The organism is Stenotrophomonas sp. 1337, assembly GCF_031455455.1.
Classification (GTDB): Bacteria; Pseudomonadota; Gammaproteobacteria; order Xanthomonadales; family Xanthomonadaceae; genus Stenotrophomonas; species Stenotrophomonas indicatrix.
In genome coordinates this window covers 111138-168311 of sequence record NZ_JAVDSR010000010.1, presented here as the reverse complement: position 1 = coordinate 168311, position 57174 = coordinate 111138, and the positions used below count along the sequence as shown (strand labels likewise).

Here is a 57174-nt window from a genome sequence, read left to right as displayed (position 1 = left end):
ACGAGGCCGAGCGTTCGTCATGGAACGGGCAGCGCGCGGCGTACTCCTTGCCCTGGCGCTTCAACGGCACGCGGCTGCCCACCACCTCGACGATGTCGGAGCGGGCCAGCAGGTCGTCGATGAAAGCGTCGGGGATACGGGCCATGGGCAACGAGGCAGGGCGCGGCGGCAGCCACGCGGAAGGGGGGAAGTCAGTCCCCCTAGTTTACCCCTTGCCGGCCACGTTCCCGGGCGCGTTCGCCGCAGTGCCAGGGTCGATGCCGGCAGCGAGCAGATGATGGCGTGCGCGCAGGCGTTCATCGATCACCGCGGTCATCAGCGCGCCGACGAAGAAGACCACGGTGGCGTAGTAGATCCAGACCAGCGAGATCACCAGCGCACCCATCGAGCCGTAAGCGCTGCCCGGTGCGACGGTGGCGATGTACACGCCGATGCCATAGCGGCCGAGCGCGAACAGCGCCGAGGTGATGAGGCCGCCGATGAAGGCCTGGCGCCACGCCACGCGCCGGTCCGGCAGGTAGTGATACATGAAGGCGAAGCCGACCGCGTACAGCAGCAGGCTGGTCAGGTAGCCGATGGCCGGCAGGATCGAGGGCAGCTGCGCAAAGGCCACCTGCAGCACGGTGGTGGCGGTCATCGACAGGATCAGCAGGAAGCCCAGCGCCAGCACCACGCCGAAGGAGAACACGCGTTTGCGCAGCCACGCCTTGATGCCCTCCAGGCGTTCGCCGCTGGTGCGGAAGATCAGGTTCAGTGCGTTCTGCAACTGGGCAAACACCGCAGTGGCGCCAACGAACAGCAGCAGCGTGCTCCACAGCCCGGCCAGCGATCCGACGTCGGGCTGGTTGTCGGCATTCTTCAGCACGGTTTCGGCCACGGTCGCGGCACTGCTGCCGGCCACAGAGCTGATCTGGTCGACCAGGGCCTGCTGTGCCGGCGGATACAGCGAGGCGGTCAGCCACAGCAGCAGCACCAGCAGCGGCGCCATCGACAGCAGGGCATAGAAGGAAACCGAGGCGGCCTGGGTCAGCACGTCGATTTCGACGAAGCGCTTGACGACGGCCATCGGGAAACTGTCCTGCAGGCGCTTGATGTACTTGTGCAGGGACGCGGGGCCGCCGTGCGGCGCGCTGTCTTCGGGGGCGTGGGACGTTGGATCAACCATGCCGGAGTTGTAGCAGCACCACGTCGAAGACGCGGTGAAGCAGGTGCGCAGGAGCGCGTCCCGGAATCCCTTCGCAGTGCGGAAGGGACCCGGGTCTGCCGTTGCTTACGACAACGCCTGCTTGACCAGCTTGGACACCAGGCCCATGTCGGCCTGGCCGGCCAGCTTGGGCTTCAGCGCGCCCATCAGCTTGCCCATGTCGGCCGCGCTGCTGGCGCCGGTTTCGGCGATGGCCGCCTGGATGGCCGCGACAATCTCGGCTTCGCCCATCTTGGCCGGCAGGTAGGCTTCGATCACCACGATTTCGGCGCGCTCGATTGCCGCCAGGTCTTCGCGGTTGGCCGCTTCAAACTGGCTGACCGAGTCCTTGCGCTGCTTGACCATCTTGTCGAGCACCGCGATCACGGCGGTGTCGTCGAGCTCGATGCGCTCGTCGACTTCCTTCTGCTTGATGGCGGCGTTGATCAGGCGGATGACGCCCAGCTTGTGCTTCTCGCCGCCCTTCATGGCGGCCTTCATGTCTTCGGTGAGCTGCTGCTTCATGCTCATGACGAACCTCGTGGTGGTAGTGGGGCAGGGCGGATGCCCGGGCCCGGAAACGCAAAAAGCCGGCGACGCTCGCGCGTGCCGGCTTCGACTCCATCGCGGCAGGGAATGCCCACCGCAATGAAGATGCGTCCGATCAGTACAGGCGCTGACGCTTGGTAACGTCGCGCGACGAGCGGCGCAGCTGACGCTTCACAGCAGCGGCGGCCTTGCGCTTGCGCTCCTGGGTCGGCTTTTCGTAGAACTCGCGCTTGCGGGTTTCGGCCAGCACACCGGCCTTTTCGCAAGTGCGCTTGAAGCGGCGAAGAGCAAACTCAAAGGGTTCGTTCTCGCGGACTTTGACGCTGGGCATGGAATCTCCGGGACACAGTAGAACCGGGTCACGCCCGGCGAGCCGCACATTATAGTGGCGAATAAACAAACTGCAAGCCACAAATCCTGAATAGGGGCAAGTTGTTGGATTGCAGTGAGGCCTGCCAGTTCCCCGAGGGGTTGGCAGGGGCGTCATAATAGCAGGCATGCGAGTCCTTGGCATCGAATCTTCCTGTGACGAGACCGGCGTGGCGGTGTATGACACCGACCTGGCCGGCAGCGCTGCCCTGCGCGCCCATGCGGTTTACAGCCAGATCGCCCTGCACGCCGAGTACGGCGGTGTGGTGCCTGAACTGGCCAGCCGTGACCACGTGCGCAAGCTGCTGCCGTTGATCCGGCAGACGCTGGCCGAGGCCGGGCTTGGCGTGAACGACATCGACGGGGTGGCCTACACCGCCGGCCCCGGCCTGGTCGGGGCGCTGCTGGTGGGCGCCGGCGTGGCCCGGTCGCTGGCCTGGGCGCTGGAGGTCCCCGCCGTGGGCGTGCACCACATGGAAGGTCACCTGTTGGCGCCGCTGATGGAAGACGATCCGCCGCAGGCCCCGTTCGTGGCCCTGCTGGTGTCCGGTGGCCATTCCCAGCTGGTGGCCGTCGATGCCATCGGCCAGTACCGGCTGCTGGGCGAAACCTTGGACGACGCCGCAGGCGAAGCCTTCGACAAGACCGCCAAGATGATGGGCCTGCCGTACCCGGGCGGGCCGCAGCTGGCCGCGCTGGCCGAGCAGGGCACGCCGGGCGTCTACCGCTTCACGCGGCCGATGACCGACCGCCCCGGCCTGGATTTCAGCTTCTCCGGCCTGAAGACCCAGGTCCTGATGGCCTGGCGCGACAGCGACCAGAGCGAGCAGACCCGCGCCGACATCGCCCGTGGCTTTGAAGACGCCGTGGTCGAGACCCTGTGCATCAAGTGCGAACGCGCGCTGGAAGCGGCCGGCACCAATGTGATCGTGGTGGCCGGCGGCGTGGGTGCGAACAAGCGCCTGCGCGCCCGCCTGCAGCAGATGGCCGAGCGCCTCGGCGGCCGCGCCTGCTTCCCGCGGCCGGCGTTGTGCACCGACAACGGCGCGATGATCGCCTTCGCCGGCGCGCTGCGCCTGCTGGCGGGCCAGCACAGCCCGCCGAAGGTGGACGTCACCCCGCGTTGGGACATGGCGACGCTGCCGGCGGTGTGAAGCCCCGCAACCGGTAGCGCCGGGCCATGCCCGGCGGACGCATTATGGACGCCCTGCCAACGGCGACGCCGCCAATACCGTCGTCGCCCGTTCATGGCGCTGCAGCCATGCCAGCGTGTGTGGGCACCGGGCGTGGATCAGCCGCCCGATCGCGGCCAGGTCGGCGCCGATGTCGCGCTCAAGGATCGGTTCGTGGTGGGCGATGCGGTTGCGCAGGTGGCGGATGCGTCCGACATCTGCGTGGATGGCTTTCCTGGTGACACTGGGATGGGCCGAAGGCGCATGGCGTAGAACGCCGCTGAGCGCTGGTATCCACAGCGAAGCGTCGAAGCGGCAGGTGAAGAGCTGCTGCCAGAAAACCATCGGCAGGTTGGCGACGATCTCGGGTGTGTCGGTGGTACGGCCGGCGACCAGTTCCAGTGCGGTTCTCGCCGAAGCGGATGAAGATGCCGGCAACCTGCGTCGGAAGGCATCATTCCACGGCCATCGAGGCCCATGTTGCCGGGCCAGCGCCGATGCGGCTGCGTTGCGGATGACCACTTCGCACAGATGCACCGGCATCATCAGCGCACCGCACATCCGCATGTTCCACAGGTACAGGGATTCGGCGGTGACACCCGGGCTGCAGGCCGATGCAATTCTCTCGTAGGTCGACAGGCGCTCCGCTGACAGAGCGCGCCTCAATGCATCGTATGCAGCCATCGTGATGTGCGGTGGTGAAGGAAGGGTCGATGCTGGCCAGAGACGGCGGCGATCACCATCGGGGAACGCCGTTGCCTGCGTGACCGATTTCCTGTGTTTCGGCTCGGACGAATTCCGTGAGCTGCTTTGTCGCAATTGGCCTTGACCGGCGATTGGGACCTTGCCTAACCTCAGTGCCTGCGCCACCGGGACCCGCGGCTTGAGAAAGCTCCCCCCGGGGACAAAACGGTAGTACCAAAGGGCCCCGCTAGCAGGGCCCTTTGTCTTTTCCAGACCTTGCGAATGCCCGGCGACCCACCTCCGTTCCGGGCAGGCTCACTGCCGTCCCGTTACCATGGCCGCCTGTTTTCCGGCTGGTAACCGCAATGGACAAGGTTTTCATCGAAGGGCTGACGATCGACGCCCTGATCGGCATCTACGATTGGGAGCGGCGGATCCGCCAGGACCTGGTGTTCGATCTGGAGATGGGGTTCGACAACCGTCGCCCGGCCGCCAGCGATGACATTGCCCATACCCTGAACTACAAGGCAGTCAGCAAGCGCCTGGAGCAGTTCGTGCGCGAATCGGAGTTCGGCCTGGTGGAGACCCTGGCCGAGCGCTGCGCGCAGATCGTGCTGGACGAGTTCGACGTGAAGTGGCTGCGCCTGAAGCTGAGCAAGCCCGGGGCGGTGCGCGGTGCACGTGCGGTCGGCGTGATCATCGAACGCTCGCGGGACTGACACGCCGGTAGTGCCGGCCGTCGGCTGGCAACCCCAGGTAGTGCCGGCCGCTGGCCGGCAACCTCAACAGCAATGAAGAAGGAGACAACCGATGGTGGACGCAGTGGTGGCGGTACAGTGGCTGGAAAAGCTGCAGAACACACTGGAACCCTATCCTGGCGCCTACCTGGCGTTGATGATCTCGGCGCTGCTGGTTGCCGCCGGCCTGGCCAACTGGGTGACCAAGCGCATCCTGCTGCGCGGCCTGCGTCGCCTGCTCAACCGCCTGCCCGGCGCCGATACCGGCCGCGGCAGCCATCTGATGCGGGTCATTTCGCGGCTGTCCAACGTGGTGCCCAGCCAAGTGATCGCCTCGGGCATCCGTATCGTGCCGGACCTGCCGCCGGGCCTGGTCGGCTTCATCATCGGTGCCTGCCAGGCGTGGGCGATCCTGACCGTTGTGCTGGCGCTGTCGCATGCGCTGGATGCGGCCAACGACCTGTACGAACGTCGCCCCGAGGCGCGCAACAAGCCGATCAAGGGGTACCTGCAGGTCGCCAAGATCATCATCTTCGTGATCGCCGGGCTGTCGATCGTTGCCACCCTCGCCGGTGTCGACCTGCGCTACCTGGTCACCGGCCTGGGCGCGGCCACCGCAGTACTGATGCTGATCTTCCAGGACACCATCCTGTCGCTGGTGGCCAGCGTGCAGATCAGTGGTGATGGGCGTATCCGTATCGGCGACTGGATCGAGATGCCCAGCCAGAATGCCGACGGCGATGTCATCGATATCGCCCTGCATACGGTGACGGTGCAGAACTTCGACAAGACCATCACCACCATCCCGACCAAGAAGCTGGTGACCGAGTCGTTCAAGAACTGGCGCGGCATGCAGGAGGCCGGTGGCCGCCGGATCAAGCGCGCGCTGTTCCTGGACCAGCACAGCGTGCGTTTCATGGAGGAACAGGACCTGGCCTTCCTCGGCCAGTTCGCCCTGCTGGGCGACTACCTGCGCGGCAAGCAGCAGGAGCTGGGCCAGTGGAACGGGCGCCTGCGCGAGCAGGGCGTGGCCGAGGTCAACAGCCGCCGCGTGACCAACCTGGGCACCTTCCGCGCCTACGTGGAGCGTTATCTGGCCAGCCACCCGGGCATCCATACCGATATGACCCTGCTGGTGCGCCAGCTGCAGCCGACCACCGAAGGCCTGCCGCTGGAGCTGTACTGCTTCACCCGCAGTACCGCCTGGGGCGAATACGAGGCGGTGCAGTCGGACATCTTCGACCACCTGCTGGCGATCCTGCCGGCCTTTGGCCTGCGGGTGTTCCAGGCGTCCAGCGACGCGATGTTGATGGCCGGGCAGCGCCAGTTGGCCGGCTCGGAGTAAGCTGCGATGCCCCCGGCCAGACCGTACGGATCCGGCGGGTGGCTGAAACTGAATGACGAAACCTCTCGCCAAATCGTCCGGGATCGCTAGAATGCCGGGCTTGTAAACGTTTTCATCAAGGACTGCCGGTGGCCTCCGATCGCATCGAATCCCTCATTGCCCAGATGACCGTCGAGGAAAAAGTCGGCCAGCTGGGTGTCTTCGCGGACATGGTCCGCCCGTTCGCCCCGGACGTGAACCCGGAAGCCAACGTGCGCAATGCCGACCAGGTGCTGCAGCAGGTGCGCGAGGGCAAGGTCGGCTCGCTGTTCAACGGTGTCGGCGCCGAGCTCGGCCGCCGCATCCAGCAGGTCGCCACCGAGGAGAGCCGCCTGGGCATCCCGGTGATCCTGGCGGCCGACGTCATCCACGGCATGCGCACGGTGTTCCCGATTCCGCTGGGCGAGGCCGCCAGCTTCGAGCCGGACCTGGCCGAGCGCACCGCGCGCGCCACTGCGGTTGAAGCCACCGCTGCCGGCCTGCACTGGACCTACGCACCGGCAGTGGACATCGCCCGTGACCAGCGCTGGGGCCGCGGTGCCGAAGGTGCCGGTGAGGACGTGGTACTGGGCTGTGCCTTCGCCGCTGCCCGCGTGCGTGGCTTCCAGGGCAGCGACCTGCGGGCCGCCGACTCGCTGCTGGCCACGCCCAAGCACTTTGCCGCCTACGGCGCGGTGATGGCCGGCATGGAATACAACATGGTGGACATCTCGCCGCAGACCCTGCGCGATGTGCACCTGCCGCCGTTCAAGGCGGCCTTCGACGCTGGCGCGATCACCGTGATGTCCTCGTTCAACGACATCAACGGCGTGCCGGCCAGCGCCAACGCCGAGCTGCTGACCGACATCCTGCGCGGTGAATGGAAGTTCCCGGGCGTGGTGATCTCCGACTACACCGCCGACATGGAACTGGTCGCGCACGGTTATGCCGCCGACGACCGCGATGCCACCGCCAAGGCGTTCACCGCCGGCCTGGACCTGAGCATGCAGAGCGGCTTCTACGCCGAGCACCTGCCGGGCCTGGTGGAGAGCGGCGAGGTGCCGATGAGCGTGCTGGATGAAGGCGTGCGCCGCATCCTGTGGCTGAAGGAAGCCATCGGCCTGTTCGACGACCCGTACCGTTCGCTGGACCCGGCGCGCGAAGCCGATACCTCCCATATCGCCGCCCATGACGAACTGTCGCGCGATGCCGCGCGCCGTTCGATCGTGCTGCTGAACAACCGCGACAACGTGCTGCCGCTGCAGAAGAACGGGCAGAAGATCGCGCTGATCGGCCCGTTCGTGCAGGACCGCGACAACATCGAAGGCTGCTGGACGCTGTTCGGCGACAAGCAGCGCTACGTGGATCTGGAAACCGGCGTGCGCGCGGCCATCGGCGATGACGCGCTGCTGGAAGTGGTGCCGGGTTGCGAACTGGAAGCCGCCATTGCCGGTGGCACCGAGGCGGCCGTGGCCGCTGCGCTGCGCGCCGACGTGGTGGTGCTGGCGCTGGGCGAGCCGCAGCGTTACAGCGGCGAGGCGCAGTCGCGCGTGGAGATCACCCTGCCGCCGGCACAGCAGGCGCTGGCCGAAGCGGTGGCGATGACCGGCAAGCCGCTGGTGGTGCTGCTGCGCAATGGTCGCGCGCTGGCCCTGCAGGGCGCGGTGCGCAATGCGCATGCCGTTGCGATCACCTGGTACCTGGGCACGCAGACCGGCCATGCCGTGGCCGATGTGCTGTTCGGCGATTACAGCCCCTCCGGCCGCCTGCCGGTCAGCTTCCCGCAGGTGTCCGGCCAGCAGCCGTACTTCTACAACCACCCGCGCACCGGTCGCCCGGAACTGCCGACGATGTCGGAATTCAAGGCACGCTGGCGCGAGATTCCGAACGAGCCGTTGTACCCGTTCGGCCATGGCATCGGCTACACCACCTTCGCCTACGGCGTGCCGCAGCTGAGCAGTGCGCGCGTCGGCTGGGACGACACCCTGACCCTGACCACCATGCTGACCAACACCGGCAAGGTGGCTGGCGAGGAAGTGGTGCAGCTGTACATCCACGACCGCGTGGCCAGCCGCGTGCGGCCGGTGCGCGAGCTGAAGGACTTCCGCAAGGTGGCCCTGCAGCCGGGCGAGTCGGCAGAGGTGGTGTTCACCCTGACCCGTGAACAGCTGGCATTCACCGGCCGCGACGGCGTGCTGCGTGCCGAGCCGGGCCTGTTCGACGTGTGGGTGTGCGCCTCGTCGATGGCCGGTGACGCGGTGCAGTTCGAACTGCTGAAGGCCTGATCGGTAGAGCATCCACGCATGGCGTGGATCTACTGGCAATGAGGAGCGCCGGGCCATCCCCGGCGTCCTCACCCATGGCGAACACGCCGGGCACGGCCCGGCGCTACCATCGGAGCCTGATCCGATGGAGACCGCGCATGCGCACGATGGCCTACCTTGTTCCTGTCCTGTTGCTGGCAGCGTGCTCGCAGCCGGCACCACCGCCCGAACCTGCCGCCGATGCGCCTCCGCCGATGACGGGCGCGACGCCGGCCGAAGCGGCCGCCAGCACCACGCCCGATGCCGTCGCCGCGCCACAGGCTGCGGCGGAGCACGCCAAGGATGCGGCTGCGACGCCGGCCGATGCTGCCAACCCCGCAGCACCTGCGGCGGCAGACGACGCCCGCGCGCGCATCGAGACGCTGCTCGGCGATGCGGCGCAGTATGAAAAAGTATTCACTGCCTTCAAGACCGCAGTGGTCGGTGGCGATCGCGCGGCGGTGGTTGAAGAAGTGCGTTTCCCGCTGAACATCAGCGGTGGCAGGAAGATCACCGGGCCCGGTGAATTCCAGCGCAACTACGAAAAGATCATCACCCCGGCGGTGGTCAAGGCGGTGTCCGCGCAGGACTTCGGCACGGTGTTCGTCAACCAGCAGGGCGTGATGGTCGGCGATGGCCAGGTCTGGCTGACCAGCGAGTGCCTGGACAAGGCCTGCACGCGCACCGAGGTGAAGGTCGGCACCATCCAGTAACGAAAACGGCCCCGTATGCAGGGCCGTTCCAGATCGGTAGTGCCGGCCGCTGGCCGGCAACCAGGTCTCCTGCAGGTGCCGGCCAGCAGCCGGCACCACCCGGCCGTCAGGCCTTCGGCGTGAGCTTCAGCAGCCGTGCCTTGCTGCCGTCTTCCAGCAGCCACAGCGCGCCGTCCGGGCCCTGTTCCACTTCGCGGATGCGCTCGCCCATGTTGAAGCGTTCGGCCTCGCGCGCGCTGTCGCCGTCGAAGGCAACCCGCACCAGCGAGGTGGACGACAGCCCGCCGATGAAGGCGCTGCCCTTCCACTGCGGGAACAGGCTGCCGCTGTAGAACATCAGGCCGGCCGGGGAAATCACCGGGTTCCAGGTCACCTTCGGTGCGGCGAACTCCGGGCGGGTGTCATGGTCGGGAATCGGACGGCCGTCGTAGTGGTCGCCATTGGACACGATCGGGTAGCCGTAGTTGGCACCGCGCACGATCAGGTTCAGCTCATCGCCGCCGGCCGGGCCCATCTCCTGCGCCCACAGCTTGCCGTTGGCATCGAAGGCGATGCCCAGCACGTTGCGGTGGCCGAGCGACCACACCTGCGCGGCCACGCCGCCCTGCGAGGCGAACGGATTGTCGGCCGGCAGGCTGCCGTCGTCGTTGAGGCGGATGATCTTGCCCAGGTTGCCGCTCATGTCCTGCGCAGGATCGAACTTCTGCCGTTCGCTCGAACTGATCCACAGCTTGCCGTCCGGGCCGAAGGCCAGGCGGTGGCCGTAGTGGCCTTCGCCGCTGACCTTCGGCGTCTGCCGCCAGATCACCTTCAGGTCCTTCAGCTGGCCGCCACCGTTGGCATCGAGGGCGAGGGTGGCACGGGCCACGGCCGCGCCGCGCGTGTCCAGCGTGCCTTCCTCGGCGTAGCTGACGTACACCACATGGTTGCGGGCGAAATCCGGATGCAGGATGACGTCACCGAACCCACCCTGGCCGCCGTAGGCGACCTTCGGCACACCGGTGATCTCATGTTTCTGGCCGCTGGCCAGGTCCAAGTGCTGCAGCTTGCCGCGCTTTTCGGTGACCAGCAGGCTGCCATCGGGCAGGAAGGTCATCGCCCACGGCTGGTCGAACCGGCTGACCTCGGTGGCGGTGAAGGGGCGTTGGTCTGCGCTGGCCGCGGCGGTTGCCGGAGCCTTCTGCTCAGACGCATCAGGGCCGGCCGCGTTGCAGGCGGTGGTGGCGAGGATCGGCAGCAGGCCGAGGGCGAGCAGCAGGGGCGTGCGGGTCATGGGTATCTCCAGCGGAAGGGGATGCGGATGGCCAGGCTCTCCCTTGTATACCACCGGGGCGGTGACGGTCGTGGCCCGAAGGTCCTGCTCCCCCCTGTGCGGCATGGCGCGGATCGTCTAGGGTGTTGTCGCCCGGGCAAAGCATTGCCCGCCTGTCTGCCAAGGACCTGCAATGAACGCACCCCTCATCCATCGACCCTCGCCCGCCTTCATCGCCGCCTCGTGGGTGGCCCTGCTGCTGGGCGCGGTGGCCTACCTGGTCGGCCTGTTCAATGCCGAGATGCCGCTGAACGAGAAGGGCTATTACCTGACCCTGCTGCTGTTCGGCCTGTTTGCAGCGGTATCGCTGCAGAAGAGCGTGCGCGACCGCGTCGAGGCCATTCCGGTGAGCGGCCTGTACTACGCGCTGTGCTGGTTCGCACTGCTGTCGGCGCTGCTGCTGCTGCTGGTCGGCCTGTGGAACGCCACTCTGGTGCTGAGCGAAAAGGGCTTCTACGGCATGGCGTTCGCGCTGTCGCTGTTTGGCGCGGTGGCGGTGCAGAAGAACACCCGCGACCTGATTGCCGCCAACGCGGCCGAGCCCAAGCGCGCGTCGTCGATCCCGCCGCTGCCGGAACAGGAATGACCGGCTGAGGTAGCGCCAAGCGCCTGCCCAGGCCAGGCCTGCAACGCAGAAGGCGCCGAGCAGGGGCTCGGCGCTACTGGGGCTGCATCAGTCAACTGCTGGAGGGGTCAACCGTGGCGCGTCAGCCGCGGATCGGCCACATGGGCTTCATCCCAACCGCGGCGGACAGCGGCGCGGGCCTGATCCCATTCCAGGCGGCTCTTGCCGCGCTCCGTCGCCCAGCGGGACTGCAACTCCGCTTCGACCTGTTCGTAGGCGCGGATCACCTGATCGGCGCGGGTTTCGTTGAAGCGTGCTGCGTGGCCGATCTGATAGGCCGGCTCGTAGTCATCGAACAGCAGGCTGGCGTCGTAATACGGTTCGGCGCTGTAGCGGTCGCGCCAGTAGTCGGAAATGGCCTCGCGCGGGGTGCTGTCTTCCGGCACGCGACCGGGGATCTGGTAATCGGGGCTCATGGACAGAAGGCTCCGTAGTGGACGAAGCCTGATCGTGCCCATCGGCCGGTTAACGCGCCGGACCGGCAGCGTGATCGGCAGGTCAATCAGCAGCGGCATCCTTGCGCGGCAGCTTGTAGATCACCGCGCCAACGGCGAAGGCGACCAGCGCTGCGACGATGTTCTGCCAGCTGGCACTGGCAAACAGGGCCACGCACAGCAGCAGGGCCAGCACCGGAATCAACGGGCCGCCGGGCAGCTTCAGCGCGCCGGGACGGTCGGCATAGCGCTTGGCCAGTACCAGCACTGCGGCGGCCGTGCCGATGTAGGCGAACAGGCGTGTGGTCATCGACAGCAGTGCCAGCTGCACGAACGACCCGGACAGCGCCAGGCCGAGGGCGATCAGGCCCTGGCAGAAGATCGCCGCGGCCGGGGTACGGAAGCGCGGGTGCACCTGCGCCAGCACCTTCGGGCCGTAGCCATCGCGGGCCAGGGCGAACAGGAAGCGCGGGCCCATCATCATCGTGTTGCTGTTGGTGCCGAGGATGGAGATGGTCGCGCCCACGGTGAGGATCAGCGCCAGCGCCTCGCCGCCGAAGCTGGAGGCCGCATCGGCCAGTGGCGTGGCCGAGTTGGCCAGGCCGGGCAGCGTGCCCTGCGCCACGATCTGCACCGCCGCGTAGATCACGGTGACGGTGACGATCATGGTGATCAGCGCGAACGGGATGTCGCGGCGTGGGTTGCGGTATTCACCGGCTGCGGCCGGAATGTTCTCGAACCCGGCGTAGGCATACAGCAACAGCAGCGCCGCCTCGCCCATGCGCTGCAGGTCGTGCGGGTCCGGGCGCTGGCCGGAGAAGGCCAGCTGCGGGTCGATGTAGAACGCGCCGATGGCCACGAACAACAGCAGCGGCAGCATCTTGCCGATCACCAGCACGATGCCGGTGCGGGCGGCCGAACGCACGCCGATGATGTTCACCCCGGTGAGGAAACCGAGCGAGACAACGATGATCGCGATACGGCCCATGCCTGCGCCTGCCCACGGCCAGAACCGCGCCACAGCGTCGGCCAGCGCATTGCTGAGCGCTGCGGCCGAGCTGATGCGGGTCAGCCAGATCATCCAGCCGATCTCGAAGCCGGCGAAGCGGCCAAACGCTTCGCGCGCGTACAGGTAGCTGCCACCAGGTTCATCGAAATAGCTGGCCGCCTGCGCGTAGCACAGCACCAGCAGGGCGACGACGATGCCGGCGGCGACCACGCCCCACAGGCTGAAGGGACCGAGCAGGGCGACCGTGGCCGCCGGCAGCAGGTAGATGCCGCTGCCGACCACATCGTTGATGGACAGGCCGACGATCTGCCAGCGGCTGACCGCGCGCTGCAGTTGGGGTTCGTCGGCGGCGCTCAACGTACGGCTCCTTCAAGCGCGGGCAGTTTCCACTGTGCCTGCAGGCGCTGGTATTCGGCCCTTGGCAACAGGACGAAGCGTGGCGTGTCCTGCGGGCGCAGCCAGTCCAGCAACGCCTGCATGCGCACCTCTGGCATCGCAGTGCAGCCAGCGGTGGCCTCGCCGGGCTGGCGCCACAGATGGGCGAAGATGCAGCTGCCCTTGCCGGGTTGGTTGTCCGGGTTGTGCGCGATCACGAAGCCTTCCCGGTAACGCACGTCACCCTGGTTGTGCAGGTCCAGCCGCATCGGTTCGGTGGAACCGGCTATGGCGGCGCTGCCCACCTTCTTCGCATCGACGATGCGGTTGTAGAACGGCGATGCTGGCACGTCCATGCAGTAGCTGCTCTCGAGCATCGGCTGATAGGTCATTGCCGTGCCGGGCCGGGTGATGGCATAGCCGAACGCGCTGCCCAGCGCGAACACACCGGCCGGACTGCGGCCATCGCCTTCCTGTTTCTGCGGACCGTCGGTCTGGGCAGGATGCAGGCCCAGGCCCCAGGCACTGCCGGTGCGACCCAGCGCCACCGGGAAGGCCTGGCCGTGCCTGCGCCAGTGCTTGCCGTCGCGCACGAAGGCCTGCAGCTGGCCCTGCGTGCTGTCCCAGGTCTCGCTGGTGACCACGATCAGTTGGCGAGCGTTGTCCAGTGGGGCAGCGTAGAGAGCAGCTGCGGCAACGAGCAGCAGCGCGGCAGATGCAAGGCGGGCCAGCAGCAGGTTCATCGGGCGCTCCGGTCAGGAATCCAGCAGGTGGTCGATCCGTTCCAGGTTCACCGCCAGCTGCTGCTGGCGATCCGGATTGGCGTGGCAGAGCAGCACGAACAGGAAATCGAGCAGGGCATGCATGGCGCTACGGTACAGCAGCTGCGCCACCTGCGGCGCGCGGTCGTGCGCGCACACCACCAGTGCTGCATCGGCATGCGCGCGCAGCGGATTGGCGGTGTGGCGGGTGATCGACACTACCTTGCCGCCCATGTCCTGGAACTGGCGCGACAGCTGCGAAAGCTGCGGCAACTTGCCGAACTCGGAGAACATCAGCAGCACATCGCCCGGGCGCGCGGCGGACAGGTTGGCCAGCATCAGGATCGGATCGGTATGTGGCACCACCAGCAGGCCGAGCAGCGACAGCCGCATGGCGAATTCGCGCGCGTACAGGCCGTCGTCACCGAGACCGTGCACAAACAGCTTGGGCGCGCCGTCGAGCAGCTGCACGATGCGCTCGATCTCCTCGCGTGGGTTGGCCTGGCGGGTTTCTTCCTCGGCCTGGGCCTTGCTGCGGCGCAGGGCGTCGCCCAGGCGCAGGTAGTCATCGCTGATGTCCGGTTCGGCGGGCGCCTGCTGTGGGTCGGCACCGGCGCGGGCGACGTCCTCGCCGATGGAATATTTCAGGTCCGGGTAGCCCTTGAAGCCGAGCTTCTGGCTGAACTTGACCACGCTGGACTGGCTGATGCCCAGCGCGCTGGCCAGCTGCTGTGAGGAGTAGTCGCGCAGCAGGTGCGCGTTGTCGAGGATGAAGTCGGCGATGCGGCGTTCGATGGCCGACATCTGCCCGCGCTCGGTGCGGATTTTCAGCAGGGGCGGCATGCGGGGCGTCCGGGCATGTGTAGGCGCGTTGCGGTTGGCGGCGTAGAGCAGAGTATGTGGTGGCTCGGGCGGGTGCCAGCCGCGAAGGGGGTACGGAGTGGGGCAAAAGCAGGAGCAAGGACATCCACGCATGGCGTGGATCTACCCGGAGCTGCAGTTGAGTCCGCCTTCAAGCGAGCCGAGCACCGCAGGTCCGGCGAGGGCGAAGAGGCGCGGGTGTCTGAGCGCAGCGAGTTCCGCGCCGTCCCTCGGCGGACCGAGGAGCGCACGGCACCGGCGTGCGCAGCACGTCGGCTCGCGGCCGGCGGAGCGTTTCTTTTGGTTACTTTTCTTTTCGCGAAAAGAAAAGTAACGCCCGACCCAACGTCAGTTGTACGCCAAGCCAGCCGCAAGGCAGAAATCAACCCAGCATCTCCAACCCCCGCACTTCGGTGATGCCCAACCCCGGCACATCGCTGATGCTGATCTCCGACTCGTTGAAGCGCACCCCGCCGCTGACCGGATCGAACTGTCCCAGCGAGGGGCCATCCAGGTCGACCTTGGTGATCACATCGCTCTTGGCTACCGCCAGGTGCACCGCTGCAGCCACGCTGATGCTGGATTCGATCATGCAGCCGATCATGCACGGCACGCCGTAGATGCCGGCGATGTCGGCAATGCGGATTGCGTTGGACAGGCCACCGGTCTTCATCAGCTTGATGTTGATGATGTCGGCGGCGCGCTGCTGGATCAGGTCCATCACCTGGCTCGGACTGAACACGCTCTCGTCGGCCATCACCGGGGTGTTGACCCGATCGGTTACGTACTTCAGGCCGCTGATGTCGGCGGCCTTGACCGGCTGCTCCAGCAGTTCCAGCACCACACCTGCATCTTCCAGCGTGCGCATCGCATGCACCGCCTGCTTGGCGGTCCAGCCCTGGTTGGCATCCAGGCGCAGCAGCGCGCGGCCTTCGACGGCGGCATGGATCGCCTTGACCCGCTCGATGTCCACGCCGATGTCCTTGCCGACCTTGATCTTCAGCGACTCGAAGCCGCGTTCGATCGCCGACAGCGAATCGGCCACCATCTTGTCGATGTAGTCCACGCTGATGGTGATGTCGGTGGTGATCACCGGGTCGCCACCACCGAGCATCTGGTACAGCGGCGCGCCATGCAGCTGCGCCCACAGGTCGTACAGGGCGATCTCCACCGCCGCCTTGGCGCTGGTGTTGCGCTCCATCGCGGTCTGCACCAGCGTGCACAGGCGGTTGAGGTTGACCACCTCCTGGCCGATCAGGCGCGGGGCGATGAAGTGCCGGATCGCTTCGATGATCGAGCCGTGGGTGTCACCGGTGATCACCGCGGTGGCAGGCGCCTCGCCGTAGCCGGTGTGGCCGCTGTCGGTGCGGATCAGCACCACCACGTCCTCCACGGTTTCCACCGTGCGCAGCGCGGTCTTGAAAGGGGTCTTCAGCGGCACGCGCAGCATGCCCAGTTCGATGGCGGTGATCTTCATTCAGGGGTTCTTGGCACGCAGGCGTTGGATGTTGGTGATGCGATCGATGTAGCGGACGCTGTCGCTGGCCATCATCGGCTCCAGCGGGGTGACCGATACGCCATTGAGGTGGGCCTGCACACGCTTGCCGTCGGCGCCGAACCAGCTGCCGCCCGCGGTATCGTGGATCACCCAGGTGCGGCCATCGACGTGGCCGATGGCCATCATCACGTGGCCGGGGATGTAGACCAGGTCACCCACCTGCAGATCGGTGACGGCGCGGTCGCGCACGGCCTTGCCGTCCTTGGCGGTGAACGGCAAGCGGTCCAGCGCGGGACTGACCGCCTGTGCGCTGGTATTGCGTGGCAGCAGCACGCCGAAGCTGCGGTAGATCTCCGATACGAATCCACTGCAGTCGCGGGTGTCGTAGTCGTGGCCCCAGCCATAGCGCTCGCCAAGGAACTTGAACGCTTGCTGCAGCAGCAGGCGCGGGGTCAGCGGCAGGTAGTCGGCGGCGGTCTCCTGCGAGCGCGGCAGCAGCGCCGGCACCAGCTTCAGGCGGCCATCGGCCTCGCGCACCGGCAGCTGCACCACCCACGAGGCGTGCGCTTGTTGCCCGTTCACTGGCTCGGCGGCGGGCCAGTCGGCCAACACCGGCAGGCGCACGCCCATGTCCAGCTGCAGGCGCGATACGCGCGGTTCTTCGGGTGTGTAGGCGGTGTGCGCTGTGGCGGCGGTGACGACGCGGTACGGGCCCTTCGCGCCGTAGCCGAGCACCGTGGCCTTGTCACCGCTGGCCACCGCGTCGGCTTCGATCCATGCGCTGTAGCGCTCGCTGTGCACGAACAGCCAGCGGCCGTCGGTGCTGCGGTGGACGACGGCAACCTTGTCGCCGGGGAACAGTGCCGACTCCTGGAAGCGGTCGATGTCGGTATCGCCGACGGTGCTGAAGACACGCTGGCGGGTGGGGAAGGTGCGCAGCGCGGCGCGCTTCACCACCAGGGCGTAGTCCGGCGACACCTGCGACGGAACTGCGTCGAGACCGAGGTTGGCTTCGATCGCGCTGCGCACGTCCGGTGCGATGGCGCGGCCCTTGTCGTCATACAGCGCCCGCGTGGGCCAGCTCGACAGCGCGCCGATGCTGTCACGCACCTGTGCCGTGCTGAGCTGCGCAGGCAGGGTGGCGATGTCCTGGATGTGCTTGTCCTGCGCGCGCATCCGTGCGTTCTGCGCCTCGATCTGCGCGCGGTCCAGGATAGGTGCGTCGGCATTGTCCAGCCGTGCCGCCCAGTAGTCCGCGGTGAGGTAGGCCTCGTGCAGGCCGATCACGTAAGGCAGCGGGGCGCCGGGGTCGGGTGCAGGCGTGGCCGCCTGGGTGAATGCGGGTGCGCCCAGCAGGCCCAGGGCCAGTGCCAAGGTCAACCGGTGCGGCCAGTGCCGACGCGGTTCGCGGGAAGCCAGGATCATGCGCTGCACACCCTCCTCGAATGCCTGTTGGAATATTTATTCCTTTCGGCCCCGAAAGCAAGAATAAATTATTGACCGGTCTTCCGGCCCGTGTTACACAGCCGTTACCACCCGCGCTTGGGAAGTGTCGCTGTGGATCCTGCCGTTCGCAAACCGTCTCTGCCTGCCGCTGCCGGCCTGTGTGCCGCGCTGCTGCTGTGGGCGTCGGCGGCACCGGCCGCGGATCCGCGCAGCGCCACTGATCGCGAACGGGAAACGCAGCTGATCGATCTGGTCGACAGCGGTCGTTTCAGCGATGCCGATGCGTTGCTGGCGACCGCTGGCGATGCTGCCGAAAGCGCGTTCCAGCGCGAGCGCATGCGCCGCATCAGACTGGATTTCTCCCTTGACCAAGCCGCAGCCAAAGCAGCGGTACGCCGCTGGATTCCCGACCTGACCGACGAGGAATTCGCGCGCTGGGACCAGCTTGGCCTGATCGAGCATCTCGACATCGATGGCACGCGCTGGTACTTCAAGCGCGCACCATCGAACCTGTTCCTGCTCAGCGATGAAGCGCGTGCACGCCGCCGCGCGGATGCGCCGATGCCGGCGCCGGGCCCCAACGAGGTGCTCAACGCGCATCACGCGCGCGTGGTTGCCGCCGCCGAACAGAGCGGCATGGCATCCGTGCTGCCGCAGCGCATCGAATTCACCCAATCGTTGACGGTCAAGGCGGATGCCGTACCGGCCGGCGAAACCGTACGTGCCTGGATTCCGTACCCGCGCGAGATTCCCGGCCAGCAGGAGCGCGTGCAGTGGAGCGGCAGTGCACCAGGCAAGGCTCGAGTCGCCCCGGCCAGCACCCAGCAGCGCACCGCATACCTGGAAGCCAAGGCGGTGGCCGGGCAGCCGACGCACTTTGAAATCCGCTATGCGGTGACGATCTTCGCGCGCCACACGGCAATCGATGCGACGAAGGTGAAGGCCACGCCGGATGACCCAGCATTGAAGCCCTATCTGGCCGAGCAGCTGCCGCACGTGCGCTTCACGCCGGCGCTGAAGCTGTTCTCCGACCAGGTGCTGCAGGGCGAGACACGCCCGTATGAAGTGGTACGCAAGCTGTTCGCCGCGGTCGACCGCATTCCATGGGCCGGTGCGCGCGAGTACTCGACCCTAAGCAACATCAGCGACTACGCGTTGCGCGCCGGTCATGCCGATTGCGGGCAGCAGACACTGCTGTTGATCGCCCTGCTGCGCATGAACGGCATTCCCGCGCGCTGGCAGTCGGGCATGGTGTTCTCCGACGATGGCAGCGGCTACAACAACCTGCACGACTGGGGCCAGGTCTACCTGGCGCCCTATGGCTGGCTGCCGATGGATGTGACCACCGGCGCGTTGGCCAGCGACACGCCCGCGCTGCGTGACTTCTACCTCGGTGGCCTCGATGGCTACCGCATCGCCTTCAACGACGATTTCGGCCAGGCGTTCGTGCCGGCCAAACAGCACTACCGCTCGGAAACGGTCGACTCGCAGCGCGGCGAGGCCGAGTGGTCAGGCGGCAACCTGTACTTCGACCAATGGAGCTACGACTTCCAGTGGCGGGTACTGCCAGCCGGGCAACGCTAGCGCGACACACCACCCCACCACCATTCAATTCTTGCAGGAGAGAGCAGGGGATGAAGGCTTACAACATCAAGCGGGCGGCCTTGTGCGTCGCCCTCGGCGCGTGTCTGGCCACACTGGCGCCCAGCGCATTCGCACAGGACGGAGCCGTGGTCGGCCGCCTGACCAGCGATGCCGGACAGGTGCCTGCCGGTGCCACCGTTACCGTGCGCAACCCCGCCACTGGCTTTGTGCGTTCGGTGCAGGCCGACAGCAAGGGCAGCTACCGCATTCCGCTGTTGCCGGTCGGCACCTATGACATGGAGGTCAGCCTGCCGGGTGGTGCTGCCAGCCGCGTCGGCCAGGTCACCGTTAGCCTGGGCAGTGCAACCACGGTGAATGTGCCGCTGGGCGCGGTCAGCACGTTGGGCACCGTTGAAGTACGCGCGCCGCAGGTGGTGTCGATGGTGGACGTGAAGTCCACCGAGTCGGCCACGAACATCACCCGCGAGGAACTGTCGCGGCTGCCGGTGGACCGCGACATCACCGCGGTGGCGCTGCTGGCGCCTGGCGCGGTGAAGGGCAAGGGCTCGCTGGGTGGACAGGGCATCTCCTTCGGTGGTTCGTCGGTGGCGGAGAACACCGTCTACATCAACGGCCTGAACGTCACCGATTTCTACAACCGGGTCGGGTTTTCGTCGGTGCCGTTCTCGTTCTACCAGGAGTTCCAGGTGAAGACCGGCGGCTACTCGGTGGAGTTCGGTCGCAGCACTGGCGGCGTCATCAACGCCGTCACCCGCTCGGGCAGCAACGACTTCAAGGCCGGTGCCGAACTGGTGTTCGAGCCGCGTGCCTGGCAGTCGCAGGCGCGCGACCGCTATGACGGCGACGGCAGCCGTTACATCACCGCCAGCCGTGACGACTACTCGCGCAGTGCGCTGAATGTGTTCGCCTCCGGTGCGCTGGTGCAGGACCGGCTGTTCTTCTTCGGCATGTACGAAGCGCGCGACTACACGCCCAATTCGACCAATGATGCCGGTACCGTGTTCAACCGGGGTACCGCCGATGATCCGTTCTGGGGCGGCAAGCTGGATTGGCAGATCACCGACAACCAGATGCTGTCGCTGTTCGGATTCTCCGACAAGAGCGATACCGTCACCGACGTCTATCGCTACGACCATGACACCGGCACTGTCGCAGCCGAGCGCAACAACCAGATCTACAACACGGTGGGCGGCAGGAACTGGTCGGGCACCTACAGCTGGCAGGTCAACAACGATCTGACCATGAAGCTGATGTATGGCGAGAACAAGCGCAACCGCACGCAGAGCTCGTTGATGGACGAGAACTGCAACCGCGTGTTCGACAACCGCACTGCCAGCCAGGGCGTGCCTTCCAACCTGCAGGGTGACCGCAGCTGCACCAGCAGCTCGCAGCTGGAGTCGGCGCTGGATACGCGCAAGGCCGCGCGCGCCGACTTTGAATGGTCCATCGGCAACCATCTGCTGCGCTTTGGCCTGGACCGCGAAGAAAACACCTCCGACTACGAGCGCGCCTATCCCGGTCCCGGTGGCCTGCGCTACGACATCTACTACCGCACGCCGGGCAGTTCACTCAACGGCGGCACCGTGCCCGCCAGCGGCCTGGTCGCGCGTACCCGCCGCTACGAAGTGGCCGGGTCGTTCGAGACCATCAACTCAGCCTACTACCTGGAAGACAACTGGCAGGTCACCCCGAACTTCCTGCTCAACATCGGCGCGCGCGTGGAAGGGTTCGACAACAAGGGCGGCGACGGCGACAGCTACATCAAGATCGACAACATGATCGCGCCGCGCCTGGGCTTCGCTTGGGACGTGCGTGGTGATGGCACCACCAAGGTGTTCGGCAACCTGGGTCGTTACTACCTGCCGGTGGCCAACGTCATCAACATCAAGCAGGCCGGTGGCTTCCTCGATGAGCGCACCTGGTATGAGTTCCTGGGCTACACCGGCGCCGCCAACAACGTGCCGAACCTGGGCGGCCAGATCGGTCCGGTCGACAATTCGCAAGGCGATGGCAGCGTCCCGGACCTGCGCGCCGAAGTGAACCGGGACATGGATCCGGTCTACCAGGATGAGGCGATTCTAGGCTTCCAGCACATGCTGAGTGAATCGTGGTCGGTTGCCGCAAGCGTCACCTACCGGCGCCTGAGCAACGCCATCGATGACATGAACATCACCGCCACCGGCCAGTGTGGTGCGATCGACGGCGTCTGGATCATGGGAAACCCCGGGCGCACGAACACAGTCTGGGGGGACACCAATTGCGATGGCAGCAACGATGGCTGGATCGACATCGACACCTCCAAGGAAGGCTGGGCGTTGTATGACGACGACGGCAATTACGTGGGCCAACGCGGCTGGGTGAAGCCCAAGCGTGACTACAAGGCGCTGGAACTGCAGGTCGATCGCGCGTGGGATGGCAAGTGGGGCTTCAATGCCTCCTATACGCTGGCCTACGGCCGCGGCAACGCCGAAGGCCCGGTCAACTCCGATACCGACTTCGCCGACGCTGGCCGCACCGAGAACTTCGACAACCCATGGGTGAACTACCGCGGTTATGGCTATCTGGCCAATGACCGCCGCCATCAGTTCAAGTTCCGCGGCAGCTACGCGTTGACCGAGAATCTCAGCGTGGCCGCCACCCTGGGCGTGCAGTCGGGCAGCCCGATCACCCGCTTCGGTGCGGGCAATCCCTTCGACGACACCGACTTCCACAGCTATTACGTGTGTGTGTCCAACTGCCAGTCGACGGTCCCCTCCGAACGTGTGTTCGTGCATTCGCCGCGCGGTGGCGATGGCCGTACCCCGTGGACCTACGATCTGGACGTCAGCGTTTCCTACAAGGTGCCGATCCCCACTGACCTGCGCCTGAAGCTGGCGGTGTACAACGTGCTCAACCAGCAGCGCGTGGTCACCGTGGACCAGGACTACGAGCCGCAGGACAGCATCGGCACGCCGAACCCGATATATGGTTATGGCACGGGATTCCAGTCGCCGCGCTATGCGCAGTTGACGGTGACCTGGAATTATTGAGGATGCATCTGCGCGCCGCCCTGCGGGGCGGCGTGGCGTGATGAACGCCGTACCTGCCTGCGCGCTGCCTGACGGAGACTGACTTGCATCGTCTGTTGCTACTGGCTGCAGCAATGGCCATCCCCACCGCCCCAGCAGGGGCGGTGGACACCGCACGCCTTGACGCCGACATCGCCTTCGTGGGCCAGCACGAGCACCTGCCGGGGCTGGCGATGGCGGTGGTCGAGGATGGCCAGGTGGTCTATCGCCACACCGAAGGGGTGCGCGGTGACGGTGGCCGCATCGACGAAGACACGCTGTTCAAGATCGCCTCCAACAGCAAGGCGATGACCGCCGCGCTGCTGGCCACGCTGGTGGAGCAGGGCAAGCTGCGCTGGGACGACCCGGTACGCCGCCACCTGCCGGCGTTCCGCATGCATGACCCCTGGGTGGGCGAACACCTGCAGGTGCGCGATCTGCTGATTCACAACAGTGGCCTCGGCCTGGGTGCCGGTGACCTGATGCTGTGGCCCGAGCCCAATGCCTTCACCCGCAGCGATGTCATCGCCGGGCTGGCACACCTGAAGCCAGTCACCAGTTTCCGCAGCGGCTACGCCTACGACAACCTGATGTACGTCGTTGCTGGTGAGGTGGCTGCGGCCGCCGGTGGCAAGCCCTATGACCAGCTGATGCGCGAGCGGGTGTTTGAACCGCTGGGGATGACCCGTTGCCAGGTGGGCGCATGGTCGGTGAAGCAGGTCGGCAATGTCGCCCAACCGCATGTGCGTCGCGATGGCCGCAACGTGGCGGCCGGTGCCGATGGAACGCTCAGCCCCGATCTGACGTCGATGGCGGCCGGTGGCATCCGCTGTTCGCTGCGCGACATGACGCGCTGGATGCAGGTGCTGCTGGACCCGGCGCTGGCACCGGCGTGGTTGAGCGCCGAGCAACGCCGCATGCTGTGGACGCTGCACATGCCGATGCCGTTGGGCGAACGCCAACGCAAGTGGGACAACGCCCACTTCTATGGCTATGGGTTGGGCTGGCGGGTGTCGGACATGGACGGGCACTGGAAGGTCGCGCACACCGGTACGCTGTCGGGCATGTATTCCTCGCTGGCGCTGCTGCCGGATCGCAAGGTCGGCGTGGTGATGCTGATCAACGGCGAGGCCGAAGAAGCCCGCACCGCGTTGATGCAGTCGACGCTGAAACAGTTCACCGCGCCGGATGACGCGCAACCTGTGGGGTACTACCTGGCCGAGCTGAAGGCCGATCAGGCCGCGCGTGCCGCCACGGAAAGTCGTGCGCCCTCCACCCGTGCGGCGCAACCGGCCGCCGCCACCGATCTGGCGCAATGGCAGGGGCGTTACCGCGATCCCTGGCTTGGCCCCGCCTCGCTGTGTCCCACCGCCAACGGCCTGCGCTTCAGCGTCGACAAATCGCCCACGCTGCAGGCAACGGTGCAGCAGCTGCACGGTCGCTGGCTGCTGCAGTGGGATACGCTGGAACCCTCGGCACAGGCGTGGCTGAATCCCGATGCAGGCACGCCGACGCTGGAGCTGCGCGCCATCGATCCGGAGATCGACTTCAGCTATGACTTCCAGGACCTGCATTTCACTCGTACTGGCGATTGCCCAGGCAGCGGCGGCGCACGCCGCTGAGCCACCACGCATCTCGCCCGCCACCGACGTCACTGCGGCGGGACTGGTGGAGATCCGCACGCTGTCGCCGCGCATCGAGATGGACATCCGCTACGCCGGTGCCAACAACTTCACCGCTGCGCGCGTGCCCGGCTATGAGGCGCCCGCGTGTTATCTGCTAGCGCCGGTGGCAAAGGCGTTGGCCGCTGTGGAAGCTGATCTGCGCGCGCAGGGTTTTGGCTTGCGCCTCTACGATTGCTATCGCCCGGTGCGCGCGGTGCAGGCGTTCATGGCCTGGGTGAGTGATCCGCAGGAACAGTCGCGCAAGGCGCTGCAGTATCCGGATCTGGACAAGCCGCAGCTGCTGAGCGACGGCTACATCGCCGAGCGCTCCGGCCACAGCCGTGGTGCCACCGTGGATCTGGGCCTGCTGGATTGCCGCAGCGGGCGCTGTACGCCGATGGACATGGGCACCGATTTCGACTTCTTCGGCCCGCGCGCGCATACGCAGACGCCCGGCCTGAATGACGCACAGAAGGGCAACCGCCAGCAGCTGGTACAGGCGATGGCACGGCGTGGTTTCGCCAACTATGCGCAGGAGTGGTGGCACTACACGCTGCAGCCCGAGCCGGACCCCGGTACCGCCTACGACGTGCCGGTGCGGTAAGGGGGTGTCGGCAGGGCTGCGCCCTGCACCCGCCGAATCGACGGCAACGGCAACGGCAACAGCAACAGCAACAGCAACAGCGGGCATTCCGTGGGATAGCGGGGTGGGGCCGGTTGCGGGGGCCGCTGCAAGTACGTCCATGTAAGCTCGGTCGCGCCATCCATGGCGCTCACGCCCCCGCAACCGGACCCACCCCGCCTTCGACAGATTTCCGCGATCTGTCGGAATGGCATGGCGTGCTCCTGGTGGGTGTCGACCTTGGTCGACACAGTAGATCCACGCCATGCGTGGATGTTCTTCGTTCAATTGTCGAAATATTCGATTTGATGGAAATCCATCCACGCATGGCGTGGATCTACTGAAGCCGCCGGTACTCGTCTGGGGAAGAGCCCCCTGAGTCAGGGGGCGGCCGCGAAGCGGCGGGGGTGTGGAAGCTGGTAAGGGGGGCCCGCGGTTCGCGCAGCGAAGCGTGGGAGCGACAGCGCGTATGCGATGGCGCGTACCAGAGCGCAGCCCTGCCGATACCCCTTACACTGGCCGCCTTCTCCTGCGTCCCCGCCTGATGAACCTTCCCCTGCATTTCGGCCTGCTCGGTACGCTTGAGGCGGGCCTCATCGCCCTGCTGGTCGGCCTGCTGGTGTATTTCCTGTGGCACCACCTGTGCCGGGTGCTGCACTGGACCGTGGGCCATGCGATCGGCTGGTCGTGCGTGATCGCGGTGATCATCTCCGCCGGCATCGATGCCTGGAAGCTGTTCTACATGGGCATCGTGCGGCTGGAGTCGCCGCTGTATGCGCGCCTGTTCCTGTCCACCATCCACGATCCGAACGAACTGGGCAGCCGCGTGGTGCTGGAGATCGCCGGTGCGCTCTCCGGTGTTGCATTGGGATGGGTGTTGTTCAGTTCGCGGTCATCGGAAAAAACCGTCGACTGACGCAGGTTTTTCGTTCGCTGCCGGTTAAATCCTGCAGCGCTGAATGCTCGTCTTACTGTCTGCTCACTTCACACTAACCACCGCGCTAACGCATGCGTCTGCGCCAGTGGTTAACCATGCGTGTTCGAGGGAATCGCGGCGCAAAATCGATTCAGAAACGCGGTGGCAGGGTAGGTGCCGTGCGGAGACAACGACCGCGCACTACCACCCTTCAGGAGACACCCCAGATGACTATTCGCAACCGCAAGCCCCTGATCGCCCTGATCGTCGCCGCCGGCAGCGTGTTGGCCATCCCGGCGATGGCGCAGTCGGCCAAGCAGCAGGCCGCGCATGCACAGAACGAAGCGGCACAGGCCCAGCAGGCGGCGGCACAGGCAGGCCAGGCGGCTGACCAGGCCACCGACGCGGCCGCAGCAGCCTCGGCGCAGGCCAACGGCGGTGGCCAGACGTGGGCCAGCATCGATACCGATGGCAACGGCACCATCAGCAAGAGCGAGTCGCAGGTGAATGCGGGCCTTGCGCAGGTGTTCGACCAGGCGGATGCCAACAAGGACGGCCAGTTGAGCGCCGACGAGTACAAGGCCTACGTGGCCGCCCAGCAGGCGGGTGCCGGCGCGGGTGGCACGGCCGCAGGCCAAGGTCGCTGATCCACGGTTGAATTCGGGACAACCGGTGCATGGGCAACCCGGGTGGCTTCGGCCACCCGGGTTTTTTTCGTCATCGCCGCGCCTGTATCCTAGGGCGATGAACACCTCCACGCCTGCGCCCTCGCGCGCCATCGGCCTGGTCGGTTTTGACGGTGACGACACGCTGTGGAAGAGCGAGGACTACTACCGCAAGGCCGAGCAGGATTACCTGGACCTGCTGTCGCGCTACATCGACGTCCACGACACACAGACCGCCCGCCACCTGCTGGAAGTGCAGCAGCGCCACCTCGGCGTGTTCGGCTACGGGGTGAAGAGCATGACGCTGTCGATGATCGAAGCGGCCATCGAGATCACCTCGCAGCGGATCGAAGCCAAGGACATCCAGCGCATCCTCGATATCGGCCATGACACCCTGCGCCACCCGGTCGAACTGATCGACGGCGTACGCGAGTCGGTGGCCGCCATCGCCGCGCAGTACCCGGTGGTGCTGATCACCAAGGGCGACCTGTTCCACCAGGAAGCCAAGATCAAGGTCGCGGCGCTGGCGGACCTGTTCCCGCGCATCGAGATCGTGTCCGAGAAGGACCCGGAAACCTATGCCCGCGTGCTGGCCGAGTTCGACCTGCCGATGCAGCAGTTCGTGATGGTCGGCAATTCGCTGCGCTCGGACATCGAACCGGTGATCACCCTCGGCGGCTGGGGTATCCACACCCCGTACGCGGTGACCTGGGCGCACGAGACCCAGCACGGCGTGGCCGACGACGAACCACGCATGGTCAACGCCGATACCGCCTGGGACTGGCCGGCGGCGCTGGCGACGATCGAGGCCAAGGCCGCTGCCGCGGCCTGACACGGCGCGGCCGCTGCGGCAGAATCGAAGCATGAAACTGCCACTGCGCGCCCTGCTGTTGTCCCTGCTGCTGGCGCCGGCCATCGTGCTGGCGCAGCAGACCGCCGAACGTTCGGCGACCTATGAGGTGGATACCGGCGATGCCTGGGTCGACACCCAGCTGGCCGACATCAACCACTACGCCGAGCGTTACCCCGATGCCTTCCTCGACGAGGTATCGCGCTACGCCGGTGTACCGCGCGGTTACATCGCCGCGCTGGCAACCACCCACCGGTGGCAGGCCGGCGACATCTATTTCGCCTGTTTCTGGGCCAAGGCCAGTGGCCAGACCTGCCGCGACAGCGTGCGTGCCTTCAGCCAGGACCCCGAGGGCGGCTGGGCCGAGGTGGTGAAGCGGATGCCGGCCAAGCCACAGAACCTGCACTACCGGGCCGTTCGCCACGCCATCGTGGCCAGCTACGAGCACTGGGATCGGCCGATCACCCTCGATGCCACGCTGAAGCGCCAGCTCAAACGGTAGTGCCGGCCGCTGGCCGGCAACTGCATGCCCCCGACGCACGGTGGTTGCCGGCCAGCGGCCGGCACTACCCATCGCAGGTCATGTTGCTCTGCGTATCGCCGCCGCCGCGCGCTCCGGCGACAATACGGGTCCGAGCTGTTCCCCGATCCCGTAATCGAGTGACTGATGAGTGCCTCTTTCGTTTCGCCTGATGTGATCCGCCGCCTGTTCGCCCAGGCCATGTCCCGCATGTACCGCACCGAAGTGCCGTTGTACGGCACGCTGGTGGAACTGGTGGAGCGGATCAACACGCAGGTCCTGGCGCAGGACCCGGCGCTGGCCGCGCAGCTGCTGCGCAACGACGAGCGTGCCCGCCTGGATGAAGAACGCCACGGCGCGATCCGCGTCGGTACCCCGCAGGAACTGGCAACCCTGCGCCGCCTGTTCGCGGTGATGGGCATGTACCCGGTGGGCTACTACGATCTGTCGGTGGCCGGCGTGCCGGTGCATTCCACCGCCTTCCGCCCGCTGACCGCCGCCGCGCTGGCACTGAACCCGTTCCGCGTGTTCACCTCGCTGCTGCGCCTGGAGCTGATCGAAGACGAGGCACTGCGTGCGCAGTCGGCCGAAATCCTCGCCCGCCGCCGCATCTTCACCGACGAGGCACTGGCGCTGATCGACCAGGCCGAGCGTGACGGTGGCCTGACCCAGGCCGATGCCGAGCGCTTCGTCGAACAGGCGCTGGAGACCTTCCGCTGGCATGGCGACGCCACCGTCGACCTGCCGACCTACCATGCCCTGCACAAGGCGCACCGGCTGGTGGCCGACGTGGTCAGCTTCCGTGGCCCGCACATCAACCACCTGACCCCGCGCACGCTGGACATCGACGCTGCGCAGGCGGCGATGATCGAGCAGGGCATGGCCGCCAAGGCGGTGATCGAGGGCCCGCCGCGTCGCGCCTGCCCGATCCTGCTGCGGCAGACCAGCTTCAAGGCGCTGGAAGAGGCCGTGCACTTCCCGGGCAACGAAGGCGGCGACGCCGGTACCCATACCGCGCGCTTCGGCGAGATCGAGCAGCGCGGCCTGGCGCTGACCGCCAAGGGCCGCGCGCTGTACGACCAGCTGCTGACGCAGGCGCGCGATGCCGACGGCGCGGGCAGCACTGGTGGTGATTATGGGCAGCGCCTGCAGGCGGTGTTCGCCAGCTTCCCGGATGACCACGACACCCTGCGCCAGGAAGGCCTGGGGTATTACCGCTACCAGCTGACCGACGCTGGCCGCGCCGCGCCAGAGCGCGTGGCCGATCTGCCGGCCGAAGTGCTGGTTGCCGCTGGCCTGGCCACGGCCGATCCGATCGTCTACGAAGACTTCCTGCCGGTCAGCGCCGCAGGCATCTTCCAGTCGAACCTGGGCGGCGGTGAGCAGCGCGCGTACGCCGCCCATGCCAATCGCGAGGCCTTCGAACAGGCGCTGGGTGCGGCGGTGAACGATGAGTTCGAGATCTACGAGCGCATCCAAGCCGAATCGCTGGCGAGCCTGCGCACCTGATGCGGAACACCCGCCGGGCATGGCCCGGCGCTACCAAGGTGCGATGCGGGGTAGCGCCAGGCCATGCCCGGCGAACCGGCAATACTCAGGCCTTCATGGTGCCCGTATCCAGCCACCGCTGGTGCCACGACAGCGCCTCCGGCAGCAGGTGCGGGGTGTGCTTGCCGTAGCTCTCGCGGCTGGCGCGGTCGAAGTAGTCCTGCAGCTGCGCGCGGAAATCCGGGTGCGCGCAGTTGTCGATCAGCACCTGCGCGCGCTTGCGCGGGGTCAGGCCACGCAGATCGGCCAGGCCCTGTTCGGTCACGATCACCGACACGTCGTGCTCGGTGTGGTCGACATGGCTGGCCATCGGCACGATCGCCGAAATGGTGCCGTTCTTCGCCGTCGACGGGCTCAGGAACGCAGACAGGAAGCCATTGCGCGCGAAGTCGCCCGAACCGCCGATGCCGTTCATGATCCGTGTGCCCATCACGTGCGTCGAATTGACGTTGCCGTAGATGTCCACCTCGATCATGCCGTTCATGCCGATGCAGCCCAGGCGGCGCACCAGTTCCGGATGGTTGGAGATTTCCTGCGTGCGCATGATGATGCGCTCGCGGTAGAAATCGATGTTCTCCTTGAACGTCTCGTTGGCCTGCGGGCTCAGTGCGAAGCCGGTGCACGAGGCATAGCTCAGCACGCCGTCGCGCAGCAGGTCGAGCATGCCGTCCTGGATCACTTCGGTGAACGCGGCCAGGTCGCGGAAACCACTCTTGGCCAGGCCGGCCAGCACTGCATTGGGGATGTTGCCCACGCCCGACTGCAGCGGCAGCAGGTTGGCCGGTAGGCGGCCGCGTTTCACTTCGTGCTGCAGGAACTCGATCAGGTGCGCGGCAATCTGCTCGCTGGTCGCATCGATCGGGCTGAACGGGCTGTTGCGGTCGGGGCCGTTGGTGCGCACCACGGCCACGATCTTGTCCGGGTCGCAGCGCAGTGCGGTCTCGCCGATGCGGTCGTTGGCATTGACCAGCGGAATCGGCTTGCGGTGCGGCGGCAGCGCGGTGCCGTAGTAGATGTCATGCATGCCATCCACGCCGGCCGGCTGCCACTCGTTGACCTCGATGATCACCTTCTTGGCCAGGTCCAGCCAGGTCTTGTTGTTGCCCAGCGAGGTGGACGGCACCAGCGAGCCATCCTCGCGGATCGCCGAGACCTCGACCACGGCGGTATCGATCTCGCCGTAGAAGCCGAACCAGACGTGCTGGGCGACGTGGCTGAGGTGGATGTCGATGTAATCCAGCTTGCCCTCGTTGATGCGGTTGCGCGCATCCGGGTCGCTCTGGAACGGCATGCGCATGGCGATGCCATCGGCCTTGGCCAGCGCGCCATCGAGTTCCGGCGCGGTGGAGGCGCCGGTCATCAGGCTGATCTGGAAGGGCAGGCCCTGGGCATGCACCGATTCGATGCGGCGGGCCAGCTCAACGGGAACGGCCTTGGGGTAACCGGAGCCGGTAAAGCCGCTCATGGCCACGGTTTCACCGGGCTGGATCAGCGCGGCTGCGGCCTCGGCGGAGACCACGCGGTCACGAAGACGCGCGTTGGCGATGCGATCAACAGTCATGACGACAGCGTTTCTGGGGGGAATCCCGATTATCGGCCATCCCCTGCCGTACGGGGGGTTCTACCTTCGTGGAATGGTGTTTCCGGCAAGGCCTCTCCCATACCCGTCAGTTTTGTTTTGCAGTGCAGCGTGCAAAGTACTTTCGTACACCGCACGATGGCCCTGCATCCCGACGTGGGGGAGGGAGCAGAGCCCGCTGGCAGTTCGCTGCAAGCGGGCTTTTTTATTGCCTGTCGCCCAAGATGAATGCGCGGATTCCATTTTCGGTAGTGCCGGCCGCTGGCCGGCAACCCCAGCAACCTTCGGCGATATCGCAGCAAGCGGTCACAGCCCTTCGCCGTTGGCAAAGGGATGCGACCCCGCGAGAATCAGTGCATGACCCTCGCCCCCGCCGAATTGCCCGCCACCCTGCAGCCCCTCGTCCACCGCGCGCTGACGCGCCTGGCCCAGGCAGTGCCCGATCCCATCCCGGCCGAACTGCAGCCGATGTTGGTGCAGCTGGCCATCAGCAGCGACTTCGCCCTGGACACCCTGGCGCGCCAGCCCGGCCTGCTGGCGCAGCTGGCCGCGCCGGGCTGCCCGCCGCTGCCGGCGCCGGTGCTCGACCCGCTGCAGCCCAGCGACTGGCCGGCACAACTGCGACGCTGGCGCACGGCGATGTCCACCCGCTTGATCTGGCGCGACCTGGCCGGGCTGGATGACGTGCCGCAGACCCTGGCGGGCGCCACCGCGTTGGCCGAGGACTGCCTGCGCTTGGCGCTGGACGCCCTGCAGCAGGAGTTCGCCCAGCGCCACGGGGTGATCACCGATGACCACGGCCAACCGCAGCAGCTGGTGGTGTTCGGGCTGGGCAAGCTGGGCGGTGGCGAGCTCAACTTCAGTTCCGATGTCGATCTGGTCTACGCCTACGTGCAGGGCGGTGAATCCGACGGTCCGCGCGCGCTGGCGGCCGAAGAGTATTTCGCCCGGCTCGGCCAGCGCCTGGCCAAGCTGCTGGATGAAACCACCGTCGATGGCTTCAGCCATCGCGTCGACCTGCGCCTGCGCCCGTTTGGCAGCGCAGGCCGCGTCGCGCTGTCATTCGCTGCGATGGATCAGTACTTCCAGCGCGAAGGCCGTGACTGGGAGCGCTATGCCTGGCTGAAAGCGCGTGCGGTGGCGGGCGATATCGCCGCTGGCGAGGCCTGGCTGCAGACCCTGCGTCCGTTCGTGTACCGCCGCTACCTGGATTTCACCGCGCTCGACGGCCTGCGCGAGATGAAAGCGGCGATCACCGCTGAAGTCGCCCGGCGCGAGATGCACGACGACATCAAGCGCGGTGCCGGTGGCATCCGCGAGATCGAATTCCTTTGCCAGGCGCTGCAGCTCATTCGCGGTGGCCGTGAGCCGGTGCTGCGTGAGCGGCGGTTGCTGGTCGCGCTGGATGCCCTGGTGGCTGCTGGGCAGATCGCTCGCGATGATGGCGCCGCACTGCGCGAGGCCTATCTGTTCCTGCGCCGGCTGGAAAACCGCCTGCAGATGCTGCGCGATGCGCAGACCCATGTGCTGCCCAGCGATGCGCTGGATCGCGAGCGGATTGCCGTCGGCCTGGGCTATGCCGATTGGGATGCGCTGCGCGACGCACTGCGTGTGCAGCAGCAGCGCGTCAGTACCGAGTTCGGTGCGCTGCTGGCACCACGCAAGGGCCAGGCAGCGCCGGATGCGCTGGCCAACTACTGGCGCAGCCTGCCCGAAGGCAGCAACGCGCCGCTGCTGGCCGAGGCCGGTTTCCTCGATGCCAATGGCGCCGATCAGTCACTGCGCGATTTCGCCCAGGGCACGGGCGTGAAGTCGCTGTCCGATGCGGCGCGTGCGCGACTGGACCGCGTACTGCCGGCACTGCTGCACGCGGCCACCCGTTCACCGCAGCCCGATGCCGCACTCAAGCGCGTGCTCGGCCTGCTGCAGGCAGTGCTGCGCCGTACCAGCTACCTGGCGCTGCTGGACGAACAGCCCAGCGCGCTCGCGCGCCTGGTCGACGTGCTGGCGCGCAGTGCATTGTTGGCCGAACGCCTGGCCGCGTATCCGCTGCTGCTGGACGAACTGCTGGACGTACGCGTGTCCGGGCCGATGCCCGACGCCGACGGCATGCTGGCCGAATGCCGGCAGGTGCTGCCGGTGGAAGATCCCGAATCGCAGCTGCGCTGGCTCAATGAAACTCGCCTGGCGTTGAGCTTCCGCATGGCCATGGCCACGCTGGATGGCCGCCAGGGCGCGGTCGACAGCACCCGGCAACTGGCCGAACTGGCGCAGGCGGTAGTCATCACGGTGTTGGCGATGGCCGAGGCCGATATGCACGCCGCGCACGGCGCTATCGCCGGCGGCCGCTTCGCGATCATTGGTTACGGCAGCCTGGGCGGCCTGGAGCTGGGTTTCGGCTCGGATCTGGACCTGGTGTTCCTGCACGATCACCCGCCGGGTGTGGAAGCCAGTGACGGCGCGCGCCCACTGGAGCCGGGCCGCTGGTATGCGCGCCTGGCCCAGAAGGTGATGGCGCTGCTGGCTGCAGTCACCGCCGCCGGCCGCCTGTACGACATCGACGTGCGCCTGCGTCCGGATGGTGGCAAGGGCTCGCTGGTGTCTTCGCTGGCCAGCTACACGGAGTACCAGCGCGATCGCGCATGGACCTGGGAGCACCAGGCGCTGGTGCGCGCACGCGGCGTGGCCGGCGATGCCAGCCTGCTGCAGGATTTCGAACAGGTACGTGCGCAGACCCTGGGCCGCGAACGTGATCGCGCAACGCTGTATGCCGATGTGGTGAAGATGCGCGGGCGCATGCGCACCGAACTGGACCGCAGCGATGCCGCGCGACTCGACCTGAAGCAGGGCGCGGGTGGCGTGGTCGACCTGGAATTCCTGCTGCAGACCGGCGTGCTAGCATGCAGTGCGCAAACCCCTGCATTGCTGCAGCCGCGTGCCACGCCTGCATTGATCGACGCGCTGGCCGCGGCGGAGTTCCTGCCCGAAGCCACCGCAAAGGCGCTGCATGGCGCGCATGCCACGCTGCTGGAGGTCGGGCTGGCCTGCACGCTGGATCGCCGGCCGCGCTTGGCACCGACCACGCCGGCCATCGAAGAGGCGTGTGCGGCGATCCGCGCTGCGTGCATCGCCGCGGAGCTGCCGTTCGCCTGACCGCCTGCAACGGCGGTAGCAGCTTTGGGTGGGCGCCGATCGTTGGCACCTACCGGGTCAATGGCTCGGCGATGGCCTTCCATTGGTAGGTGCCGACCGTTGGTCGGCACAATCTCTCAGCTGCGATGAACCCTGAAGGAGCGTGCCGACCAACGGTCGGCACCCACCGGGTTCAGGGAGTGTGCCAACCAAGGTTGGCAGCTACCGGATCAAGGGCTCGGCGATGGCTTTTCATTGGTAGGTGCCGACCGTTGGTCGGCACAATCTCTCAGCTGCGATGATCACTGAAGAAGCGTGCCGACCAACGGTCGGCACCCACCGGGTTCAGTGAGTGCGTCAACCAAGGTTGGCAGCTACCGGATCAATGGTCTGGCGATGGCTTTTCATTGGTAGGTGCCGACCGTTGGTCGGCACAATCTCTCAGCTGCGATGAACCCTGAAGAAGCGTGCCGACCAACGGTCGGCACCCACCGGGTTCAAGGAGTGCGCCAACCAAGGTTGGCATCCACCGGTGAGGCGGTCAGCCCGCTGTACGCAGCGGCGCCATCTTCCACAGCAGCGCGCGGAACGGGGCCAGCAGGCACACGCCGATCGCCAGCTTCACTGCCAGGTCGCCCGCTGCCCAGCTCACCCACGGCAGGGTGGAACCGGCGAAGGCGATCGACCAGAAGATCGTGGTGTCCACCGTGGCGCTGCAGGTGGTGGCCACCATCGGTGCGCGCCACCAGCTGCCGCGGCGCAGGCGATCGAATACGGTGATGTCCAGCAACTGGGCCACGATGAAGGCCGAGCACGAGGCGATCGCAATGCGCGGCGTCGCCACCCACACCGACAGCAGCACCGCCACCGCAAACCCGATCCACGCCACGCGGCGGGCCGGGCCCGGGCCGAAGCGGCGGTTGATCAGGTTGCTGACCAGAAAGGCCACCGGGTAGCTGAAAGCACCCCAGGTCAGCCAGTCATTGATCGGGTACTGCACCAGCACGTTGGACAGCAGCACCACCGCGCCCATGGCCAGCACCGCCAGCACCAGAGCGCGGGCGGTCAACGGGGCAAAAACAGGCGCAGGACGCACGGACATGGCGAGCCAGGGAACAAAGGGGATCGCCCATTATCCGCCCGGCCCGCCGCAAAGCCAAAAACGGCCGTTCAGTTTTACAGCTGCTCGCTCAGCGCGTCGCCGGCGGCGTAGGCGGTCGGCACATAGGCCAGGGCCTTGCCGTCACTGTTCTTCACTGTCCAGCCGGCACCGGCGTCGGTCGGGTCGAAGCGCACCTGCTGGCCCACTACGAAACCGGCCACCGGGTCTTCGCCCTCGATCGCCGGCCACTGCAGGGTGGCGGTCTGGTCGGCCTTGTCCGGCACCTGCAGCTGCACCTGGCGCTCGCCAGCGGCGGTGGTCGCCACCTGCTTCACTTCCATCGGCGGCAGCGGTACTGCCGGAGTGCGCTCGGCCACCCGGCCATTGCGCTCGCTGGCCTTGAACGGCGCCTTGGACAGCGCGGCCAGGCCCATCGAGGTGGCCAGCGGAACCGATACCACGATCAGCGAAGTGACCAGCACGCTGGCCTGGCCGCTGTTGATGTGCGGGGCGGCGCCAGCGTGCACGGTCGGCACCGTCAGGGCCGAGAGCAGCAGGGCGGCGGCGGGGGCGCGCAGGGAACGAAGCATGGTGACCTCCTGGTCAGGATGAAGGCAGCGGCTCAGCGCTGCGTATCGAAAATGTCGCGGGGGCCGGTGGCCTCGGGCAGGTATTCCAGTGGGCGGCCCTGGTTGTCGCTCACCCGCCAGCCGTTGCCCGATTCAGCAGGCTCGAAATTCACGGTCTGGCCCACGTTGAACTGCACGGCCGGGTCACCGGGGCGCTTGGGCCATTGCATGGACGCGGTGTTCTGCGGGTTGGCGGGGTCCTGCAGCAGCACTTCGCGGCGGCCATCGACGGTGGTGGAGATGGCGCTGACCTGCATCTGCGGCAGCGTCACCCGCGGGCCCTGGCCGGGGGGCATGCCCGCATCGTTGGTTTCCCCAGCCGCGGCTGCGCGCGCCCGTTCCACCATCGGCGCGGACATCTCCAGGCTCGGCCCCTCGGGCACGCTGTTCTGGATGATGACGATGCGGCGCTCGGCATGTGCCGGCGCTGCAGACAACAGGCTGCCGCACAGAAGCACGGCCAACGCGGAAAACTGCAGGTTGCGCATCATCTTCTCCTTGCCAGGTCAGGGCGCAGCGGCGGCAGTGTCGGCCGTCGCATGCGCAATGGTCAGTTCCTGCTGCAGCTGGCTGCGCTGGTGCAGGAAGTCGAATACCGATTCCACCGTCACCACCGAGTAGTTGCCGGAAATGCGTTCGCTGGCCGGATGGTCGGTGGTGGTGGCGTTGGCCACGAACAAGCGCGCACCCACGCGCTTGCCCAGGCCGATATGCAGCACGCTGGGCTGGTACTTCTGCGCGCGCAGCCATTGCTGTGCCTGTTCGCGCTTGACGATGACCGGGCCTCCTTCGGCCTGCGCCATCGCTGCGGCCAGCACTTCCAGGATCCACTGGTTGGAATTCTGGAAGTCGGTGGCGAACGGATAGGCCACGACGTTGTAGTTCGATTCGTGCAGCGCCTTGGGCTGGATCGCCGGCGCTGCCAGCATCCGCTTCAGTGCAGCCTGCAACGCCGGGGGCGGCACGCCGATGCGCAGATCGGTATGGGTACCGCTTTCACCGACGAAATTACCCAGGCCCTCGCGGTACAGCTGCGAGCTGTCGGTCTTGCAGCGGTTGAGCAGGTGCATCGCGCGCCAGCGGCCGTCGTCCTCCCGCAGCAGGAAGGCCAGGTGGCTGTGGCGCAGGCCGTAGCGGCTCAGGTCCTGGCCGCCACGCGCGGCGATCACCACGTCCACGTCGGGCAGCGCATCCAGGCGCTCGGCCGTGGTCCACGCCACATCGAACATCGCCGCCTGCGCGGCCACGCTGGGGTAGCGCTCGCGGCAGGTGCCGCTGTCGGCCCATGCCGGCACGGTGGCCAGCAGGCCCATCGACAGCAGCAGGGCGCAGCGCAGGCGATGCAGACGTTCCATGTAAACCGCTCCAGACGCGGGCAGGCCCGCGCGCCGATCATACCCGCATCGCTGGAATCAGCGCTCCACGGGTGGGTGAGGTAGTGCCGGCCGCTGGCCGGCATCCGCATATACGTCGCCGAAGATCATGAGTTGCCGGCCAGCGGCCGGCACTACCGTGATGCCAGGCGCGCTTTGACCTCGGCGGCAATCCGGGTGGTTTCGCGCAGCGGTTCGATGCGGTCGTACTGCCAGTCCAGCCAACGCGGCTGCAGGCGCCCGCGCTCGCGCAGCTGCTGCTGGAAGCGTGCCAGCCGTCCCTGTGCGGTATCGGCCAAGGCCACCATCACCGGCATGCGGGTGGCGCTGGCCTCGGACAACAGGTTCACCGAATCGGGCGACACCACCACCCGGTTGGCCCAGCCGAGCAGGCCGGCATACGGGTTCACGCCATCGCCGCCATCGCCCCAGATCACATGCGGCAGATCGGCGAACTTCGCGCGCAGGATCTCGGCCAATGCCGGCGGCGTGCGCCGCGACGTCGTCGCCAGCAGGCTGCCGCCCTCGCTGCGGATCTGCTCGGCCAGTGCCTGGAATACATGCACCATCGCGGTTTCGTCCCACGGCGCCAGCGGCGTCGGGCCGCCCACCAGCAGCGCGGTGCGCGGGCCGGGCAGGGTGCTGAAGCTGGCGAACGCCGCGCGGCCCCAGGCCAGCCAGTCATCGTCCACCGGGTTCAGGCTGCCGATCAGGGTCAGCACGTTGCTGCCGCGCAGCGCGTCATGTTCGGGCACCACCACCACGTCCCAGTGGCGGGAACCGATGCGCGGGTCGAGGATCTGCACCACTTGGCTGCCGCGCGCACGCAGTACGCGCAGCGCGCCGGCGGCCTGGCGGCCACAGCCGATCGCCAGCGCGGGCGCATCGGCGGCGAGGGTTGCCAGGGCTTGGCCGTAGCCGTGCACATCACCGGGCAAGCGCCGCGGTGCCAGCCAGCGCCATGGCGCCCGGGGCTGCAGGATCAGGGGGCGGTGGGTGCCTTGGCGCAGCGCCGAGGCCAGCGCGACCGCCTGCCGGACATTGCCGGCACGGCCGTCGGTGACCGTCCAAGGCGCGCTCGATCGTTTCACCATTGGCATTAATTCGTTTCAGCCCTGCTGGGTGTTGCAACAGTCGCGACACTCTACACTGCGGATCGACGTTTCGCCCCGCGCCGCCCGCGGGCACAGACCTTAGCCGCCCTGGAGATCCACCGATGTCCCACGCGCTCGACGCTGCTGCACTGGACCAGTTGTTCCGCACTGCCCGTACCCAGAACGCCTTCCTCGACAAGCCGGTCGAAGACGCCCAGCTGCACGCCCTGTACGACCTGCTGAAGTGGGGCCCGACCGCCGCCAACGGCAGCCCGGCGCGCTTCGTGTTCGTGAAGTCGGCCGAAGCCAAGGCCAAGCTGGCCCCGGCCCTGTCCGAAGGCAACCACAACAAGACCCTGGCTGCCCCGGTCACCGTCATCGTGGCCTTCGACCAGGACTTCCACGAGAAGCTGCCGTACCTGTTCCCGCACACCGACGCCAAGGCCTGGTTCGACGGCCCGCGCGAAGGCCGCCATGAAGGCGCGTTCCGCAACGGCAGCCTGCAGGGCGCTTACCTGATCCTGGCCGCACGCGCGCTGGGACTGGATGCCGGCCCGATGTCCGGCTTCGACAACGCCAAGGTCGACGAAGCCTTCTTCGCCGGCACCAGCATCAAGTCGAATTTCCTGGTCAACCTGGGGTACGGTGACGATTCGGGCCTGTTCCCCCGTCTGCCGCGCCTGTCCTTCGACGAAGCGGCGCGCATCGCGTAAGTCGCTGTATCGGTTTCGGGCCCGCCCGCCGTGGCGGGCCATTGCTGCACTGTGTTCCCACCCTACGATCCGGAGAGTTCCTGAGATGAGCGCCACCCGTAAACTGCTGCTGCCGCTGGCCCTGACCCTGGCCATCGCCGCCTGCTCCAAGCCGGCCGACACCGCCGCCCCGGCGGCCGATGCTGCTGCCCCGGCCGCCACCGAACAGGCTGCCACCACCCCGGCCGCCGATGCCGCTGCTGCCGCCCCGGCTGCTGCCGCCATCACCATCGCCTCGGGCACCTACAAGCTCGACCCGACCCACACCGACGTGCTGGCGCAGTGGAGCCACTTCGGCTTCTCCAACCCGAGCGCGCACTTCGGCAACGCCGAAGGCACCCTGGTGTACGACGCCACCGACGTCACCAAGTCCACCGTGGAAGTGAAGCTGCCGCTGAGCGGCCTGAACAGCTTCACCGCCAAGTTCGACGAGCACCTGAAGAGCGCCGACTTCTTCGACGCTGCCAAGTTCCCGGCTGCCAGCTTCAAGAGCACCAAGGTTGAATCGGCCGGCACCAACAAGCTGACCGTCACCGGCGACCTGACCATCAAGGACATCACCAAGCCGGTGACCCTGGACGTCACCGTCAACGGCGGCGGCGAGCACCCGATGGCCAAGGTTCCGGCCGCCGGCTTCGATGCCACCACCACGATCAAGCGCAGCGATTTCGGCGTCGGCGCCTACGCCCCGAACGTCAGCGATGAAGTGAAGATCCGCATCACCACCGAAGCCACCGGCGAGAAGCCGGCGGCTTGATCCCTCCCGCTCACTCGTCGTGAGAAGGCAGAAGGCCCGCTGAAAAGCGGGCCTTCTTTTTTGGCGGCGTCCTGGACGGGTCGCTCGATTGCCTGATTGGCCGATTGCCGAATCAATTGGTGGCCCGATCGTCTGGTAGTGCCGGCCGCTGGCCGGCAACTGCATGCATCCAACTACCCCGAGGTTGCCGGCCAGCGGCCGGCACTACCCGGTAGGTGCCAGCCTCGGTCGGCGCACGAGCACTCCGCAGGCCAACCAAGGTTGGCCACTACCGGGTACGGGCGCTCAGCGCAACGCGCCCAGCCACGCCGCCGACGCTTCGCTCGGGCTCTGCTTGGCCTTCACCACCAACCCGCTCGCACGCACGAACGTCTGCGCCGCCTGCGCCACCACCTGGCGGGCGATCAGCGCGGCCTGCTTCGTCGTTGCCTGCTGCTTGCGCAACTGCACGATATGCACCGACGGGCGACCGACCGGCGCGTACTTCTGGTCGCGGCGCAGGATGTCGGCCACCTGTGCCACTTCGTGTTCGGCCTGCAGATAGCGGTGCTGTGCCTCGACCAGCTCACGCAGCGGTACGCGCGCCGCAGCCGGGTCGGCAAAGGCGGACAGCGCTGCATCGCAGGCGGCATCATCAGTGAAGCGGGTACGCAGCGTGTCCACGCTGGCCAGGGTCAGTTTGGCCATGTGGGCCTCGTTGCTGCAGGAAAGGAGTGCGATTGTCGCATTGCTTGCCGGGTCGTGCCGGCCGCTGGCGGGCGACTGCGTGGGGGCGTGCGGACCAACGGTCCGCACCCACCGGCGGACCAACCGTCCGCACCCATCGGCGGGCCGACGGTCTGCATCTGCCGGCTGCAGAGAGCAGCCGAGCATCGGGTCGCGGTTACCATGGCGGCCGCACTGAACCACGGAAGGCAACACCATGCAGGAAGCGCAGTATTGGCTTGGCGAATTCTGGACCGGCCTGAGCGTGCTCGATCTGATCGGCGGCAGCGTCCTGGGCACGCTGTTGGGGCTGGTGCTGGGCATCTTCGCCTGGCGCGGGCTGCATCGACGCGGTTGGCTGCGGCGGCAGCGGCGTTGGCACCACGGGCTGCTGGCCTCGTATGTGGTGCTGCTGCCGTTGCTTGTCGTGTTCTTCGGCCTGCAGCTGGGCTTCACCGCCGGCGCGCACCGCGCGCTGTTCAAGCAGTTGGACTACTTCCAGCCGCACCTGCAGACGATGGTGGAAGGGTGGAGCAGTGGCTTCACCGCCTCGCTGGAAGACGAACGCATGCGTGCCGCGCTGCAGAGCCAGGGCACGGTGGGTGACGTTGCCGATTCGCTTGCTGCGATCTACCTGCGCGAGCATCCGCTGCCCGGCGTGGACCGTCTGGGTAACGGGCCGATGGCGCGCGGCGTAGGCTGGGTGATCGGCAAGGTACGCGCCGGATTGCTGCGCGCGATGGTGGAAGACACGCTGATCGACAAGGCCGGCACTGTGGGCCTGGAGCCGAAGATGGTGCGTGAGGCGCTGACCATGCGCATGGATGAGCTGCTGCATACGCGCGGCGTGCTGCGGCTGGTGAAGGCGCAGATCAACGGCATGATGCCGGGCGTGTACCTGGGGTTGCTGCTGCCGCTGGCGATCATCGCGCTGCTGCTGGCGCTGGAGATCTGGGCCGCGCATCGGTTCGGGTGGAAGGGTGGGGCTGCGCCCCGGTTGGTAGTGCCGGCCGCTGGCCGGCAATTGCAGGATGCCGCCGAAAGTTCATGAGGTTGCCGGCCAGCGGCCGGCACTACTCGTAGAAGAGCGTGCGGACCAACGGTCCGCACCTACCGTTTTGCGGTCAATCGCCGTCCTGTTCGTCCGGGTGCGCCTTCCAGTAACCGGTCGAGCGGATCCAGTCGCGCGGCACGCCCAGGTGGCCTTCGATGAACTTGCGCATCATCCGCGCGCGGCGCGATTCGGTGGCGATCCAGTAGAACGTATCGCCCTCGGGCACCTCGAAGTCGGTCAGCATGTCTTCCAGCAGCGTGCTGCTGGCGGCCGGAAAGCCGTTGCGCTCCAGCCAGTGGATGCGCACGTTCTCGTACTGCGGCAGATCCTGGCGCTCGTCCTCGTCGGCCACTTCGATGTAGGCCTGCACCTGCGCGCCTTCGGGCAGCACATCCAGCCAGCGGGCGATGGCCGGCAGCGCGGTCTCATCGCCAATCAGCACGTAGGCGTCATAGCTGTCGGCCACCACGAACGAGCCGCGTGGGCCGCCGATCACCAGCGTGTCGCCGGCCTGTGCGCGCTCGGCCCACGGCCCGGCAATGCCCTGGTCGTGCAGCACGAAGTCGATGGCCAGCTCACCGGTTTCGTGGTCCCACCAGCGCGGGGTGTAGTCGCGTGCCGGCGAAGGCTGCTTGCCCTCGGGGTAGCTGCGGCCCTCGGCAGTCAGCACCGGCAGCACCATCTCGCCGCTGGCGTTGGGGAAGAACAGCTTGATGTGGTCGTCGGCGCCGGGCGAATCGAAGCCGGCCAGGTCGTCGCCGCCCAGCACGATGCGGCGCATGTGCGGGGTGACGGTCTCGGTGCGCAGCACCGTCAGTTCACGGAAGCGCACATCCAGGCGCAGGCGCGAGTTGTGATGTTCGGTCATGGGGGTACCTGTTGGAAGGTCGCGCGGGGGCGCGCGGCATGGGGGAGACCTGGCTGGAATCAGTCTGGCTGGGTCGTTGAAAAGGGAGCAGGCGCGTTGTCGCCCTGGCCGTTGATCAGCGCCGAGGCACGCGACAGCAGCGCCGCCACCTGCTCGGCTTCGCCGTCGGCCCAGCGCCCGTGGTGGTGCACCAGCGCCCGCTTGAACTCGCGCAGCGCAGCGGCCAGCGGCGCCGGCAGCGAGGCCTTGGTGATCTCGCGGGCGCGGTCGAATGCGCGCCGTTGTGCCAATCGCACCTGGCTGCGCTGCACCTTCAGCTCGAACTCGCCGGCGGCAGTGATGCGGAACACACGGCGGCCGTCCACCTCTTCCGACTCCACCCAGCCGGCCTGCTCGAAGCTGGCCAGCAGCGGGTACATGGTGCCGGCGCTGGGGGTATAGGCCTGCATGAACATGGTGCTGATGTGCTGCATCAGCTCGTAGCCGTGGCGCGGCTGCTCGCCGATCAGCGCCAGCACCAGCAGGCGCAGGTCGCCACGGCTGAGCACGCGCGGCTGGCCGTTGCGGCGGGGTACTGCGGCATCGTCGGTGCGGCTGCGAGGGGAGGGGGATCGGCCCATTTCGATATATCGGTAACGTGTATCGCAAACGATATATCGATAGGCCAAGCGCGGCAAGCTGGATTCCGGCCACAACGCTTGCCGGATCGGGCCACGCAGCCAGGTGGCGCAAGGGCTCAGGGGGAAAGATGCGCGCGGCGCAAGCCACCGTTGCGCGGCCTGACATCCGTATCGGGCCACGCAACGGCACTGCGGGTTTCCGCCCCGGGCAGGGGCGCAGCAGACGAGCGGCGAACCGCGGGAAGGGGCCTGCTCGCGGCCAACCGTGCGCAGCTGCCTCGTCCGCGTCGAGAGGCGCGCGCGACACGTTGTCGCGGGTTCAGCGGCGCCCCGTCAGACAACGCCGACATGGCGCCCGCCTTGCCCCACAACGGTCATCCATGGCGGTAACACTGCGTCCTGCGCATGGGCGGAGCAGGCCGCAAGCGACAGCTGGCGCAGCCCTTGCAGGCAGCCACAGCGGCCTGCCGCAGCGCGTTGTCAGCGCTTTGTCCCGCGGGTGGACGTCCCGGGACAGGCCTTGCAGACATGGGTGGCCTGCATCCATACGCCAGCGTAGCCAAGTGACGAAAGCCCTTGGTGCGCTACACTTTGCGGTCTAGAAATCTATCAACAGTCGCGCGCGTGCGTGCGGTAATGGGAGCGCTAATGAACTGGTTGAACGAGGTGCTGAACAACGACCCGAATCCTGTGGAAACCCAGGAGTGGATCGAGTCGTTGAAGGCCGTTATTGATGTCGAGGGCCCCGAGCGCGCGCATCAGCTGCTGGAAGGCATGGTGGAACTGACCCGTCGTTCGGGTGCCTATCTGCCGTTCTCTCCCACTACCGAATACGTCAACACCATCGAGCCGCAGCTGGAGGCCAAGAGCCCGGGCAACGCCGAACTGGAATGGCGCATCCGTTCGATCATCCGCTGGAACGCGATGGCCACGGTGGTGCGCGCCAACCGCAAGCCGGGTGACCTGGGCGGCCACATCGCCTCGTTCGCCTCCGGCGCAACGCTGTACGACGTGGGCTTCAACCACTTCTGGCGCGCCCCCAGCGAAAACCATCCGGGCGACCTGCTGTTCATCCAGGGCCACAGCGCCCCGGGCATCTACGCGCGTTCCTTCCTGGAAGGCCGCATCAGCGAAGAGCAGCTGGACAAGTTCCGCATGGAAGTGGACGGCGGCGGCCTGTCGTCGTACCCGCACCCGTGGCTGATGCCGGAGTACTGGCAGACCCCGACCGTGTCGATGGGCCTGGGCCCGCTGGCCGCCATCTACCAGGCACAGTTCATGCGCTACCTGGAAAACCGTGGCCTGATCGAGAAGTCCGACCGCAAGGTGTGGTGCTTCATCGGCGACGGCGAGAGCGACGAGCCGGAAACCCTGGGTGCCATCGCGCTGGCCGGCCGTGAAGGCCTGGACAACCTGATCTTCGTGGTGAACTGCAACCTGCAGCGCCTGGACGGCCCGGTTCGCGGCAACGGCAAGATCATCCAGGAACTGGAAGGCGTGTTCCGTGGCGGCGGCTGGAATGTCATCAAGCTGCTGTGGGGCGGTTACTGGGACGCCCTGCTGGCCAAGGACACCAACGGCGTCCTGAAGAAGCTGATGATGGAAACCGTCGACGGCGAATACCAGAACTGCAAGGCCTTCGGCGGCGCGTATACCCGCGAGCATTTCTTCGGCAAGTACCCGGAAACCGCCGCGATGGTGGCCGGTCTTTCCGACGACGACATCTGGCGCCTGAACCGTGGCGGCCACGACCCGCACAAGGTGTACGCCGCCTACCACCAGGCCGTGAACACCAAGGGCATGCCGACCGTCATCCTGGCCAAGACGGTCAAGGGCTACGGCATGGGCAGCGCCGGTGAAGCACTGAACCCGACCCACCAGACCAAGAAGCTGGACGACGAAGCGGTGCGCCACTTCCGCGACCGCTTCAACATTCCGGTGACCGACGCGCAGCTGGCCGACGGCCAGGTGCCGTTCTACCACCCGGGCCCGGATTCGCCGGAAGTGCAGTACCTGCAGGAACGCCGTGCCGCGCTGGGTGGTTACCTGCCGCAGCGCCGCCGCAAGGCCGAAAAGAGCTTCAACGCACCGAAGCTGGAAAGCTACGAGCGCCTGCTCAAGAGCAGTGGCGAGCGCAGCTACTCCACCACCATGGCCTTCGTGCAGAGCCTGAACATCACCCTGCGCGACAAGGAACTGGGCCCGCACATCGTGCCGATCGTGGCCGACGAAGCCCGTACCTTCGGCATGGAAGGCCTGTTCCGCCAGATCGGCATCTACGCGCCGTTCGGCCAGAAGTACAAGCCGGTCGACGCCGACCAGCTGATGTTCTACCGCGAAGACCAGAGCGGCCAGGTGCTGCAGCAGGGCATCAGCGAGCCGGGCGCGATCAGCTCGTGGATGGCCGCCGGTACCAGCTACTCGGTCAGCAACGTGCCGATGCTGCCGTTCTACATCTACTACTCGATGTTCGGCTTCCAGCGCGTGGGCGACATCGCCTGGCAGGCAGCGGACATGCGTACCCGCGGCTTCCTGCTGGGTGGCACCGCCGGCCGCACCACGCTGAACGGTGAAGGCCTGCAGCACGAAGATGGCTTCAGCCATCTGGTGGCTGGTGGCATTCCGAACGTGCGCAGCTACGACCCGACCTTCGGCTTCGAAGTGACGGTGATCCTGCAGCACGGCACCAAGGCGATGATGGAAGATCAGATTGACGAGTACTACTACGTCACCCTGATGAACGAGAACTACACCCACCCGGAAATGCCGGAAGGTGCGGCCGAAGGCATCGTCAAGGGCATGTACCTGCTGACCGACGCCGGCAAGCCGAAGAAGGGCGAGCTGCGCGTGCAGCTGCTGGGTTCGGGCACCATCCTGCGCGAAGCCATTGCCGCGGCCGAGCTGCTGGACAAGGACTTCGGCGTGACCGCCGACATCTGGAGCTGCCCGAGCTTCAACGAACTGCGTCGCGATGGTTTCGACGTGGAACGTGCCAACCGCCTGCATCCGGAAGGTGAGCAGCGCAAGGCCTACGTGACCGAGCTGCTGGAAGGCCGCCAGGGCCCGGCGATTGCCGCCACCGACTACGTGCGTGCGTATGCGGACCAGATCCGTGCGTTCGTGCCGATGTCGTACACCGTGCTGGGTACCGATGGTTTCGGCCGTTCGGATACGCGTGCGAACCTGCGTCGGTTCTTCGAGGTTGACCGGTACTACATCGCGCATGCCGCGATTGCGGCGCTGGCGAAGGACGGGAAGATGACCGCGAAGGATGTGGCCCGGGCGATCAAGCAGTACAAGATTGATCCGGAGAAGGCTAACCCTGTTGGGGTTTGATGCCTAAGCTAGAGCGATAGCTATAGAGAGGGGCAGGCTCGTCTGTCCCTCTTTTTTGTTCGGAAGTTGAGCGATTGTCCTGCTCTCGAAAACTAATGGAATGATTCTGAAATGTTTGGATTGCAGGAGATTTATCAAAGTAGCTTTAAAGGTCGCCCAGAGAATGCTCTTAAATCTCCGCCGGATGTGTTCGCAGTGTGTGGATACTTTGCCAAGGTAAGCGGCTGCTACAGAGCTTATGCGCAGCCCGGGCGATTCAACTCGAAATTTGTAAAAGACGCGGAATCCGCTGGCAAAAAATGGCGCGAGCTCCTCGATACAGGTCGGTTTCGGATCGCCACTGTTCCCGTTGGAATTCGTGAGGCTTGGAGTGAAGTGGGTCGGGAGATTGAAGCACTTTCGAAGGGCCTGCAGCTAAGTGCTGAGTTCGAAAAGTGCTGCCTGTACCTGATAGTGGCCTGTGATGCTGCATCCGCCGGGGTGGGGCTTCCAGGGAATAGTCGCGGGCTTTTTGAAGCGGTGTCCGAGATGGGACTCTACTCCGGGACTCTTTGCCAGTTTGTGCCGGTAGACGCACTTCGCGTCCTGCCCAAGCAGCACACTCCGCGATCGGGATTCAATGTCCGATCCCTAACGCACCATCTCGCTCTGTGCTCTGCTAGCGAGGTCCGTCCCGTTTGGACTCAGCTTCCTACGCCTCGTAAAGAGAACCGAAGCTCCTACAACGTCTTGGTGGCACCTTGGCCGCTTGTAATGAATGCTTCCGATCTAAAAATGACAGCGAGCAGATCCGTGGATCCTGCTCGCAATTTCGGATATTTTGACTATCTTCCACCTCAGGCGGGTTCTAAGGCGGCGGCCGTGCATTGGCTGAAAAAAATAACAACCAAGGTCAAGTCGATTGGGCAGTCGATTGATCTAGTCGTTTTCCCGGAGTGCTCTCTTAGCGAGAAAGACTGGAAGGAAATATCTTCAGCAGCCTCAGTGGAAGGAATGGCGGTAGTGGCTGGCGTTCGAGGTAAATCCCGCCAACCCGGCGCATTCACGAACTCAGTGAGATTCAGCGCGCCGTACTCTTGGCAAGAGCCAGACCCTCAATACAAACATCATCGGTGGAGGATTGATGGATCTCAAATCTCGACATATGGACTCGGGTCAACTCTCGGAGCATCTCTGGATTGGTGGGAAAACATCGAGGTCCAGCCTCGTAGTCTGAACTTCTTCGCCATGAGCGAAAGTCTAGTGATCTGTCCGTTGATCTGTGAAGACCTAGCGCGACAGGATCCGGTCGCGGAACTGGTACGCTGCGTAGGGCCGAACATGGTGGTCGCACTGCTGATGGACGGTCCACAGCTCGCAGAGCGTTGGTCTGCTCGGTACGCATCCGTTCTCGCAGATGATCCGGGGAGCTCAGTACTGACCATCACTAGTTTAGGAATGGTAAAGCTATCAAAGCCAAATGGGATGCCCGTGCGAAGGGTGGTTGCTTCCTGGCGAGACGCATTCGGCCAGTTCGTGCCACTAGAATTGGGTGACATGGATGAGGCAATCGTGCTCAACCTTCAGTTCAGAAAGAAGGTTGAGACAACCATAGATGGGCGAGCTGATGGGGGGGTCGCCTCCTATCCTGTTCTATGTGGCGTTCATTCCGTTTCTACCAGGGAGTAAATCATGGGTAGCAAGAATATTCCTTCAGGGATCGGTCAGCAGGGTGTCGTGATTTTGTCGAACAAGGACATAAACATAATATCTTCACTTGCCCAAAACTCATCTATACCGGCCAAGGATTTCGATAAGTATGCCACGAGGTTTGGCGCGTCGGACGCAGCCAAGACAGTTCTTAGGTACTTGTCGGACGTATCAGCTGTTGCAAGTAACCCATATGACGTCGAGGCAAAAAGAATAGCAATATTCTTCAGGGATTGGTCTTTAGGAGTAGGTGGCTCAGGCCTGGAGTAAGTAGTAAGACGGGTGTGGCGAATGCCTCTAGATTGGCTGCCTTGTGTTCGTGCGGTGATGTGATCTAACTGTAGGTTGTATCCGTTGGTTGAAAGGGCATCTTTGTCGTTGCCGGCTCTGGGCTGCCCGGTCGGGGTGATCCAGTTAGGAAGGCACGGAGCATTAACGTTCCCCCTCTTCGATGGGATCACGGCAACGGCGGGGTTCTCCACCCTCTTAACATTGGCCGAGAGGTCCAGTCGTTCGATGCGGATCTACTACGCTATCGCAAAGCGCCACGCCGCAAGTGCTTCAAGGGTAATCCCCTCAAGATCTAGCAGCGACCATAAGTGAAATTTTCTCGTAAAGCGCTGACTTGCTCAGGGACTCACTCTCAAAAAGCATGAGGCGCCAGAGTCCCTTGCCGTGCCTGAGGCGGCCAACCAGACCTGGTCAATAGACTTAATGCATGACCAGCTTGCTGATGCTCGGAGCTCCCGACTGTTCAACGTCTTGTATGACTTCAACCGACAGGGCCTGGCGATGGAGGTCGATATCTCGTTGCGTGCTGCTCGCGTAATCCGAAGCCTTGAGCAGGTGATTCAATGGTGCGGCGAGCCCCGATCCATCCGCTGCGACAACGGCCCGGAGTACATCAGTGGTGCGCTGCAGGCATGCGCGGAGAGGCAGAGCATCGCCTTGATATACATCCAGCCAAGCGGCCCACAGCAGAACGCGTACATCGAACGCTACAACCGCACAGTGCGCTACGCGTGGGTTGCCTGCAACCTCTTCAGCGATATAGAACAGGTGCAGGTAACTGCTACCCGCTGGTTTTGGACTTGCAACAATGAGCGCCCGAACATGGCGCTCGGCGGCATCACGCCGATGCACAAGCTTGCGTTGGCTGCGTAGTTCCACTTTAGGCGACCGCTAAAAGCGGGGGGATTAACTTCTTATTCTTAGCCCTTAGTGTGTAAATGAATGCCGATTGAGGCTTGCTTGAGTGACCTCGTTCAGTTGACGGGAATAGACGCGCTACTCACTCCCGATAAGGGTAGCATTGCCTCTGGTCACAACGAAGTTGTCTGACATGGGAGACGTTGTTGATTCCGTTACCCGGTCTCGGATGATGTCGGGAATAAAAGGGAAGCACACAAAGCCCGAGCGAGAGGTTCGCTTGTATCTTCATCGGAATGGATTCCGATACTCGCTTCATCGCCGCGATCTCCCTGGGGTGCCGGACCTCGTTCTACCCAAATACCATGCGGTAGTCTTCGTTCATGGGTGCTTCTGGCATATGCATGAAGGTTGCAAGTTCGCAACCTTTCCATCTACGCGCCCTGAGTTCTGGAGGCAAAAGCTTGAGGCAAACAGCGCTCGGGACGAGCGACAGTACCGCGACTTAAGGCGGATGGGCTGGAGAGTGGCTGTTGTGTGGGAGTGCAGTCTAAAGTTGCGCCCCGGAACGGCACTCGCCGAACTTTCAGATTTCCTGAGGTCCGACCAAGGGTATGCCGAGTTTGCGGCCGATCAGGTTCCCAAGATCGAATAGACTACATCCGCAATTTGATTCGCCATCCATGGGGGTACGGCGTTACCAACCTGCCGGAACTGAGCCCCCCTTGAACCCTCGAAGAAGTAGTTGTCCGGGAAAGTCTGCAGTCTTGCCGCCTCTCGCACAGAGAGACTTCTAAGTTGTGATGGATCAGGATGAATGAAGTAGTGGCCATCCTTTGAGAGGTGGCTCGTTACGGTCGAGCTTGGCCCCTTCCACCGCTGAACCTTGAAGCGGTCGATGAACTTGCCCGATGACCAGTTCGCGTGGGCCGGATGCATGGCTTCAGGGAACTCTCCCGAACCGCGAGGGGACTTCCCGTGAGTCAAAGTGAAGGCAGAAGCGTAGGCATAGCGAACAAGATCCATCCACATGTGCTTACGCACTTCATGGTTCAACAAGTAGGCAAGCTTTGGATCAAGGAGCCACCCCTCCAAGTGGGCGGGAACCTTGGCACAGCCCGCTGTCCAGTTCGCTGACTTGGAGCCGGAGCCGGGATCGGTCTTGGTAACCCTTTGCGCCTGCTGCAGTAGCTCAGCCGCAACTTCAGTGTCCTCGGACAGTTTCGCAGCATGCGTGAGAATTTCTCTGGCCTCTTCGGGCCACGAATCAACTTCCATGTCCGTCAGGCCGCTTCTGAGCCTCGGTAGGTTTCGTATCATCGAGGACACGTCCACCTGCTCATCAGAGGGCACCATGAGGCGAGCGTTCGAGACGTCAATGTCCTCAAGGACGCCGACCAATACAACGCGGTGTCTGGCCTGTGGAACGCCAAGCTCCTCCGCGCGGAGGATGTAGCGCCGGCCATCTTCTTCATCGAATAGTGCGTCGCTGTCACTCTTGATCAGCGGTATGACGCGATAGCGAGGCCCGTTCTTCCCCCCAGGTGTGTGGAGGTCCGCCAGGATCTTCGGAAACATCAGCTCCCCGCCCACCTTAGAGGAGAGAATTCCCTTAACGTTCTCCATGACGAACGCTGCGGGACGGTGGTCTCTCAGGATCTTGAGGTAGTGCTGGTAAAGGAAGTGGCGATGATCCTCTTCTGGCTTGTAGTCGGCGATACCCTTGTTCCTCGCGCGGCCAACAAGCGAATAGGCTTGGCACGGAGGCCCACCGATAAGAATCCAAGGATCCCCTTTCGCGGCGACCTGCTTGATCTTCTCATGCAGGACCTTGTCGTCCTTGGGCACACCGAGCTGCAGCTGACGTGCCTCCTCCCCGGACGCAACCCACTGTGCCTTGGTAGCATCCGTCCACGGCTGTTCCGCCCGGCCACCAACGTAATCGTAGTAGCTTGCGGGGACTTTGCCAGGTTCAAACTGACGGAAGAAGGCCCGCAGACGCAGGGTCTTTGCTGCATTGACCTCCATCTCCGCAGAAATGGCGATCTTGAAAGGCCGGACTTTGGCCCTGCCTTTCGGACTGTAAGCGGAGAATCCTTCGCCCAAGCCACCAGGACCGGCAAAGACGTCAACTACGGGGATCTGCATGCTTTTTTCACAAATATAAATAGCGGCGCCGCTGCGCCGCTTCTGCGGCGCCAGGATGGCACGCGACCCCGAAGAATTCAAGCTGCCGGGATGGGGGTAGCCGGGTTCGCCAACTTGCCCACGGCGAGCGCAAACGACCCGCTGACGTGCTCTCTAATCTCTTTGAGCGACAAGGCAGAAATGTCGATGATCTGATGCCTAAGGCGCAGCATCTTGATCGCTTTACGCATCACATCTTCCATCGCTCCTCGGCCGATTCTCTGGGACACACTGATCCACTCCTCGGCGCATGCCCTTGCCAGTAGGGCGTTACCGCCAATCGATGGGCGCTCAAAGATGGCTACATGAGCATCTTCGGACAGGCCGCGCAGGAGCGTCCAACGCTCAAGATTGTCTTCTCCAAGATCTAGCGCCCACGCGCGCATCCACAGCCGTTGAAACGTGTTTCGAGCTCCTCCCTGGAAGCGTTCAGTTGGTGCCTCTCCAAAACGCCACCTCACCACATCAGGGAGCAGGACGGCAGCCAGATATGCCCAAACATCATCCCGCAGCGCCTCCCCACTTCGAAGCATGGCGCACTCACCGAGAACTATGGCGGCGTCTCGATCGAACCTCGCTTTCGCAGTTGCTCCGGCAGAAGAGGGCAATCCGCAGGTCACCGCAACCTCTCTCAACCGGGCTGCCAAGTCCTCAAAGGATCGAGCGTTTCTAAGTCCGCCACTGGCGCCGAAACCACCCAGTGAAGAATGACTGGAAAGAAAGCTTTTGGCAGAGGCTGTTTGGTAATCCTCGCCCAACTCATCAATCAATCGCCTGACACCAAGCCTTGAGAGACGCGGAAAAAGCAGGGTAGTCATGGCTCCTCACTCATCGCCGAAAGCATGGACGCAAAAAATGCACCAGGGTCCTTCTCTAGCTCGCCTTTGGCTGAACGCGCTACAGTCTGACCAAACGCTTGAACCAGCCAGTGAGAAATCACGGCGCCGACCGACCCTTCCTCAAACGTATCGATGTCAAAGCCATCCTCGGACATCAAAGCAACGCTACAGAGTTCAAACGCGACCCCGCCAATCACGCTTTGGACCGTAAGGCGATCCCCAGCATGGAACCGCTTGTGGAACTCCTCTTCATCCTCGTTTACATATAGCGACACGCTGGAGGAGAAGTCCGAATGCAAATCTCCAGGCCTCCACTCAAGGTACCAAGGGGAGAACAGGTGCGTGCTATTCGGAAATGCATCCTTGAAACTAAGCGAAGAAATCGGGAATCGGGAACTTCCGCCGTCCTCGATCAGAACATCGAAGTCCGTAGACCAGAGGCGGGAACCTGGCAAGCTTGGTGATAGGGCAGACGCCCCTTCTACGCCGGCGCCCAAGGATAGGTGAATGTGTCCAGTGATCCGCGAGGAAAGTTGAGAACCGTCGAGCTCAGCCGCCAGCACAACATGCGTTTGCGACTTGCTGAAGCTCTCCTTGGCTAGGATCGCCGTGCGCCGCGGGAGCCTTCCCTGACCAGTTCCCACATGAAGTGCAGCAGCAATCACAAGTGAATCTGCATCAACCTCCAGTGCGTTGGCAGCGGCCTGCCAGTCCAATCGAATGGAGGCGCGCAGTGTCAGATCTCTAGCGTAGTCCCAGTCTTCCAATAGTTCGCGAGCTGGTTCAAGCGGCATCCCCTTGTCACCAAGGTACCAACCCTCGAAGGTGACCGCCTCGTCAGGGAGAACGAGAAAGGGAAATGCCGTCCTCCTCATCGCTCGGCCTCAAAAAAGAAGTCCAGCTCTACTTCGACAGCTGTCCCAGTGGGTACGGTCGTTCGGATAAAAAGGGTTCCGCCTAGCTTGCCGACTTTCAATGTTCTTCCAGCTGCTTCGAGGGAGTGTTGAGGCAACGAGACACCTATGGCCTGCGGAAGGAAGGCGGGTGGAACGTCTCGGTCAGACGCCTTCGCGCCATCTGCCACCAATCGCGGACTGACGTTGACGTGCAGCTCTGGGGAAGAGCCATCGTTGTGGAGCTCGGCCTTGAAGGTAGCCACCGTTGCTCCGTCTTGACCGACGGACAGTCCAACAAACTCCGGCGGAGCAATTCGTATCCGTCTTGCGGGGCCAGACCGGGTGCCTGCGCGGTCGGGGAGCCCGGGACCCTTTGACGAAACTGGTGCAAGAAATCGTCCCATCTTGCCAGCCGTCGCTGCAAGGCTGGGGGACGAAGACGTTGAGCCTGCAATATGGCTGGGGCGGCGCGTGAAGTCATTCGCCTCCTTCTTCAACTTCTGCATCGCCAGCTTGACCACGGCTTTTGCGTCTCCAGATTGGAGATTCTCTGCCACCCAGTCGTCGTGCGTGGGTGGCTCGGAGTCCGCGAATGCCCTCTCGATTTCATCTTCATCGGAGCAAATGAAGACACCCGCCCATTCGTATTGGTCATCGGAATAAGGCTGGCCTGGCAAATACCTTACGACCAGTTCGACGGGCCTCATGAGGGCAATGTGCGAAGATCCTAGTAGTACATTTGCACCATCGGTATCTGTCATGTGATGCCGTTGAACTTTGAGCCCAGATTTGAAACTCAGTTTCCCCAGTACCTTCGAGTATCGCTTAATAGCTAAGTAGTCGGCACCGGTCTTCAAAGACGCTAGCGCACTGGCGTATAGGTCCAGTGGCGGGAAGTCCTCCGGACTGGGAAGCTCTACAAGGCTGCCATCAACATAGACATCAAGAGAGAGTCGCTTCTCTTTGGGAGTCGATTCGCACATCCGCGGCCAGAAGTTCATCAGAACGCAGGTAACAATACGCTTGGCAACACTAGCGATATCAACGTCGTCCAGTGAGGGGTCCAGCACCATGATCGATGTACCCGACTCCCTCGCCGACCTGAAAGGCAGCCCAAGCGCATCTGCCAACGACGATGCGGAATCATCCGTCAAAGGACCAACTCGGCCATCCCCATGGCGCACTCCCCACCAATGTCTTCCCGTAAAGCGAAGGTTCCGCGCACCATCAATGGAAGGAGCGTCAAAGGCATCGCCTAGATGGCAACCCATCAATCGCCGCACGGGCGAGCCGCCGCATGTGGTTTGGCTATCTGCAATAATGGTTGAACAGTCGCTTAGGGCATAAAAAGAACTCTTCCCATAGCCATAGGTTCCGCCGCCTTGAGCCGTGTCACGTGTTGCACCAACGTTCTTCAAAAAGTTCACAAAGTTGAGCTTTTCGCCTTGCACTGGAGGCGCATCAGCATCCGTCGGTCCGGAGAGTCCAGCTGTATCGAAGTCGCACAGCTCGAATACGCGGATGCTCGTCCGTCTCAACGTGGACTGTATAAGTTCAGTCGACTCGCCGCCATGCGGGAGGTTCGCCAGTGCCAATGTCCGCAGAGCATCTCGCTGCGAATCATCTAGGGTGCGAACCCTAATGAGCGCGCGAGGAGGATGACCCTGATCAGCGGCATCGACTACGTTCTGTAGCCCTTCACGAATTACGGTTTGAAGCAAGTCCATGGACGGACGGCCTAGTAGCCTGCGATACCCGGAGCCTGCTAGGTTTCCGTTGGGGGAATATGGTTCGCTATAGATATCAAGCGTGTTCACTCAGACATTCCCTCAATGACGTACTCCATGTCAGATCCTTGGATCAGGCGGTCGCGTGCAAATGAAAGATCGATCTGATACTCCAAGCCGGACACGCCCAAGGGAAGTATCCCGCCTCGGAAGGATAATGTGTCCAATTTTGGAAACGCCTCTGTAACTGCATAAAGGTCGAATGCTTCAAGTTCATAGGAGGAGGCATTCCAGGCCGGGCTGTACGGGTCGTTGCATCCCATGACCGCAAGTCTGGTGCAAAGCTCTTCGGGTGGCACGCCTTGGGCAACGAGCTCATCAAAGAGAGCTGAGACGGAAAGCCGTCCCGAGGACGACCGCTCGATTCTGAAATGAGCCAGCCAAAGAGGCGCTCCCGCCGGTTCCGAAAGTTGCTCAAGTCCGTGAATGTGAATGTGAGTCGTCTCCTTCCTCAGCGACGTCTTCACCTCTACCGAACCCCTACTGGTTCTGAAGTCATGCCGCTGCCCCATGGGGCCCGTCCATGCGGCAGCAGATCCAGCACCATTTCTAGTGATCTTCAGCAGGAAAAGAAGTTCGCCTATCAGCCCGCCGATGGAAGATTCATCAACCACCTGTGTCTTGGGATCGGCCAAGAGCGCGCGAAAGTCCTGGATCGTACTCGCAACAGCCTCCCCAGGATTTCCACCTGAAGCGATTCGACTCATGATCTCTTGGCATAGCTCCGCGAAGACCTCCGAGAGAACAGGAGCAGCCAGCACCAAGTCGACATAGAGCACTCGACCATCACGTCCTTGCAGACTGGACAACCGGACGCTGAGGCTGGGACCGCTTAACTTGGTCAGCGTCTCAAGGCCGTCAATCCACGTGCAGGGGATTAAGAGCCTAGGAGAGCCAATCTCATCCAGAGCATAGCGCACAGGTCCGTAACCGGTTTGGACGGTGCTGGGGACGCTCGCGATCTCGACGACGTTGTCCGAGACGCTGTTGCTTCGCAGGCCTACCCAAACGTCATGCGGCGACTCACGCTTCATTGACCATCTCGGCAATCATTTCGTCGCCCTCGTCTAGCTGCTCAGGCGTTGGCACGTTGAGCTCCACGCTGTAATAGGAACCTGCGCGATCCTTGGCTCCCGGGAACACCCAGCCGAGGCCTATCAGATTGCCTTTCGCGTCCAAGCTGGCGCGATTGGTGGCCTTTGGATTGGGCGCAGAATCCTTGTCGATGGGGTAGATGAGAAGCAGAGGGACTTCGCTTCTCTGAGCCTTAAGCTCCTCCCAGCTCCCCACTAGACCACGGTCGTCCTTCGGTACATCTACAAGGATGTCTCCCTTGGACATAAGCGCCTTTATATCGGCGTAGTCCGTCGGCTCGTCTAGGCGAGAGCGGGTGAACAGGGAAATTCTTCCAAATTGACCAAGTGTTGCATTCTTGGCGTCTCGACTGCTGCTGCTCATAACCGCAACGTTCCAAGCCGGTAGCTTGTTCAAATTCTCATCGAGATAGCCGAGGAGCATCGACTTGTTTAGATCGAGGTGCTTGTCGCAGATGGAGTAACCAACAAGGAATCGTCTAACCATGCCGGCGGGAACACCAAAGAAGACGCTCTGATGTGAACCATTCCCAAGTTCCTCAATCAACGCATTGACAAAGGTTTCCGTCACCGCCCAGTTGGTCTCCTTCTTGTGATCGAATCGGATTGTCTGAAGGTGACGGCCGTCGAAGCTGATGCTGGTCCGGTACGCATGGCGCATTTTCGCTGCTGAGGTAATCGCGAGACCTGGTATCTCGCGAACCTTGACTGCAAAGTCGGTTGGCCTTACCTCGGCTGTCTTGTACACAGAGATCTCTTTACGGATTTCCTCTTCGACCTGCGCCAAAGATCGGAAGTTGGAGATGAGGTCGGACGTCGTCCAGAGCCGAGGGAGATCCTCATACCCGTGTCGGAAGCCGAACCAGCGACCCATCTGAAGCAGGGTGTCGTATTGACGCGAAGTGCGAAGGAAGAAGGATACGCAGAGTCCTTCGAGGGTGAGCCCTCGTGCCAAAACGGAGCCGCCTATGACAATGTAAGTCTTGACGTCTTTCGTGAAGTCCAGTCGCTCGTCGCTGTAGCCATTCTCAACAGCGACCTCGAGCGCATCAAGCACCTCCCCCAAGTATGACGAGAGGTCGGACCTGAGATCGCCCGTTGGTAGCGGGTGCTCCAAAGGCACACGCCGAGTCTCCGATGCAAAAACGTCCTCGAACAGAGCGCCCATTCGGCCACCAAGATGGCGAATATCGGCGCTGTTCCGCGTCAGCCAGCCGGCAACTAGCGCTGCCATATTGTCGTGCTGGGCAACATACGACGATGTGTGGATCAGCATGGTCATATGCGAAAGCTGCAATCGGCTGCGTCGAATGGCACATGTAATCAGATACCACACCAGTGCGCGCTCAAGCTGCTCTGTCATCGCCGGCACAAAGGTCTTGTACTGATTCTTTCCGCCCGGCGTCAGTTTGGCCACTTCCTTGGAGGGGATAGGGCGAAGCATGCTCTTTCCATAGTCCCCATCTTTCTCGTCATCGGCAGAGATGTCGGACGGGCCAAATACCTCGCGGGTACCGAAGTAACCCTCCGGCCGGGGTAGGGCGGTAATGAAGTCCTCTGGGTACAGATCGTCAAGCTCTTCCTTTCTCACCGGGAACGGGTTAATGAAAACGTTCGCAAACGGTGTCGCGGTGTAGCCGACGTAACTTACGGAAGGGAACGCGTGAATGATTCGGCGGATGGCTTCGTTAATCTTCGTCA

The 57174-nt window shown here is 64.7% G+C and carries 50 protein-coding genes and 1 pseudogene (2 of these 51 running past the window's edge); 24 read left to right on the top strand and 27 right to left on the bottom strand.

Going from position 1 to position 57174, the window contains the following annotated elements; genetic code table 11:
* The 4 genes from dnaG to rpsU form a co-directional block, all read right to left on the bottom strand.
* On the bottom strand, nucleotides 1-145 hold the start of the coding sequence (gene dnaG / locus J2X70_RS15010; RefSeq protein WP_279208788.1) for a DNA primase. It extends 1595 nt beyond the left edge of the window; only the first 145 of its 1740 coding nucleotides appear in the window; the start codon lies at nucleotides 143-145; the stop codon falls past the left edge of the window.
* Nucleotides 146-205: 60 nt separating this feature from the next.
* Entirely contained in the window at nucleotides 206-1165 is a 960-nt protein-coding gene (locus J2X70_RS15005) for a YihY/virulence factor BrkB family protein (RefSeq protein WP_059065748.1), read from the bottom strand.
* Between the two features lie 105 nt (nucleotides 1166-1270).
* Entirely contained in the window at nucleotides 1271-1714 is a 444-nt protein-coding gene (locus tag J2X70_RS15000) for a GatB/YqeY domain-containing protein (protein WP_032975623.1), read from the bottom strand.
* Between the two features lie 133 nt (nucleotides 1715-1847).
* On the bottom strand, nucleotides 1848-2063 hold the full coding sequence (gene rpsU / locus J2X70_RS14995; protein WP_002808376.1) for a 30S ribosomal protein S21: 216 nt from the start codon (nucleotides 2061-2063) through the stop codon (nucleotides 1848-1850).
* A gap of 166 nt (nucleotides 2064-2229) precedes the next feature.
* Here rpsU and tsaD point away from each other — a divergent pair, with 166 nt between their 5' ends.
* Nucleotides 2230-3255, top strand: a complete 1026-nt coding sequence (gene tsaD, locus J2X70_RS14990) for a tRNA (adenosine(37)-N6)-threonylcarbamoyltransferase complex transferase subunit TsaD (protein ID WP_309911033.1) — start codon at nucleotides 2230-2232, stop codon at nucleotides 3253-3255.
* 42 nt (nucleotides 3256-3297) lie between these two features.
* Here tsaD and J2X70_RS14985 read toward each other — a convergent pair whose 3' ends face one another.
* Entirely contained in the window at nucleotides 3298-3957 is a 660-nt protein-coding gene (locus J2X70_RS14985) for a hypothetical protein (RefSeq protein ID WP_309911058.1), read from the bottom strand.
* 365 nt (nucleotides 3958-4322) lie between these two features.
* Here J2X70_RS14985 and folB point away from each other — a divergent pair, with 365 nt between their 5' ends.
* The 4 genes from folB (at nucleotide 4323) to J2X70_RS14965 (ending at nucleotide 9073) form a co-directional block, all read left to right on the top strand.
* On the top strand, nucleotides 4323-4676 hold the full coding sequence (gene folB, locus J2X70_RS14980) for a dihydroneopterin aldolase (RefSeq protein ID WP_025878255.1): 354 nt from the start codon (nucleotides 4323-4325) through the stop codon (nucleotides 4674-4676).
* Between the two features lie 91 nt (nucleotides 4677-4767).
* Nucleotides 4768-6039 carry a mechanosensitive ion channel domain-containing protein gene (locus J2X70_RS14975; protein WP_059065752.1) on the top strand — a complete coding sequence of 424 codons (1272 nt, stop codon included), beginning with the start codon at nucleotides 4768-4770 and terminating at the stop codon, nucleotides 6037-6039.
* A 128-nt stretch (nucleotides 6040-6167) separates the two neighbouring features.
* On the top strand, nucleotides 6168-8342 hold the full coding sequence (locus J2X70_RS14970; RefSeq protein WP_309911030.1) for a glycoside hydrolase family 3 N-terminal domain-containing protein: 2175 nt from the start codon (nucleotides 6168-6170) through the stop codon (nucleotides 8340-8342).
* Nucleotides 8343-8479: 137 nt separating this feature from the next.
* Nucleotides 8480-9073, top strand: a complete 594-nt coding sequence (locus J2X70_RS14965) for a hypothetical protein (RefSeq protein ID WP_309911028.1) — start codon at nucleotides 8480-8482, stop codon at nucleotides 9071-9073.
* Nucleotides 9074-9179: 106 nt separating this feature from the next.
* Here the strand turns inward: J2X70_RS14965 and J2X70_RS14960 are convergent, their stop codons facing one another.
* Nucleotides 9180-10346: a PQQ-dependent sugar dehydrogenase gene (locus tag J2X70_RS14960; protein WP_279208795.1), complete on the bottom strand. Its 1167-nt coding sequence runs from the start codon at nucleotides 10344-10346 to the stop codon at nucleotides 9180-9182.
* A 172-nt stretch (nucleotides 10347-10518) separates the two neighbouring features.
* Between J2X70_RS14960 and yiaA the strand changes: the two genes are divergently transcribed.
* Complete coding sequence (gene yiaA, locus J2X70_RS14955; protein WP_025878247.1) at nucleotides 10519-10971, top strand: inner membrane protein YiaA; 453 nt, start codon at nucleotides 10519-10521, stop codon at nucleotides 10969-10971.
* Nucleotides 10972-11078: 107 nt separating this feature from the next.
* On the opposite strand, the gene J2X70_RS14950 is transcribed toward yiaA, so the two are convergent.
* The 6 genes from J2X70_RS14950 to J2X70_RS14925 all read right to left on the bottom strand — a co-directional run bounded on the left by J2X70_RS14950 (nucleotide 11079) and on the right by J2X70_RS14925 (nucleotide 17373).
* Nucleotides 11079-11426, bottom strand: a complete 348-nt coding sequence (locus J2X70_RS14950; RefSeq protein ID WP_025878246.1) for a hypothetical protein — start codon at nucleotides 11424-11426, stop codon at nucleotides 11079-11081.
* Nucleotides 11427-11508: 82 nt separating this feature from the next.
* Nucleotides 11509-12810, bottom strand: a complete 1302-nt coding sequence (locus tag J2X70_RS14945) for an amino acid permease (protein WP_033830177.1) — start codon at nucleotides 12808-12810, stop codon at nucleotides 11509-11511.
* On the bottom strand, nucleotides 12807-13571 hold the full coding sequence (locus J2X70_RS14940; protein ID WP_309911023.1) for a L,D-transpeptidase family protein: 765 nt from the start codon (nucleotides 13569-13571) through the stop codon (nucleotides 12807-12809). The genes J2X70_RS14945 and J2X70_RS14940 overlap by 4 nt, the downstream gene beginning before the upstream one ends.
* 12 nt (nucleotides 13572-13583) lie before the next feature.
* Nucleotides 13584-14432: a MurR/RpiR family transcriptional regulator gene (locus J2X70_RS14935; protein WP_032975614.1), complete on the bottom strand. Its 849-nt coding sequence runs from the start codon at nucleotides 14430-14432 to the stop codon at nucleotides 13584-13586.
* Between the two features lie 400 nt (nucleotides 14433-14832).
* Nucleotides 14833-15927, bottom strand: coding sequence for a dipeptide epimerase (locus tag J2X70_RS14930; protein WP_025878242.1), 1095 nt, complete (start codon nucleotides 15925-15927; stop codon nucleotides 14833-14835).
* Entirely contained in the window at nucleotides 15928-17373 is a 1446-nt protein-coding gene (locus J2X70_RS14925) for an SH3 domain-containing protein (RefSeq protein ID WP_080150761.1), read from the bottom strand.
* 132 nt (nucleotides 17374-17505) lie between these two features.
* On the opposite strand from J2X70_RS14925, the gene J2X70_RS14920 reads away from it, so the two are divergent.
* The 9 genes from J2X70_RS14920 (at nucleotide 17506) to J2X70_RS14880 (ending at nucleotide 28792) form a co-directional block, all read left to right on the top strand.
* Nucleotides 17506-18978 carry a transglutaminase domain-containing protein gene (locus J2X70_RS14920; protein WP_309911020.1) on the top strand — a complete coding sequence of 491 codons (1473 nt, stop codon included), beginning with the start codon at nucleotides 17506-17508 and terminating at the stop codon, nucleotides 18976-18978.
* A gap of 50 nt (nucleotides 18979-19028) precedes the next feature.
* Nucleotides 19029-22028, top strand: a complete 3000-nt coding sequence (locus tag J2X70_RS14915) for a TonB-dependent receptor (RefSeq protein WP_309911018.1) — start codon at nucleotides 19029-19031, stop codon at nucleotides 22026-22028.
* 83 nt (nucleotides 22029-22111) lie between these two features.
* On the top strand, nucleotides 22112-23668 hold the full coding sequence (locus J2X70_RS14910) for a serine hydrolase domain-containing protein (protein ID WP_309911017.1): 1557 nt from the start codon (nucleotides 22112-22114) through the stop codon (nucleotides 23666-23668).
* On the top strand, nucleotides 23601-24314 hold the full coding sequence (locus J2X70_RS14905) for a M15 family metallopeptidase (protein WP_309911015.1): 714 nt from the start codon (nucleotides 23601-23603) through the stop codon (nucleotides 24312-24314). Before J2X70_RS14910 ends, J2X70_RS14905 begins: the two co-directional genes overlap by 68 nt.
* Nucleotides 24315-24876: 562 nt before the next feature.
* Complete coding sequence (locus J2X70_RS14900; protein ID WP_059065767.1) at nucleotides 24877-25248, top strand: hypothetical protein; 372 nt, start codon at nucleotides 24877-24879, stop codon at nucleotides 25246-25248.
* Between the two features lie 227 nt (nucleotides 25249-25475).
* Complete coding sequence (locus J2X70_RS14895) at nucleotides 25476-25895, top strand: EF-hand domain-containing protein (RefSeq protein ID WP_025878233.1); 420 nt, start codon at nucleotides 25476-25478, stop codon at nucleotides 25893-25895.
* A gap of 97 nt (nucleotides 25896-25992) precedes the next feature.
* Nucleotides 25993-26745, top strand: a complete 753-nt coding sequence (locus tag J2X70_RS14890) for an HAD family hydrolase (RefSeq protein WP_032975604.1) — start codon at nucleotides 25993-25995, stop codon at nucleotides 26743-26745.
* A gap of 31 nt (nucleotides 26746-26776) precedes the next feature.
* Nucleotides 26777-27265 carry a hypothetical protein gene (locus J2X70_RS14885; protein WP_033830185.1) on the top strand — a complete coding sequence of 163 codons (489 nt, stop codon included), beginning with the start codon at nucleotides 26777-26779 and terminating at the stop codon, nucleotides 27263-27265.
* 165 nt (nucleotides 27266-27430) lie between these two features.
* The gene (locus tag J2X70_RS14880; RefSeq protein ID WP_140228259.1) at nucleotides 27431-28792 is read left to right on the top strand and encodes a VOC family protein; all 1362 of its coding nucleotides are present in this window, start codon (nucleotides 27431-27433) and stop codon (nucleotides 28790-28792) included.
* Nucleotides 28793-28877: 85 nt separating this feature from the next.
* Here the strand turns inward: J2X70_RS14880 and J2X70_RS14875 are convergent, their stop codons facing one another.
* The gene (locus tag J2X70_RS14875; RefSeq protein ID WP_080150722.1) at nucleotides 28878-30392 is read right to left on the bottom strand and encodes an acetyl-CoA hydrolase/transferase family protein; all 1515 of its coding nucleotides are present in this window, start codon (nucleotides 30390-30392) and stop codon (nucleotides 28878-28880) included.
* Between the two features lie 375 nt (nucleotides 30393-30767).
* Between J2X70_RS14875 and glnE the strand changes: the two genes are divergently transcribed.
* Nucleotides 30768-33563, top strand: coding sequence for a bifunctional [glutamate--ammonia ligase]-adenylyl-L-tyrosine phosphorylase/[glutamate--ammonia-ligase] adenylyltransferase (glnE, locus tag J2X70_RS14870; protein WP_309911009.1), 2796 nt, complete (start codon nucleotides 30768-30770; stop codon nucleotides 33561-33563).
* A 520-nt stretch (nucleotides 33564-34083) separates the two neighbouring features.
* Here the strand turns inward: glnE and J2X70_RS14865 are convergent.
* The 5 genes from J2X70_RS14865 to J2X70_RS14845 form a co-directional block, all read right to left on the bottom strand.
* The gene (locus J2X70_RS14865; protein ID WP_025878224.1) at nucleotides 34084-34644 is read right to left on the bottom strand and encodes a queuosine precursor transporter; all 561 of its coding nucleotides are present in this window, start codon (nucleotides 34642-34644) and stop codon (nucleotides 34084-34086) included.
* Between the two features lie 74 nt (nucleotides 34645-34718).
* Nucleotides 34719-35234 carry a hypothetical protein gene (locus J2X70_RS14860; protein ID WP_025878222.1) on the bottom strand — a complete coding sequence of 172 codons (516 nt, stop codon included), beginning with the start codon at nucleotides 35232-35234 and terminating at the stop codon, nucleotides 34719-34721.
* A gap of 32 nt (nucleotides 35235-35266) precedes the next feature.
* Nucleotides 35267-35761, bottom strand: a complete 495-nt coding sequence (locus J2X70_RS14855; RefSeq protein WP_025878220.1) for a hypothetical protein — start codon at nucleotides 35759-35761, stop codon at nucleotides 35267-35269.
* Nucleotides 35762-35779: 18 nt separating this feature from the next.
* Nucleotides 35780-36628: a DUF2145 domain-containing protein gene (locus tag J2X70_RS14850; RefSeq protein WP_099782573.1), complete on the bottom strand. Its 849-nt coding sequence runs from the start codon at nucleotides 36626-36628 to the stop codon at nucleotides 35780-35782.
* Between the two features lie 152 nt (nucleotides 36629-36780).
* Nucleotides 36781-37740, bottom strand: coding sequence for a mitochondrial fission ELM1 family protein (locus J2X70_RS14845; protein WP_025878217.1), 960 nt, complete (start codon nucleotides 37738-37740; stop codon nucleotides 36781-36783).
* A gap of 122 nt (nucleotides 37741-37862) precedes the next feature.
* Between J2X70_RS14845 and J2X70_RS14840 the strand changes: the two genes are divergently transcribed.
* Complete coding sequence (locus tag J2X70_RS14840; RefSeq protein WP_025878215.1) at nucleotides 37863-38453, top strand: malonic semialdehyde reductase; 591 nt, start codon at nucleotides 37863-37865, stop codon at nucleotides 38451-38453.
* Between the two features lie 85 nt (nucleotides 38454-38538).
* Complete coding sequence (locus tag J2X70_RS14835; RefSeq protein ID WP_025878214.1) at nucleotides 38539-39249, top strand: YceI family protein; 711 nt, start codon at nucleotides 38539-38541, stop codon at nucleotides 39247-39249.
* Between the two features lie 285 nt (nucleotides 39250-39534).
* Here J2X70_RS14835 and J2X70_RS14830 read toward each other — a convergent pair whose 3' ends face one another.
* Nucleotides 39535-39936: a hypothetical protein gene (locus J2X70_RS14830; protein WP_263934898.1), complete on the bottom strand. Its 402-nt coding sequence runs from the start codon at nucleotides 39934-39936 to the stop codon at nucleotides 39535-39537.
* A 235-nt stretch (nucleotides 39937-40171) separates the two neighbouring features.
* On the opposite strand from J2X70_RS14830, the gene J2X70_RS14825 reads away from it, so the two are divergent.
* Nucleotides 40172-41005, top strand: coding sequence for a hypothetical protein (locus tag J2X70_RS14825; RefSeq protein WP_309911003.1), 834 nt, complete (start codon nucleotides 40172-40174; stop codon nucleotides 41003-41005).
* A gap of 73 nt (nucleotides 41006-41078) precedes the next feature.
* Here the strand turns inward: J2X70_RS14825 and J2X70_RS14820 are convergent, their stop codons facing one another.
* On the bottom strand, nucleotides 41079-41876 hold the full coding sequence (locus J2X70_RS14820; RefSeq protein WP_025878209.1) for a siderophore-interacting protein: 798 nt from the start codon (nucleotides 41874-41876) through the stop codon (nucleotides 41079-41081).
* A 59-nt stretch (nucleotides 41877-41935) separates the two neighbouring features.
* Nucleotides 41936-42496, bottom strand: a complete 561-nt coding sequence (locus J2X70_RS14815; protein WP_309910998.1) for a PadR family transcriptional regulator — start codon at nucleotides 42494-42496, stop codon at nucleotides 41936-41938.
* A gap of 648 nt (nucleotides 42497-43144) precedes the next feature.
* On the opposite strand from J2X70_RS14815, the gene aceE reads away from it, so the two are divergent.
* The 5 genes and pseudogenes from aceE (at nucleotide 43145) to J2X70_RS14790 (ending at nucleotide 49325) form a co-directional block, all read left to right on the top strand.
* A complete protein-coding gene (gene aceE, locus J2X70_RS14810) occupies nucleotides 43145-45832 on the top strand; it encodes a pyruvate dehydrogenase (acetyl-transferring), homodimeric type (protein ID WP_099841795.1) in 2688 nt (895 codons plus the stop codon).
* Nucleotides 45833-45943: 111 nt separating this feature from the next.
* A complete protein-coding gene (locus tag J2X70_RS14805) occupies nucleotides 45944-47500 on the top strand; it encodes a hypothetical protein (protein ID WP_309910996.1) in 1557 nt (518 codons plus the stop codon).
* 3 nt (nucleotides 47501-47503) lie between these two features.
* Nucleotides 47504-47791, top strand: a complete 288-nt coding sequence (locus tag J2X70_RS14800; RefSeq protein WP_309910994.1) for a hypothetical protein — start codon at nucleotides 47504-47506, stop codon at nucleotides 47789-47791.
* A 384-nt stretch (nucleotides 47792-48175) separates the two neighbouring features.
* Nucleotides 48176-48685: pseudogene (locus J2X70_RS14795) on the top strand (integrase core domain-containing protein); the annotation flags it as partial.
* Between the two features lie 178 nt (nucleotides 48686-48863).
* Complete coding sequence (locus tag J2X70_RS14790; RefSeq protein ID WP_309910992.1) at nucleotides 48864-49325, top strand: very short patch repair endonuclease; 462 nt, start codon at nucleotides 48864-48866, stop codon at nucleotides 49323-49325.
* On the opposite strand, the gene J2X70_RS14785 is transcribed toward J2X70_RS14790, so the two are convergent.
* The 6 genes from J2X70_RS14785 to J2X70_RS14760 form a co-directional block, all read right to left on the bottom strand.
* Nucleotides 49304-50818, bottom strand: a complete 1515-nt coding sequence (locus tag J2X70_RS14785; RefSeq protein WP_309910989.1) for a DNA cytosine methyltransferase — start codon at nucleotides 50816-50818, stop codon at nucleotides 49304-49306. The genes J2X70_RS14790 and J2X70_RS14785 overlap by 22 nt on opposite strands.
* A 77-nt stretch (nucleotides 50819-50895) precedes the next feature.
* A complete protein-coding gene (locus J2X70_RS14780; RefSeq protein ID WP_309910987.1) occupies nucleotides 50896-51675 on the bottom strand; it encodes a hypothetical protein in 780 nt (259 codons plus the stop codon).
* A complete protein-coding gene (locus tag J2X70_RS14775; protein WP_309910985.1) occupies nucleotides 51672-52571 on the bottom strand; it encodes a hypothetical protein in 900 nt (299 codons plus the stop codon). Before J2X70_RS14775 ends, J2X70_RS14780 begins: the two co-directional genes overlap by 4 nt.
* A complete protein-coding gene (locus J2X70_RS14770; RefSeq protein WP_309910983.1) occupies nucleotides 52568-54409 on the bottom strand; it encodes a hypothetical protein in 1842 nt (613 codons plus the stop codon). Before J2X70_RS14770 ends, J2X70_RS14775 begins: the two co-directional genes overlap by 4 nt.
* Complete coding sequence (locus J2X70_RS14765) at nucleotides 54406-55413, bottom strand: PD-(D/E)XK motif protein (RefSeq protein WP_309910981.1); 1008 nt, start codon at nucleotides 55411-55413, stop codon at nucleotides 54406-54408. The genes J2X70_RS14770 and J2X70_RS14765 overlap by 4 nt, the downstream gene beginning before the upstream one ends.
* Nucleotides 55403-57174, bottom strand: the 3' portion of a protein-coding gene (locus J2X70_RS14760; protein ID WP_309910979.1) for a Z1 domain-containing protein. The gene runs 811 nt beyond the window's last position; 1772 of the gene's 2583 nt are visible here — the last part of the coding sequence; its start codon lies beyond the right edge, outside the window; the stop codon is at nucleotides 55403-55405. Before J2X70_RS14760 ends, J2X70_RS14765 begins: the two co-directional genes overlap by 11 nt.

Excerpts from the sequence above, each read along its gene's own strand:
- J2X70_RS14785 (WP_309910989.1), bottom strand. The coding sequence starts at position 50,818 with ATGCAGATCCCCGTAGTTGACGTCTTTGCCGGTCCTGGTGGCTTGGGC.
- J2X70_RS14765 (WP_309910981.1), bottom strand. The coding sequence starts at position 55,413 with ATGAAGCGTGAGTCGCCGCATGACGTTTGGGTAGGCCTGCGAAGCAAC.
- J2X70_RS14875 (WP_080150722.1), bottom strand. The coding sequence starts at position 30,392 with ATGACTGTTGATCGCATCGCCAACGCGCGTCTTCGTGACCGCGTGGTC.
- J2X70_RS14860 (WP_025878222.1), bottom strand. The coding sequence starts at position 35,234 with ATGCTTCGTTCCCTGCGCGCCCCCGCCGCCGCCCTGCTGCTCTCGGCC.
- J2X70_RS14865 (WP_025878224.1), bottom strand. The coding sequence starts at position 34,644 with ATGTCCGTGCGTCCTGCGCCTGTTTTTGCCCCGTTGACCGCCCGCGCT.
- J2X70_RS14845 (WP_025878217.1), bottom strand. The coding sequence starts at position 37,740 with ATGGTGAAACGATCGAGCGCGCCTTGGACGGTCACCGACGGCCGTGCC.
- J2X70_RS14840 (WP_025878215.1), top strand. The coding sequence starts at position 37,863 with ATGTCCCACGCGCTCGACGCTGCTGCACTGGACCAGTTGTTCCGCACT.
- glnE (WP_309911009.1), top strand. The coding sequence starts at position 30,768 with ATGACCCTCGCCCCCGCCGAATTGCCCGCCACCCTGCAGCCCCTCGTC.
- J2X70_RS14790 (WP_309910992.1), top strand. The coding sequence starts at position 48,864 with ATGGGAGACGTTGTTGATTCCGTTACCCGGTCTCGGATGATGTCGGGA.
- J2X70_RS14820 (WP_025878209.1), bottom strand. The coding sequence starts at position 41,876 with ATGACCGAACATCACAACTCGCGCCTGCGCCTGGATGTGCGCTTCCGT.
- J2X70_RS14905 (WP_309911015.1), top strand. The coding sequence starts at position 23,601 with ATGACTTCCAGGACCTGCATTTCACTCGTACTGGCGATTGCCCAGGCA.
- J2X70_RS14780 (WP_309910987.1), bottom strand. The coding sequence starts at position 51,675 with ATGACTACCCTGCTTTTTCCGCGTCTCTCAAGGCTTGGTGTCAGGCGA.
- J2X70_RS14850 (WP_099782573.1), bottom strand. The coding sequence starts at position 36,628 with ATGGAACGTCTGCATCGCCTGCGCTGCGCCCTGCTGCTGTCGATGGGC.
- J2X70_RS14925 (WP_080150761.1), bottom strand. The coding sequence starts at position 17,373 with ATGATCCTGGCTTCCCGCGAACCGCGTCGGCACTGGCCGCACCGGTTG.
- J2X70_RS14885 (WP_033830185.1), top strand. The coding sequence starts at position 26,777 with ATGAAACTGCCACTGCGCGCCCTGCTGTTGTCCCTGCTGCTGGCGCCG.
- J2X70_RS14900 (WP_059065767.1), top strand. The coding sequence starts at position 24,877 with ATGAACCTTCCCCTGCATTTCGGCCTGCTCGGTACGCTTGAGGCGGGC.
- J2X70_RS14855 (WP_025878220.1), bottom strand. The coding sequence starts at position 35,761 with ATGCGCAACCTGCAGTTTTCCGCGTTGGCCGTGCTTCTGTGCGGCAGC.
- J2X70_RS14800 (WP_309910994.1), top strand. The coding sequence starts at position 47,504 with ATGGGTAGCAAGAATATTCCTTCAGGGATCGGTCAGCAGGGTGTCGTG.
- rpsU (WP_002808376.1), bottom strand. The coding sequence starts at position 2,063 with ATGCCCAGCGTCAAAGTCCGCGAGAACGAACCCTTTGAGTTTGCTCTT.
- J2X70_RS14935 (WP_032975614.1), bottom strand. The coding sequence starts at position 14,432 with ATGCCGCCCCTGCTGAAAATCCGCACCGAGCGCGGGCAGATGTCGGCC.
- J2X70_RS14835 (WP_025878214.1), top strand. The coding sequence starts at position 38,539 with ATGAGCGCCACCCGTAAACTGCTGCTGCCGCTGGCCCTGACCCTGGCC.
- J2X70_RS14890 (WP_032975604.1), top strand. The coding sequence starts at position 25,993 with ATGAACACCTCCACGCCTGCGCCCTCGCGCGCCATCGGCCTGGTCGGT.
- aceE (WP_099841795.1), top strand. The coding sequence starts at position 43,145 with ATGAACTGGTTGAACGAGGTGCTGAACAACGACCCGAATCCTGTGGAA.
- J2X70_RS15005 (WP_059065748.1), bottom strand. The coding sequence starts at position 1,165 with ATGGTTGATCCAACGTCCCACGCCCCCGAAGACAGCGCGCCGCACGGC.
- J2X70_RS14830 (WP_263934898.1), bottom strand. The coding sequence starts at position 39,936 with ATGGCCAAACTGACCCTGGCCAGCGTGGACACGCTGCGTACCCGCTTC.
- yiaA (WP_025878247.1), top strand. The coding sequence starts at position 10,519 with ATGAACGCACCCCTCATCCATCGACCCTCGCCCGCCTTCATCGCCGCC.
- J2X70_RS14880 (WP_140228259.1), top strand. The coding sequence starts at position 27,431 with ATGAGTGCCTCTTTCGTTTCGCCTGATGTGATCCGCCGCCTGTTCGCC.
- folB (WP_025878255.1), top strand. The coding sequence starts at position 4,323 with ATGGACAAGGTTTTCATCGAAGGGCTGACGATCGACGCCCTGATCGGC.
- J2X70_RS14975 (WP_059065752.1), top strand. The coding sequence starts at position 4,768 with ATGGTGGACGCAGTGGTGGCGGTACAGTGGCTGGAAAAGCTGCAGAAC.
- J2X70_RS14815 (WP_309910998.1), bottom strand. The coding sequence starts at position 42,496 with ATGGGCCGATCCCCCTCCCCTCGCAGCCGCACCGACGATGCCGCAGTA.
- J2X70_RS14930 (WP_025878242.1), bottom strand. The coding sequence starts at position 15,927 with ATGAAGATCACCGCCATCGAACTGGGCATGCTGCGCGTGCCGCTGAAG.
- J2X70_RS14985 (WP_309911058.1), bottom strand. The coding sequence starts at position 3,957 with ATGGCTGCATACGATGCATTGAGGCGCGCTCTGTCAGCGGAGCGCCTG.
- J2X70_RS14775 (WP_309910985.1), bottom strand. The coding sequence starts at position 52,571 with ATGAGGAGGACGGCATTTCCCTTTCTCGTTCTCCCTGACGAGGCGGTC.
- J2X70_RS14825 (WP_309911003.1), top strand. The coding sequence starts at position 40,172 with ATGCAGGAAGCGCAGTATTGGCTTGGCGAATTCTGGACCGGCCTGAGC.
- J2X70_RS14960 (WP_279208795.1), bottom strand. The coding sequence starts at position 10,346 with ATGACCCGCACGCCCCTGCTGCTCGCCCTCGGCCTGCTGCCGATCCTC.
- J2X70_RS14965 (WP_309911028.1), top strand. The coding sequence starts at position 8,480 with ATGCGCACGATGGCCTACCTTGTTCCTGTCCTGTTGCTGGCAGCGTGC.
- J2X70_RS14950 (WP_025878246.1), bottom strand. The coding sequence starts at position 11,426 with ATGAGCCCCGATTACCAGATCCCCGGTCGCGTGCCGGAAGACAGCACC.
- J2X70_RS14805 (WP_309910996.1), top strand. The coding sequence starts at position 45,944 with ATGTTTGGATTGCAGGAGATTTATCAAAGTAGCTTTAAAGGTCGCCCA.
- J2X70_RS14895 (WP_025878233.1), top strand. The coding sequence starts at position 25,476 with ATGACTATTCGCAACCGCAAGCCCCTGATCGCCCTGATCGTCGCCGCC.
- J2X70_RS14940 (WP_309911023.1), bottom strand. The coding sequence starts at position 13,571 with ATGAACCTGCTGCTGGCCCGCCTTGCATCTGCCGCGCTGCTGCTCGTT.
- J2X70_RS15000 (WP_032975623.1), bottom strand. The coding sequence starts at position 1,714 with ATGAGCATGAAGCAGCAGCTCACCGAAGACATGAAGGCCGCCATGAAG.
- J2X70_RS14915 (WP_309911018.1), top strand. The coding sequence starts at position 19,029 with ATGAAGGCTTACAACATCAAGCGGGCGGCCTTGTGCGTCGCCCTCGGC.
- tsaD (WP_309911033.1), top strand. The coding sequence starts at position 2,230 with ATGCGAGTCCTTGGCATCGAATCTTCCTGTGACGAGACCGGCGTGGCG.